Raw genomic sequence first — 57,671 nt, 5'->3', positions numbered from 1 at the left:
CCGCCGCGTACGGTGCCGACCCGCCGCCCTATCTCACCCGGGGCGAGCCTGCGGCCTGGACCGGCGACTACCCGGCGGGGTTCCGCGCGGCGCTGCCCGCGCGGGCCGGCTACGCCTGGTCCGAGGGCGACGCGGTGCGGGCCCGGGGCTGGTGGGCGCCGACGGAGCGGCACCGCTACGACTTCCACGACCCGGCCCGGGAGCCACGGGGCCTGCGCATCGCGACGCGGGCGGCGCTCGGGGCGGACGGCGAGGCTCCCGGCGACCGCGACACGACCGTCGAGCACGACGCCTTCGGGCTGTTCCCGGTGCGGGTGACCGACCCGGCCGGGCTGTTCACCACGGTCGAGATGGATTACCGGGCCGGGCAGCCGCGGACCAGTACCGACCCGAACGGCACGGTCATGCGGTTCGCCTTCACCCCGCTCGGCCGGCTGGCGGCGAGCTGGATCACGGGCGCCTCGGGCGACGGCGACCGGGTCGCGCCCGGCGTCGTCCTCACCTACGACCTGCGCGCGTTCGCGGACCGGGGCGAGCCGATCTTCGTGCACGTGGTGCGCCGGGTCCACGCCGACGGCGACCCGGACGTCCCGGCGGGCGAGCGGGACGAGACCGTCGAGAAGCGCGACTACTCCGACGGTTTCGGGCGGCTGCTGCAGGCGCGGACCCGCACCGGGGACCTCCGCTTCGGCGACGAGCACACCGGCGACGCCGTCGTCCCGGCCGGCCAGGACGGCGTGCCGGGCCCGATCGCCGGCCGGGCCCGTGCCGCCGGCGACCCGGTGAACGTGATCGTCGGCGGGTGGCAGACGTACGACGCCAAGGGGCGGCCCGTCGAGCGGTACGCGCCCTTCTACGACCGGGGCTGGGCGTACGCCGTGCCGGCGGCGGCGCAGCTGGGTGCCCGTGTACACCTGCACTACGACCCGCGCGGCAGCGTGACGCGGACCGTCCTGCCCGACGGCGCCGAGAAGCTCGTCGTGCCGGGCCTGCCCGCCGACCTCGCCGACCCGGGCGGCACCGAGCCGACGCCGTGGGTCGCCACCAGCTACGACGCCAACGACAACGCCGCGCGCAGCCACGGTCCGGGCGCGCCCGTGCCGGCCCATCACCTCGACACACCCGCGAGCGTGCGGTCCGACCCCGCCGGCCGGCCGGTCGAGACCACGACGCGCAACCGGGTCGCCGGCGGGCCGGTCGTGGAGCTGCGCACCCGTCAGGTGTACGACCGGCGCGGCAACCGGATCGCGCTGATCGACGCGCTGGGCCGGACCGCCCTGCGCTCGGTGCACGACCTGACCGGGCGGGCCCTGCGCACCGACAGCATCGACGCGGGCCTGCGGACGCTCGTGTTCGACGCGGCCGGCAACCCGGTCGAGGCGCGCGACGGCCGCGGCGCCCGCGTGCTGCGCGCCGGGGACCGGTGCGGGCGCCCGATGGCGGTGTGGGCCCGTGACGACGCTGCCGGGCCGGTGACCCTGCGGGAGCGGATGGCGTACGGTGACGGGGGCACGCCCCTGCAACCGGCGGCGGAACGGGCGGCGAACCGGGCGGCGTACCGGCTCGGCAAGCTCGTCACCCACCACGACGAGGCGGGCCGGCTGGACGTGGAGGCGTACGACCACCGGGGCAACCAGCGCGCCCGCGCCCGCCGGGTGGTCGGCGATGCGGCGCTGGCCGCCGGCTGGGTCGCCGCCTGGGACGCCCCGGACGCGGAGGCGGTCCTGGACCCGGCGGCGCTGCGGTGGGACCTGCGCCACGACGCCCTCGACCGGGTCGTCGTGGCCCGCTACCCCCTCGACGCCGACGGTGACCGCAAGGAGCTGAGGCCCGCGTACGAGGCCGGCGGCGGGCTGCGCCGGATCACCCTCGCCGGACAGGTCTACGTGGACCGCATCGCGCGCAACGCCGCCGGGCAGCGCACCCTCGTCGTCTACGGCAACGGCGTGATCGAGGCGAGCGCGCACGACCCGGCGACGTCGCGCCTGCGCCGGGTCTGGTGCGGGCGGGCGACGCCCGGGCCGCTCGGGTGGACGCCCACCGGGCCCGCCCTGCGCGACACCGCCTGGGAGCACGACCTGGCGGGGAACACCACCGCGATCCACGAGCGCTCGCCCGGTGCCGGAGTCGGCGTCACCCCCGGCGCGCTCGACCGGACCCTGGCCTACGACGCGTGCTACCGGCTCGTCGCCGCGGACGGGCGGGAGTGCGACCTCCCGCCGGACGGGCAGCCCTGGGGCACCGGGCCCGGGTGCGTCGATCCGACGTCCACCCGGCGGTACGCCGAGACGTACCGCTACGACGACGCCGGCAACCTGACCGTCGTCGCGCACGCCGCGGAGGGTGGCGCGTTCACCCGGACGTTCACCTGCGAGCCGGGCAGCAACCGGCTGGCGCGCGTGGACTCCGGGCCGTCCGGCTTCGACCACGAGTACGACGCGGCCGGGAACCTGATCGCCGAGACGACCTCCCGGCACTTCGAGTGGGACCACGCCGGGCGGCTGCGCGGCTTCCGGGTGCAGGCGGGCGCGGGGCCGGCGTCCGTACGCGTCACCTACCTCCACGACGCCGCCGGCAACCGGGTGAAGCGGTTCGTGCAGAAGCAGAACGGGCCCGCCGAGTCCGGCATCACCCTCGACGGCGCCTTCGAGCGGCACACGGTCGGCGCCGTGACGAGCAGCGTCCTGCACGTGCTGGACGACCGTTCCCGGATCGCCACCGTACGCGCCGGAGCCGCGCTGCCCGGCGACGGCGCGGCGGACAGCCCGGTCGTCTACCACCTCGCCGACGAACTGGGCTCCAGCACCGTGGTCGTCGGCGGCGCGGACGCCACGGACGCCCGCCTCGTCCGCCGCGAGGAGTACGGCCCCTGGGGCGGCACGACGTTCGGCGGCTACGCCCGCAAGCGCTACCGGTTCGCCGACAAGGAACGCGACGAGGCGTCCGGCCTGTACGCGTTCGGCGCCCGCCACTACGCGCCCTGGCTGGGCCGCTGGGTCAGCGCCGACCCGGCCGGTCCGGCCGACGGGCCCAACCTCTTCGCGTACGCCCGCAACAATCCGGTGAGCCGCGTCGACCCGGCCGGCACCGACAGCGAGCCGGCCGACGACGGCTACCGCGACGCCGGGGCGGGGCCCACCGACGTGTCCGGGACCGGGGCGCAGCAACCGAATCCGCCCACGTCGACGGAGTCCACGGCGGCCGGACCGGGGGCCGCGCCGGTGCCGACGTGGCCCAGCCCGTACAGCCTGCCGGACGCCAAGGGCGCCGGGGTGCTCGCCGCCGGCGGGGTGCTGATCCCGCGGGCGGTCCCGCCGGTCACCGCCCCGCCGATGATCAGCCCGGGCGCCGCCGACCTGGTGATCGAGGCGCCCGGGCTGAGCAACGGCGGGTGGGCGTACGCGCCCTCCGCCCCGGGCGGCGCCCCGGTGACCGCGCCCGGCGCCGCCGGTGCCGCGGAGGGAGCGATCGCACCCGGGGCGACCGGGGCGACGGAGACCGCCATCGCGCCCGGTGCCGCGTCGGGGCTGGGCGAGGGGCTGGCGGTGGCCGGCAAGGTCGCGGCCGGCGCCGCCGTCGTGCTGGTCGCCGGGCTCACCGTGCCCGGCCACCAGCCGCTGACGTACGCGCCCACCCCCACGTCGGCGGAGCTGGACCAGGCCTTCGTCCGGATCGCGCGGCAGCAGAACACCCGGCTCGAGAACGCCGTACGCAACTGGGACTTCAGCCTCATCGCCGCGTACCAGCCGGGCCGGATGCGGGCCATCCTCAAGTTCTCCCAGAGCGCGCCGTGGCTCGCGATGTCGCTGCTGCACATGGCGTACGGCAAGACCCTCGAGCTGATGATCGAGGACGCGCTGCGGGTCGACGACGTCGCCGGCGGCTACTTCACCCACCTCGGCGGCGCCCACCAGGCCGACTGGGAGAGCATCCACGGCGTCCTCTACGACGTCTGCACCACCGACACCGCAGCCGAGCACATCTGCCGCAGCTACGGCGAGCACATGCGCATCTTCGAACACCGGGGCCTGCCGGAGTTCCGCCCCTGAGCCTCGCGGAGGGAAGACCGCCATGCCCGAGCGACTGATCGTCCGTACCCGGGTCCGTTCGCTCGACGACGCGCCCGTACCCGACGCCGTCGTCGACGCCTACGACCGCGACCTGCGCAGTGAGCAGTGGCTGGGCCGGGCCGACACCGACGCCGAGGGCGCCTGCGAGATCGTGTACGGCCCCGAGCAGTTCCGCCGGGCCGAGAAGCGCCTCGCGGACCTCGTCCTGCGGGTCACCGTCGACGGCAACCGGATCCCCGTCGTGGCCGTCGAGCCGCGCGGGGCCCGGGACGCCGCCGACCCGTCGGCCCCGCTGTTCAACGCCCCGGCCGAGCTGGACCTGGTCCTGCGCATCGACGCCCGGGCCGTGGTCGGCGACACGGAGTACGAGCGGCTCCTGGCCGAGATCACCCCGTTGCTCGACGGCGTCGCCCCGGCCGGGCTGACCACCGAGGACGTCCGGTTCCTCGCCGGCGACCTGGCGGTGCCGCCCCGGCAGGGCCCGCTGATCGAGTGGCTGCGCTCGGCCCACGAGCTGTCCGCGCGGACCGGCGTGCCGCCCGAGGCGTTCTACGGCTGGGCGCGCGCCGGCCTGCCGGACGGGTGGGCGGAGCTGGCCCGGGTCGCCGCCGACGCCGAGCGGGACCCGCTGCTCGACCGCATCCTCGGCGAGCTGACCGGGACCGACCCCGGCAGGCTGGCCGACGCGCTGCGGGCCGCGGCGGACCGGCGCTTCGTTCCCGCCTGGGTGGCCGAGCGGGCCGCCGCGCCCGCCGCCGCGATCACCCGGCACCACCTGGCGGTCCGGCCGGTCACCGTCCTGTTCGCCGACCCGCTCGGCGCGCCCCTCGCCGGGGTGACGGTCACGGCGAGCGACGCCGGCGACGGCGACCGGGAGCTCGGCACCGCCGTCACCGACTCCGGCGGGCGCGTGACGATCGACCTGCGCCTGAGCGCCGACGCGCCCGCCGACGCCCGCCGCACCCTCGCGTTCACCGTCGGCGGCCAGGTCCGGGCCGAGGCCGCCGTCAGCCTCGCCGGCGACCCGGCCGTCGTCTCCGTCGCGCTGCCCGGACGGGAGCTGCGGACCGTCGAGGCGGTCACCGGCCTCCCGGACGGGCTGCTGCGCACGCTCGCGGGGGAGGGGATCGGCACCCTCGCCGACGTCCGCCGCCACGGCGGCATCGCGGGCCTGGCCGGGCCGGAGGACGTGCGGGCCGCCCGGACCCTGGAGGCGGTCGCCGACCTCGACCGGCTCGGTCTGGACCCGGCCGTCGCCGCCCGGCTGGACGCCCGGGGCCTGGGCAGCGTCCGGAGCCTCGCCGCCACGCCGCTCGGCACGCTGCTGACCGCCGGCGTCGAGGGACTCGGCGAGGAGGAACTCCGGGCCGTCCACGCCGAGGCGGTCGTCCAGTCCGCGTTCCTCGACCACGTGCTCGGCGGGTTCGCCGCCGACCAGGCCGCCGGGTTCACGCCCCTCGGCGCCGGCGGGATGCCGCCGGTCGGGCTCGGCGCCGACGCGCCCGCCGACGCCGTCGAGGCCGGGTTCGGGTCGTGCGGGTGCAGCGACTGCGAGTCCGCGCTCGGGCCGGCGGCCTATCTCACCCACCTGCTCGACTACACCCTCAAGCACGTACGCCAGGACGGCGCGGCGCTGTCCCTCGACGGCCTGGAGGCCCGCTTCCACCAGCCCTTCGCCGGCCTGCCCACCACGTGCGAGGCGATCGGGCGGCGGGTACGGGTGGCCCGCCTCGCCGCCGAGGTGCTCCGGGCCGAACTGGGCGGGCGCCCGCTGCCGGAGCCCGCCCGCGAGGCGGCGCTGGCGCGGGCGGAGGCGGCGTACCGGCTGGCTGCGTACCGGGCCGTGCTCGCCGGGCTCGGCACCGGCCACGCCGAGCTGCGCCGCGCCCGGTCCGGCTCCGACGCCGAGCGCGCCGCCCTCGCCGCCCGGCTCGGCATCGCGCTCACCACCCCGCGCTTCGGACCGGCCACGCCCGGCGGCGACGAGCTCGACCGGCTGCTGCTCGACCCCGGCCTGCCCGGCACCGACCCGCGCGCGCTGACCGAGGCCAACCTGGAACGGCTGACCGGCTTCGCCGACACCACCCGGGACCCGCTCAGCGAGGGCGCCAAGAGCGGCGACCCCGGCACGCAGCTCCCGCGGTGGAACCTGGACGGTGCGGTGTGGGGGCGGGGCACCGACGCCGACGGGCTGGTGCACGTACGCGTGATCAAGTTCGCACCCGGAGCCGTGGGCGTCCACGCGTTCGCCGACGCGGCGCACACCCGGCCCGTGGCCCTCGGCGAGAGCGGCGCCGACCGGGGGCGCGTACGCCTCGCCCCGGCCGGGGGCAGCGGCCTGTCCGGCACCGTCGAGCTGGACTACACCGCGGACACCGACCTCACCGTCAGTGCCGTGCCCGCCCTGGCCGCCTGGCGCCACCGCGGCCTGCGGGCCCTGTGGCTGGCGCAGGACCATCCGGCCGTCCCGCCGGCCGGCGCCCGGCCGATCGTCGACCCGTTCGTCATCGGCCCCGCCGACCTGCGCCGCGTGGTGGCCGGCGACCCCGCGTTCGACCTCTGGCAGGCGCGTCAGGCGTGGGCCGGCGCGCTGCTCACGGACCTGCGGGCGGCCCGCGCCGCCGCGCCGGACCCGGCCGCCGCGGTCGAGGCCGTCGTCGCCCTGGGACTCGGCCGTCCCGGCGCCCCGGTCACCGTCGCCGACCTCGAGGCGCTCACCGCGGAACGGGCCGACGGGCACGACGTCGCCGCCCGGCTCGACGCCGCGGGGCTGACCGGCGGCAGCCTCGCCCACCTCGTCGGCGCCCACGCCATCGCCGCGGCGGGGCAGGCCCTCTCCGACGACGAATGGGCCGTCATCGAGGCCACCCTCGTCCGTGCCCGCGCCGCCGGGGAAGCCGCCACGTGGCGGGACGAGGAACGGGCGGCGGGCCTCACCCTGTCGCCGGACTTCTTCACGCTCACCGACGCCGGGCCGCCCGCGGGCCCGATGCCGCTGTGGCTGGACACGGGGGCCGCCGCGCGCGACCGGCGCGACACGCTCGCCGCCCGGATCGAGGCCGAGCGGTCCGTCGCCGACGAGCTGCGCGCCGCCGTGGACTCGGCCGAGGAGGCGGCCCTCCCGGCGTTGCGCGACGCCCTCGCCGAGGCCGCCGGGGCGGACGGCGACACCCCGGACGCCCGGTCCGAGTGGCTGGGCCGGCGGCTGCTGGTCGACACGCGCACCTCCGGCTGCGCCACCACGACCCGGGTGGAGCAGGCGATCCAGACGCTGCAAGGGCTGCTGTTCGGCCTGCGTACCGGCCAGTTCCCGCAGGACGGGCCGAGCCCGGTGACGCCGATCGGCTCGGTGCGCGCGGTCGCCACCTCGCCGGACCGGGTCGAGCTGTTCGGCCGCGACCCGGAGCGGGAGCTGTGGCAGCGCACGGTCACCGGCGAACGCTGGGGCGGCTGGCGCCCGCGCGGCGCCCTGCCCGCGGCCGGCGGCCCGGTGGAACCGTCCGACCCGGCCGTGGCGGCCCGCGACGGCCGGCTCGACCTGGTCGTCCGGGGCGGCGACGACCGGCTCTGGCACCGCGTCCACGACGGCGCCTGGTCGCTCTGGCGCCGGGTCGACGACCAGCGGATCCAGGGCGACCCCGGCCTGGTCGCCGCCGGCGCCGGCCGGCTCGAGGCGTTCGCGCTCCGCGGCGGCGAGTCCACCCTGCTCCAGCGGCGCTTCGACGGGACCTGGTCGCCGTGGACGGCCGACGGCACCACCAGCGGCCGCTGGCCCGCCCCGGCGTCGTGGGGCCCGGACCGGCTCGACGTCGTGCTCAGCCGGCCGCCCGGCGAGGCGTTCGCGCCCGTGCACCACTGGTGGGACGGCGTCTGGCACGACGACGTGCTCGACGGGAACCTGGCGGGCCAGCCGGCCGCCGTGTCCTGGGGCACGGGCCGGGTCAACGTCGTCCAGAACCGCGGCGGGCACCTGTGGCACCGCGCCTTCACCGGCGCCTGGCAGCCCTGGGCCGACCTGGACGCCGGCCTCGACCCGCGCGACCCCGCGATCGACGGCACCCCGGCGATCGTGTCCCGCGCCGCCGGCAGCCTCGACGTGTACGCCCTCCGCGGCGGAAACCTGTGGCACCGCGCGTTCGAGACCGGCACCGGCTGGACCGCCTGGACGGAGGTCGCCGACCGGCGGCTCGACCTCGCCGCGCCGTCGTTCGACGAGGAGTGGCGCCTGATCGGCTCGTACGCCGCCTGGCGCTCGGCCACCTTCGTCTTCCTGCACCCGGAGAACCTGCTCGAGCCGTCCCTGCGGCCCCGGCAGACCCCCGTCTTCCGCGACGTCGTGCAGGCCACCGAGGGCGCCCGCGGCCTCAGCCTCCGCACCGCCTGCGAACTGCTGCGCCGCTACGAGGACCACCTCAAGGACGTCATCTCGCTCAAGGTGCAGGCGACCTGCCAGCCGTGGACCGAGGTGCCCGCCGGCGACCACTGCCATCCCCGGCCGCCGGTCAGGCGCCCGCTCACGTACGTCTTCGGGCTGTCCCGGGGCGGCAGGGTCTACTGGTCCACGATCGACGCCGACGAGCCGTCCGGGTACGCGCAGTCGTTCTGGGAGCGCGTACCGCTCGCCGCCGGGGAACCGCCGTTCACGGTCAACCGGATCGTCGGGGCGTTGCCGTGGCAGAGCGACGCGGCCGGCGCCCACCACATCCACCTGGTGCTCGACACCCAGGAGCCGGCGCCGGTGCCGGTGCAGGGCCGCAAGCTGCGGGTCACCCGTTTCGACCTCGACCGCTTCGGCGGCACGCAGGCCTGGTCCGGTACGACCGGCGAGCTCGCCGACCTGCCGCCGGGCCCGCTTGCCTCGCTCACCGTGCTGCCGGTGCAGAACGACAGCCCCGCCGAGCCGCCCCGGCTCGCGTTCCACGACTCCGCCGCCGGCCGGACCGTGTGGATCCGGCCGCTCACCGTCGCGGGCGACGCGTTCGAGGGCGCCCCCGGCGACTGGGCGCCGTGGAAGGTGCAGCCGCGGACGCGCAACGGCGACAACAGCATGGACGAGACGCCCGTCGAGGTGCAGGCGGCGCTGCGGGTCAACCGGAAGACGTGGCTGGTGTACCGCTCGTACCAGGGGCAGCGGGTCTGGATCGAGGGCCAGAACTCCGGCGACCTCGACGCCGGCGTGTCCACGGTCCGCGGCGCGCTCCCCGGCTTCCGGCAGGGCTCGTCCGGCTCCTCGATCTGGGTGTTCTACGCCGCCGACGGGGAGAACCGCTACCGGGAGTGCCGCACGGGCCCCGGCGGCGGTCCGGAGTCCGGCACCGTCCGGACCACCCTGGCCGGCCTGCGGTCGATCGCCCGGAACTCGGGGAACACCGGCCGGGGGCAACTGGTCTACACCGACACGACCGACCGGGTGTGGGTCTACCGGTACGCGACCGCCGGCGACCGGATCGACGCCTCGGCGAAGCGCCAGGTGGTACCGCGGATCACCCTGTGGACGCCGTTGCCGGTGGGACTCGACGGTCCCGGGCTGCAGTCGCACCGGGCCGCCGTGGCCAAGGCGTTCCAGGACAACGCGGGCGCGCCGCCGGCCGTCACGACGTACCTGGAGGAGGGTTATGCCTGGCTGCCGCTGCTCCTGGCCGGCAAGCTGCGCACCGGCGGCGACCTGGTCGCCGCCCTGGACCTCTACCGCACCGTCTACGACTACCAGGCCGCCGGCGACGAGCGGCTGATCTATCACGGTCTGGTCCAGGACGCCGCCCTGCCGGACGCGGCCACGCTCCAGCTCACCGCCGGGTGGCTGCTCGACCCGGTGAACCCGCACCGGATCGCGCTGACCCGCCGGTACGCCCTCACCCGCTACGTCGTCATGGCGGAGGTGGCGTGCCTGCTCGACCGGGCCGACGCCGACTTCACCGCCGAGGCGCTCGAACGGGCCCGGATGTCCTACGCGACCGCCCTGGACCTGCTCGGGCTGCCGTTCCTGGACCAGTCCACCGACCGGTGCGGCGAACTCCTGCACCGGCTGCGGATCGCGCCCGGCGAGGCCGCGCCGCCCGAGGTCGTGGCGGCGGTCGGCGAGATCCTCGACGAGCTGACCACCGGCGGCGCGTTCGGCGGCGCGGGCGGCCTGATCCTGCACGACAAGATCAGGGTGGTGCTGGCGAAGGCCGCCTCCGGCGCGGCCGGCTGGGACCTGACGCTGGACGCGCTGCGCACCATGGCCGGGGCGGCCGTGGCGGAGCTGCCCCCGCCGGCCACCGTCGGCGCGTCGATCGGCAACTCGGCGGCCCTGCTCGAACTCGGCCACCGCGCCGTGCTGGCCCAGCCGGGCATCGACACGGTGGTGCACGGCCTCAGCAAGACCCTCGGCGCGGGCGGGGCGGTGCCCGTGCCGGTTCCGGTGCCGCCGCTGAGCTTCTGCGTGCCGCCCAACCCGATGGTGCGGGCGCTGCGCCTGCGGGCCGAGCTGAACCTGCGCAAGATGCGGACCTGCCGCAACATCGCCGGGATCAAGCGGGAGCCGGCACCGTACGAGGGCGTCGCCGGCACCGCGGTCAGCGCGACCGGCGCCCTGCTCGGCACGTCCGGCGCGGGCGTGCGGCCGACCCTCTACCGCTACGTCACGCTCATCGAGCGGGCCCGGCAACTGGTGCAGGTGGCCGCGCAGATCGAGAGCGAACTGCTCGCCGCGCTGCTGCGCCGCGACGACGCCGGGTTCACGCTGTTGCAGGCCCGGCAGAGCCTGGGACTGGCCCAGGCCGGCGTGCAGCTCCAGACGCTGCGGCTGGCCCAGTCGGCGTCCGAGGTGCGGCTGGCGGAGTTGCAGGGCGAGCGCGCCGAGATCCAGTCGCGCACCTACACCGAGTGGACCGAGGCCGGCCTCACCGAGTCCGAGGACAAGATGATCGACGCGATCGTCGCGGCGTCGCAGGCCAAGCTGGACATCGCGCGGTTCGAGGCGGTCCAGTCCAGCTTCCTCGGCATGTTCACGATGGACTTCCTGTCGGCGGGGGCGCACATCCTCAACTCCGCGGCGCAGAACCCGCAGAACCTGATGGAGGCGCAGGGCGCGCTGGCCGGCGCGGAGGCCGACCTCCAGATCAACCAGCTGTACGCCGGCCTGGAGCGCCGCCGCCAGGAGTGGGCGCTCGCCAAGGCCCTCGCCGACCAGGACCGGGTGATCAGCGACCAGCAGATCCGGATCGTGCGCGACGGCGCCGCGGTGATCGGCCAGGAGCGGTCCATCGCCGAGCTCGAGGCCCGCAACGCGACCGACGTCATCGAGTTCCTCTCGGCCGGCCGCTTCGGCACCGTGCAGCAGCACGACCGGATGGCCACCGTGCTCGAGGGCGTGGCCCGGTTCTTCCTGCAACAGGCGACCGCGACGGCCAGGATGGCGGAGAACCAGCTCGCGTTCGAACGCCAGGAGCCGGGAACGGGCATCGTCCGCGAGGACTACTGGGCGTCCGGGCCGGCCACCACGGGCGATCCCGGCGGCGGCGCGGACCTGACCGGCTCGGCGCGGCTGCTGCGCGACCTCGTGCAGCTCGACCAGCACGCCTTCGACACCCGCAAGCGGCGGCTGCCGATCGTCAAGAGCCTGTCCCTGGCCCGGCTGGTCCCCGTCGACTTCCAGCGGTTCCGGGAGACCGGCGTGCTGGTCTTCGGCACCCCGATGGAGCTGTTCGACCGCGACTTCCCCGGCCACTACCTGCGCCTGATCCGACGGGTACGCACCACCGTCGTGGCCCTGGTGCCGCCCGTCGACGGCATCCGGGCGACGCTGTCCAGCACCGGCATCTCCCGGGTGGTGATCGGGCCGGACGTGTTCGGCACCGTACCGGTCCGGCGGGACCCGGAGACGATCGCGCTCAGCGCGCCGGTGGACAGCGGCGGCGTCCTGGAACTCGTGGACGACGGCTCCGCGGAGATGTACCTGCCGTTCGAGGGCACCGGCGTCGACGCCACCTGGGAGCTGCGCCTGCCGCGCGCGGCGAACACCCTCGACTTCGCGTCCATCGCCGACGTGGTCGTCACCATCGAGTACACCGCGTTGCACAGCGAGGAATACCGCGATCAGGTGCAACGCAGGCTCGGCACGACCGTACGCGGGGAGCGCGCGTACAGCTTCCGGACGCATTTCCCCGACGCCTGGTACGACCTGCACAATCCCGGACTCCTCGAGCCCGCGCAGCGCATGCGGGTCACGGTGCGGACGGCGCCGGGGGACTTCCCGCGCAACGTGGAGCGTCCCCGCATCGAGCAGGTGGTGCTGGCGTTCGCCCGCGCCGACGGCGTCACCGAGGAGATCGGGCCGGTCGGGCTCGTGCTCACCCCGGACGGCGGCGCGCCGGCGGGCGGCACCGCGGCCACGGTCAACGGGATCGTCTCCACCCGCCGCGGCAACGGCGCCGCCTGGCTCGGCATGGCCGGCGCCGTCCCGGCCGGGGAGTGGCGGCTCGACCTGGCCGCCGGCGACGCCGCGGCGAACGAGCGCATCGCCGCCCTGTTCGCCGACGATGCGGTCACCGACGTCATCCTCCAGGTCGGCTACCGCGGCGTCACGCCGCCCTGGCCCGCGTGAGACCCCGGCGCTCAGGCCAGCTCGACCGGCAGGGCCGTCAGCCGGTGGCCGACCGGCAGGGAGGGCTGCCAGACCGGCCCGCCCTCGCCGGGCCGCAGCCCGGGGAAGCGTTCCAGCAGGATGCGCAGGCACTCGTCGGTCTCCATCCGGGCCAGCGCCGCGCCCAGGCAGTAGAACGTCCCGAGCCCGAAGGCGGTGTGCCGGTTGGGCGTACGGGTGATGTCGAAGCGGTCCGGGTCGGCGAACACCTCGGGGTCCCGGTTGCCGGCCACCATGGCCAGGTAGAACTGGGTGCCGGCGGGATACTCGCGGCCCCCGACCGTCACCGGCTCGGCGGCCACGCGCACGAGCACACCGGCCGGGCCGTCGTAGCGCAGCATCTCCTCGACCGCCGTACGCATGAGCTCCGGCTTCGCCTTCAGCAGCTCCAGCTGGCCGGGGTTCTCGAAGAGCAGCGCCAGCCCGTTGCCGATCAGCCCGGCGGTGGTCTCGTGCCCGGCGAACAGCAGCAGGACCCCGTTGGCGAGGATCTCCTCCTCGGTGACCAGGCCCTCCCGCTCGGCCTCGGCGAAGACGCTCAGCACGTCCTCGCGGGGCGCGCGCCGCCGCTCGTCGAGCAGCGGGCGCAGGTGGTCCTGCATGGCGAGGACGCTGGCCTGGGCGCGCCGGAACTGCGTCACGTCGGCGATGCCGAACACCGCGAGGATGTCCCGCGACCATTGCTGGAGCTTGTCGCGGTCGGTCGCCGGCAGGCCGAGGATCTCGGCGATCACGCTGGCGGGCAGCGGGTAGGCCAGGTCGCGCACGGCCTCCATCCGGCCGCCGGGCGCCACCGCGTCGAGGAGGTCGTGGGTGATCTGCCGGACCCGGGGGCGCAGGGCCTCCACCGTGGCGGGCGTGAAGTAGCGCTTCAGGAGTTTCTGGAACCGTACGTGATCGGTGGGGTCGGTGTGCCCCATCCACAGCTGCAGCGACCGGAACAGCGGCTGGAGCTCGGCCCGTTCCCGCGGGGTCAGCCGGTCCATGCCCCGGGCCATGTTCGCCACGTCCAGCCGGCGGTCCTTGAGGACGGCGACGACGTCGGCGTGCCGGGTCAGCAGGTAGGCACCGAGCTGGGGGAGCCAGGCGACCGGCTCCTGCGCCCGGATCCGGTGCAGCAGCGGCATCGGTTCGGCCATCGCCGCGGGGGAGAAGAGATCGAATTCCGTACGGGAGTCCGTCATGGACCGATTCTCCGGGTGCGGTGCGTGAACGTCCAGCCACTTGACGTGTCGCCATCAGGACTGAGCGCTGGACCGGGCCCGGTGGCGGGTTCACCGTGACGAGGGAAGGCGACCTGCGCCTCGGAGGTGAAGCCATGACCGTCCATCGACGTCTGACCTGCATAACCCCGCCCTACATCCTGCAGAACCTGCTCGGCAGCGACGACGCGCAGATCCGCCGCGCCGCCCTCGCCACCCTCGTCTCCACCGCGCAGCTGCGGGGCCAGCGTGAGCTCCGGGCCGCGCTGTCCGGCATGGCCGCGGCCCCGGTCGACGGCCGCCGTACGGTCTTCGACTGCCGCAGCGGCATCGTCCTGCGGCTCGCCGTCATCGCCCGGTCGGAGGGCCACCCGGCGGTCGCCGACGACTCGGTCAACCGCGCGTACGACGGTTTCGGGGTGACCCGCGACTTCCTCCGGGAGGTGTTCGAGCGCGACTCGATCGACGGCCGCGGGATGCGCCTGCACGGGTACGTCCACCGCGGCGTGCGCTACAACAACGCCTTCTGGGACGGCAGCGAGATGGTCTTCGGCGACGGTGACGGACTGATCTTCAGCGACTTCACCGGCTCGCTGGACGTCATCGCGCACGAGCTCGCCCACGGCGTCACCGAGTTCACCGCCGGCTGGGAGTACCACGGCCAGTCCGGCGCGCTCAACGAGTCCATGTCCGACGTCTTCGGCGCGATGGTGAAGCAGTGGGCGCTCAAGCAGAGCGCGGCCGACGCGGACTGGCTGATCGGCGCGGACGTGTTCACCCCGGGCGTCGACGCCGACGCGCTGCGCTCGCTGAAGGCGCCCGGCACGGCGTTCGACAACGAACTGTTCGGCAAGGATCCGCAGCCCGCCCACATGGACGACTACGTGCGCTCGCCGGACACCGAGGAGGGCGACTTCGGCGGGGTGCACGTCAACTCGGGCATCCCGAACAAGGCCTTCCACCTGCTCGCGACGGCCCTCGGCGGCAACTCGTGGGAGGCGCCGGGCCGCATCTGGTACGAGTCGCTGAAGGCCTCCACCCCGCTCGCCCAGTTCACCGACTTCGCCACCACCACCCACCGGGTGGCCGGCGACCTGTTCGGCGCCGGGGGAGCGGAGCAGCAGGCCGTGGCCGAGGCGTGGGGCTCGGTCGGCGTGCCGGTCGCCACCGCCGCGCCCGAGGCGCCCGGCGCCCCCGAGGCGACGATCGCGGCGCTGTCGCAGCAGGTCGAGGCCCTCAACGCCCAGGTGCGGGCGCTCGCCACCGACATCCAGGCCCTGTCCGGACGACCCTGAGCGCGGGACGGGCGCGGCCATGAGGGTGTCCCTGACCGAACACGGCGGCCTGGCGGCGGCCGTCCACCGCGCCGCGCCGGCCCGGGTGGCCGACGCCGGCGCGCTGCCGCCCGCACAGGCGCGTGAGCTGGCCCGGCTGGTGCGGGCCGCCCTCGACGCCCCGGCCGGTGCCGCCGCCGGGCCCGGCCGGGCGCGGGACGCGATGAGCTACACCGTCACGGTCGAGCAGGACACCGGGACGAGCGTGCTCACCGGCTCGGACACCGCCGCCTCCGCCGAGTTCGCCGAACTGGTGCAGTGGCTGCGGCAGCACACCTGAGCCCACGGCCCCGCCGCGCTACCGGCGGTTCGCCAGCAGTGCCGCCTGGACCCGGTCGGTGACGCCGAGCTTGGCGATGAGCAGCGCGACCAGGTTGCGGGCGGTCTTCTCGCTGACCGACAGCTCCGCGGCTATCTCCTGGTTGCGCTTGCCCGCGCCGATCAGCGCCAGCAGCCGCTCCTCCCGAGGGGTGAGGTCGCCTGCCGGGCCGGCCGGCCGCGGGGCGGGGCCGCCGGCCGGGGACGCCTCGGCGGCGACTCCCGGGCCGATGACCCGGGCACCGGCCCGCACGGCCGCGAGGCAGGCGAGCACGGCGTCCGGCTCGGTGTCCTTCAGCAGATAGCCCCGGGCGCCGTCCGCGAGCGCGGCGTGGACCAGCTCGGCGTGGTTGCTCATCGTGGCCACGACGAGGGCGCAGCGCGGCACGGCGGCGTGCAGCTGCCGGATCAGCTCGGTGCCCTCGGCGTCCGGCAGGCCCAGATCGACGATCGCCAGCGCCGGGGCCTCCAGGGTGGCCAGCCGGCGGGCGTCCGCGGCGGTGCCGGCCGGCACGACCCGGGTGACCCAGGGCTGGGTGCCGAGCAGCCCGGCGAAGCCCTGGCGGACCACCGGATGGTCGTCGACGACCAGGACCACGCCGCCCCCACCAGGCGAAATACTCACAGTCCGGAACTCTACCGTTGCCTTGCGCCCGGCCGGCGGCTCGGCGAGCGTCAAGCAGGTGCAGAACACCGAGATCGCCGCCAGCGCCCGGCTCGTGCTCGTCGACGACGGCGGGCCGGAGGACCAGCAGTGGATGGACCAGTTCATCGCGTCCGCCCTGTCCGGCGAGGGGGACTGGCCCCACGCCCACCCGGGCATCCCGCGCACCGTCGTGAGCCTCGACCAGGTGTGGCGGGCCATCGCCGCCAACATCCGCGCCGACGGCGAGCCCTGGTCCGTGCGAGAGCTCGGATATCCGCCGCTGCCCGGCACCGTGCCCGCGTCGATCGCCGCGCCCCCGCCGCCGGACCACCCGAACAAGGGGTCGACCAGCCACAATCTGCTGCACAGCATCCTCGGGGACTTCCACTGAGCCTCGCCACGCGACCCGTGCCGGTCCTGGGCTTCGCCGTACGGGTACGGCTGGCGTGGGGCCTGGCCGGCGTCGCGCTCGCCCTGGTGGCGGGCACCGCCCTGGCCGCCCTCGCCGGCACCCGCGACGGCCTCGCGGTCGAGGGGCGCGACTGGCTGCTCGCCGTCGTCTGCGCGCCGCTCGGCGCGCGCGTCGCCACCCACGCCGCCCGCAACGCCTGCGGGTGGCTGGTGCTGGCGGTGGGCGTGCTCGGCGCGGCGACCGTGGCCACCTCCGCCGCCGGCGGGCCCGCCGCCGGCTGGCTGCGCGAATGGCTGTGGTGGCCCGGGTACGGCCTGCTGGTCCTGGTCGTCCTGCTCTTCCCCGACGGCCGGCCCGCCGGTCGCACCGGGCGCGTGGCGGTCGCCGCGACCACGGTCGCCACCGCGGCGGGCACGGTCGCCCTGGCCGCGCTGGCACTCCGCGCACCCCGCGACTATCTCGCCGCCGGTGCGCCCGTCCGTCCCTCGTGGGACACCACCACCATTCTCGTCTCGATGGGCGTCGTGCTCGTCGCGGCGGTGTTCGCCGTCGTGTCGCTCGGGTGGCGTGCCGTGCGGTCCCGGCCGGCCCGCCGCGGCGTGCTGGTGGCCGGCGCCGCCAACGCCGCCCTGCTGCTCACGGCGTTCGTCCTCGACACCGTCGAGGGCGTGCCGCTGGTGTGGCTCGGCGGCGCCCTGGCGATCCCGCTGGCCACCGCGATCGGCGTGGTCCGCTACGGGCTCTACGACATCGACCTGCTCGTGCACCGGGCCCTGGTGTCCGGGCTGTCCACCCTCACCCTGATCATCACGTACGCCGCCACGGTCGCCCTCGTCGCCGGCCACGTACCGGCCGGGGTCGGACCGATCGCCGCCGCCGTCACGGTCGTGGCGCTGCTGCCGTTGCGGCAGGGCATCGACAACGCGCTGCGCCGGCTGCTGTACGGCCTCGGCGCCGACCCGTACGCGCTCACCACCCTGCTCGGCACCCGCGTCGGCCACGCCCGTACGCCCGAGGAAGTGCTCGCGGCGGCCGCGGGCGTCATCGGCGCCGGCCTGAAGTCGCCGTACGTCGCGGTGCACTCCGGCGACCGCGAGCCGGCCGAGGCCGTGCACGGCCGGCCCCGCGACTGGCCGGTGACGTCCCTGCCGCTGATCCACCAGGGCCGTCCGGTGGGCCGCCTGATCGTCCAGCAACGTGCCCCCGACGAGCCGTGGTCCCGGCGCGAACGGGCCCTGATGCGGCACCTCGTCGCCCAGCTGGCGCCCGCCGCGGCCTCCGTCAACCTGACCCGCGACCTCCAGGCCGCCCGGGAACGGCTGGTCCGCGCCCGCGAGGAGGAGCTGCGCCGGTTGCAGCGCGACCTGCACGACGGCGTCGGGCCGCTGCTGTCCGGCACCCGCATGCTGGCCCGGGCCGCGCGGGGCGGCGACACCGCGGACCTGCTGACCCGCATCGAGGGCAACCTGGCCGACGCGGCGGGCGAGGTACGCCGCATCGTCGACGGCCTGCGCCCGCCGGCCCTGGACCACGGGCTGGCACCCGCGCTGACCCACGCCGTCGACCGGCACCGGGCGAGCGGCCTCGACGCCCGGCTGACCGTCGAGGGCGAACTCACCGAACTGCCCGCCGCGGTGGAGGTGGCGGTGTACCGCGTCGTCGACGAGGCACTGACCAATGTGGTCAAACACGCCGGCGCGGGTACGGCCCACGTACGCGTCCGCCGCTCCGGCGACGACCTGTGCCTGAGCGTGAGCGACGACGGCACCGGCGGGGTCCGGGAACGCCCCGACGGGGTCGGGGTGGCGTCGATGCGCCAGCGGTGCGAGGAGCTCGGCGGGAGCTTCACGGTCACCGCGCTCTCGCCGGGCACCCGGCTGTCCGCCACGATCCCGCTGTCCTGACCGCCGCCTTTCCGGCCCCTGCCGCTGCCCGTCCTTCCGGCTGCTGCCGGTCCTTCGGGCTGCTGCCGGTCCTTCGGGCCCTGCCGTCCTTCGGGCCCTGCTGTCCTTTCGGCCGCTGTCGCCGTCCGTTCGCTGCTGTCCTTTCGGGCGCTGTCGTTCTCCGGCCGCCGCTGTCTCGCGGGCCGGGACGTTGTCCCGGACGGGCCGGGTCGTCGTCCCTGTCCGCCCGATCGTCCGCGGGGCAGGGTGAGGGTGACGCGTCCGGCTCGGCGGAGGGAACAGGCGTGCCACTGCGGGAATCGGGGAATCGGCTCGTGGACCGGGAACCCCACCGGGACCTGGTGCTGGCCGCCGTGGCCGCCGGCCGGGGCGTCGCGGTGCTCGGCGCCGCCGGCACCGGCCGGACCGCGTTCGCCCGGGCCGTCGCGGAGACGCTGCCCGCCGCCCGGTACGCGACCACCTGGCTCACCGCGCTCCCCGTCCCGCTGATCGCCCACCTGCGGGAACGGGCGCGGGGACGGGTGCCGGTGCTGGTGGTGGACGACGCGCACGAACTCGGCGACCGGGACGCCGTGAACCTGCTCGCGCTGCTCCCCGCCGTACGCCTGATCATCACCGCCCGGCCCGGCCACCTACGGTCCGCGGCGCTGCGCACCCTGATCAAGGACCACCTGCGGGTCTGCGTCCTGGAACCGTTCGATGCCGCCGCCACCGGGCGGGCCCTGGCCGCGATGCTCGGCGGCGAGGCCGCCGGACCGGCCGTGGACCTGCTGCACCGCTGGACGGACGGCAACCCGCGCCTGCTGGCCGCCCTGGTCGCCCACGGCCACCTGCGCCAGCGCGCCGGCCTGTGGTGGCACGACCCGCACGGTACGCCGCCGTGCCTGCCGGAGCTGTTCGCGGAGGAGGCGGCCGGCATCACACCCGCCGACCGGGACGTGATCGCGGCGCTGTCGCTCGGCACCCCGCTGCGACTCGCCGACGCCGAGATGCTCGCGCCCGGATCCGCCGAACGCCTGGAGGAACACGGCGTGGTACGACCGGTGACGACCGCCTGCCGCACCGTGCTGCACTGGACGAACCCGCTGCTCGGAGCCGCCCTGACCGCCGGCGTCCCGGCCACCCGGCGGCAACGGGTCGCGGCCCTGCTCCTCACCACCCACGCGGCGGACGCGATGACGTTCACGGAACGCGGGCGCCACCCGGCGGACGCGATGACGTTCACGGACCGGGGGCGCCACCCGGTGGACGCGATGACGTTCACGGATCGGGGGCGCCACGCGGTGGACGCGATGACGTTCACGGATCGGGGGCGCCACCCGGCGGACGCGGGAGCCGACCTCGAGCCGGTGGTCCGCGCCCGATGGCATCTCGCGGCCCCCGAGACCGCGAGGCCCGGGGACCTGCTGCGGCTGGCGGCGCGCGTCCGGGAAGCGGACCCCCGGACCGCGGCCCTGCTGGCCGGCCAGGTCACCGACCTCACGGGTACGCCCACCGCCCGCCTCACGTACGCCGCAGCCCTCACCCACCTGGGCGATTACTCGACGGCCCGGTCGGTGCTGAGGGAGTGCGACGCCGGAACCCCCGGGGAAAGGGTGGAGAGGGCGCTGGTGCGGTCCCGGCTGCGCTGCTGGGCCGACCGGGACCCGGCGGGAGCGCGGCTGGAGGTGGCCAGCATCGGCACTGCCGAGGTTGTCGCGTGGGACAGCCTGCTGCTTCTGCTCGCGGGAGAACCGCGCCGTGCCTGGCACCGCGCCGACGCGCTGCTGGAGACGACGACGCCGGAGCCGGCGTTCGCGGCGGGGGTCCGGGCGGTGCGCGCGGCGGCCGGGGCGCTGATGGGCCGGCCGCCGGCCGATCTTCCGCCTCCGGCCGCAGACGCGACGGCTTCCGCGGTCGTGGCCTGGGCCGCGTTATGGGACGGCTCGATGCCCGCGGGTGCGGCCGTCGCCTGGACCGGTCCGACTGCTCCTCCGGCGGCTCCTTCGGCGACTGGCCAGGCAGTCGGCCCGACGGTCGGCCCGCCGGCGGATCTGGCGGCTGGCCCGGCGGCGGATCTGGCGGCTGGTTCGGTGGCTGGCCCGGCGAGTGTGGACGGTTATGCCCGGTGGCTGCGGGGTGACATCGCGGGCGCCGTGCGGCGGTGGCGGGAGGCGGTCGGCGACCCGGGACCGCAGCCGCTGCGAACGGAGGCCGCGGCGTGGCTGGCGACATGCCTTGCCGAGCAGGGCGACCCCGACGAGGCCGCCCGCATCCTCGCCGAGCATGCGGCAGGCGGACTCAACGTCGTGCCCGGAGCCGTCGCGGCCGCCCGGGCGACGATCGCCGCCGCCCGCGGCGACCTGCTCACCGCCGGAACCCAGATCGACACGGCGATCCGCACGGCCCACGACGCGGGTGCGGCCCTGCCCGAACTCGACCACCTGATCCGCGCGGCCCGGTGGCGCGGCGACGTGACAGGCTCCGTCGCGGACAGGATTCGCGTGCTGCTGCCGGTGGTCGCGGCGGCGCGGCTCGGCCTGCTCGGTGCGGCCACCCTTGCGCTGACCCGCTCGGACGGCGACGAACTGCTCGCGTACGCGCAGCGCCTCGCGGACGCCGGTCTGCCCGCGCAGGCGTGCCGGTTCGCCGAGTCGGCCGCCCCGCTGCTGAGCGCCACCCGCCGTGACGAGGCCCGCGTCCTGCTCGATCGGCTCCGGGGTCGCCCCGGCCCGGCCGGGCGCGAGGTGCTGACCGTCCGCGAGGCGGAGGTCGCCGGGCTGGCCGCCACCGGCCTGTCCGACCGCGAGATCTCCGACCGGCTCACCGTGTCGGTACGCACCGTCGAGAGCCACCTGTCACGCGTGTACCGCAAGCTGGGCGTCACCTCCCGGCGGGCCCTGCGCCCGGCCCCCTCACCCATAGAGGTCTGAACCCGACGCGGCGGCCGACTGCTCCCCGCGACTGCTCCCCGCGACTGCTCCCCGCTCCCCGCGGCCGGCTGCTCCCCGCGGCCCGCCACTCCCGGTGGCGCGCTGCCTCCGGCGGTCCGCCATCGCCGGCCGTACCCCGAGGTCCGTCACGACCAGGCCCCGTTCGCAGCCGCGATGCTGCGGGTGCCGGCCTCGGCCGTGATCAGCGCGGCCGCGTCCACCGGCCCCGGCAGCGACGGCGCCTGTACGCTGCGACGCTGCCAGTTCTCGTACACGGTCGCCTCGATCGGGTCGATGACCCGGTGCCCGTCCTCGCGCAGCGTCCGCACGTGCCGCCGCGTCGACGGCCGCTCCCACATCGCCCGGTTCATCGACGGGAAGAACAGGACCGGCCCGGTCGCCGCGAGCAGCACGGTCTGCGCGGGCGACCCGGCCAGCCCCAGCGCGGCGGCGGCCATCGTGTGCGCACTCGCCGGCAGCACCACCAGCAGACGCGACCGCCGGGCGAACTCGGTGGGCACAAGCTCGGCGTCGGCGGACCCGTACACCTCGTCGGCGAACCACCCCAACGTCCGAGGCTGCACGAACTGCTCCGCGCTGTACGTCAGCAACAAGCGCACAGGCTGCCGCGTCGTGGCGCGCAACTGCATCGCATACGAGGGCAACAGCACCGCGGCACTGGCCCCGCACACGATGACCGAGATCGCGTCGTCGAGCATCGCACCTACCTCCCGAACGGCCCGCCCGAACAACCCCGACGCTACGAGAACCACGCCCCGTTGCCATCCGTGCCACCTACGCAACCCGCACCCCGGAGTACGCAACGCCGCCGGCGCCCCCGCCTCCGTACACGAGGAACCCGCCCACCGAAGCCGGCCGCTCCGACGTCGGCATTCCGCCGCGGTCGTCCGCTAGAGCAGAGGTTGCGCGAGGACCGAAACCTGCCGACCCGACATGAGCGCCGAGACCTCCGGCATGGATTGCCAGTCCTCCCACTGGGCGGCGAAGGACGCGGCACCGCCCGCACTTTGCAGAACGGCCTCCTCGCCGTTGAACAGCAGCACGCTGTCGGCTCCGGTCCGGTCGACGAGCGCCAGGACGGCACCGACCATCAGGGCGGTGTTGTGCTCTTCCAGGTCGGGCCGGACGGAGGAGAACCGGAACCGCACCGTCACGCGGTGCTCGAACCCGAACAGCGTGGGCGCCGTCGCCTCCTCACCCGGGTCCACCCGCCACGCGAAGGCGCTCAGCCCTTCCCGCACGACGGTGCCGTCGGACGTGGCCGCACCGGCGAGGGACGCGGCCACCAGGGACCTCAGCCGGTCCGTAGTAAGGTCCGCCGCGCTGTAGTACGTGTACTCGGTGGCCATGGTTTCCTCACGACTCGCTCGGGTAGAACGGCACGACCCTGCCATCCTTGACGACCAGGATCTCCTTCAGCCCGGTGACCGGCTTGCGTTCCAGTACACCGCGGATCTCCTCCGCCGACCGCGGACAGTCGTCGAGATTCAGCACGATCCGCTCCGTCTGTCCTTCCTTCACCTTGCCGCTCATCTGGTCGCGGATATTGTCGAGGTTGGTACTGCTCGGCGCGTAGCAGTCGAAATACTCCCCCTCGATCCTGTAGTCGGGGTTCTTGCCGTTCACGTTCGTGGGCGGGTTCTGCTCGACGTCGTACCCGTGCCGCGAAAGCGCGTCCGCCGACTCGTTCTCCCGGCGCAGCGGCCGATCCTTCTTCTTCGCCGGATGCGCTTCGGTGCGTTCGCCGCGGGGCTTCCGGCTCGGGTCCGGTGTGCCGGACGGGCTGGTGCGCCCGGACCCGTGGCCACCGCGCAGGCGGCCGAGAAGCTTCTTGACGGCTTCGAGGGCCCTGCTCATTCCGGCGGTGAGGCCACGCAGTTGCTCCAGGCTTTTGATCAGGCCCTTGAGCCATCGGGCGATCCTGGCGCCCCAGGACGCGCACAGCGTACTGACCTGCTCCACGACCAGGGGAGTGGCCACCCCGAGGGAGAACACCTCCTCGGCGGCGTACGTGATCAACCGGGAGACGAGGACCGCGATCGCGTCGCGGACCATCGTCCGTACGCCGGCGATGAGCTGGCCGGCGCCCTCCGTGATGGCCGCCATGGTGCCGGCGGCTCCGGACAGCGCCAGCACGGCGTCCCTCTGCTGGCTCGTCCAGGACCGGTAGGACTCGGCCGCCCTGCCCGTCCATTCGCTGGTGTCCCAACGGACTGCCCGGTCGAGGTCGGCGGCCCGGTCCTGGAGCGCGGAAGCCACGTTGCGCCAGGTCTGGGCATGCGCGGCGATCTGGCCGGGGTCTCCCGCAAGCCAGTCCAGGGCCTCCGACAGGGGCTTGACGTGTTCGATGATCCAGGCGACGCCGTACTGGAGCAGGGACCCGATCGGATCCGAGACCAGTGCCAGCGCGTCCAGCCCCGCCGAGACGGCACCGATCGAGGCGTCGATCCAGCTCCCGTTCCGGACGCCGGCCATCACGGCTTCGATGTCCTCGGCGATCCACACCCCGGCCCAGGGATCGACGGGCGCTCCCGCAGCCGCCGCCACCAGCGGATCGGGCGCTGTCACGGGCGTATCACCGCGTGCCGTGCAACCGGTCGGCCGCGCCCCGGTCGGTCTCGTCGTAATCAGCGGCAACGGCTCGCAGGGCGTCCGCTGTGTCGTGCGCGGAGGCGGCGGCTGTCGCCATCCCGTCGACCATCGCCTGCTGGAGGCTGTTGAGCAGGGCCGGCACGATCTGGCACAGCTGGCCGTACGCGCCGGCGCCGGTGCGAACCGTCTCGCCGGCCTGCGCCGCCGTCGTGAGACCGTCGCCGATCCGATCCACCTCGCCCGCGTGCGCCCGCAGCGCCGCCGAGTCGACCTGGAACTCCTTCCCCGGGCTGGTCATCATTGTCCGCCCGAGGGATCGGCCGGCTGCTGGTCATCGACCGGACCCAGGCGATTCCGCACCGACTGCATCAGCGCCCGGCCGGTCTCGGTATCCACACCGACCGTCGCGGCGGTCGCTTCGTCGAACTGCCGCACCAGGTCCGCCTTCGCGAGCCGGAGGGTCGCCAGAATCTCGCGTGCCGTGGTAGCCGCAGGCTGGTGCCGGATGCCTTCCGCCAGCCGTAGGTCTTCGATCTGCCCTTCGCGACCCACGGTGACCTCGACCAGGCGATCCCTGCTGCGGGCGGTGGCGGAAAGCCCTTCGGTACGCCGGGCCAACGCCTGAGCTTGCTCCGCCCGGCGCCGGATCGCCTCCTCCCAGCGGTCGATCCGGCCGAGCGCATCCGCCGGTTCATCATCGAACATCCGCGGTCCCCGCTTCCCGGTGCGGCCGTTCCATCCAACGAACTGTATCGATCCCCTGCCAGGTTTTGAGCCTGGCCGGTCACCCGGACCAAGGGCGATCTCTCCGGTCCGGTGCGCATGTCTCCGTGCACCGGACCGGAGGCCGGGCGGCTCTGGGGAGGGTTACACGAGGCGGCGGATTTCGCCGTAGGTGCGGTAGAAGCCGCCGCGGGCTGCTTCGCGGACGCCGGTTACCACGTAGCGGGTTCCTCGTTCGCGGATGCCCTTGGGGAATTGGACCTGCCAGTCCGAGTGGTAGCCGGAGGAGACGACGCGGATGCGGAGGCGGCCGCTTTCCTCGACGCATTCGACGACTACGCCGCCGGAGACGTCGTGGACGATGTCGACTGTGGTGGAGGGGGCGAGGGCGGACATGCGCGGGGGTGCCTTGACGTCGACGACCTGGGGGACCGTGCCGCCCATCGCGGAGCGGATCGCCGCCTCGCTGGCGTCGATGCAGGCCAGGGAGCCGTCCGTGGTGACGATGTAGAGGCGTTCGTCGCGGTACTGCATCGAGTATGCCGAGCCGCAGCCGGTGCCAAGTTTCCACAGGCGGGTGCCGTCGGTGTCGAAGCAGTAGATGGACGACGCGCTGTCGCCGGCGAACACGTACCGGCCGTCCTCGGCGGTGGCGCACGAGTAGACCGGCGCGTCGCAGCGGTACGTCTGCCGGTGGGAGCCGTCCTTGCCCAGCTCGACGACCTGGCGGGTGGCGGTGCCGGCGTAGAGGGTGTCGCGCTCCTGCCAGCCGAACAGCACGGCCCCGGTGCGCGTGTGCCACCGCTCCTGGCCGGTGCGCCAGTCGTAGCTGGTCACGCCGCCCGAGTGGCCGTGGTGCACGGCGTCGGCGTCGCAGCGGACCATCCACGCGGAGCTGCCGCGTCCGGGCCGCTGCCACAGGAACTCGTCCTCGTGGTCGATCGCCGAGATGCCGCCGCGGGCGTCCGAGACGCCGAGCACGCCGTCGTGGATGTCCAGCCAGTAGATGTCGATCTCGGGGGCGATCCGGTAGGCGAGCCGCGGCACCTTGCCGGACAGGTCGTACACGTTGCCGTCGTCGCAGCCGGCGTAGATCCACCCGTCGTCGGCGACGATGCACTTCACCCCGTCGGGCAGCCGGAACTGCTGCACCACCTGGGCGTCGTGGCTGAGGGTGGTGATCAGCCCGCTCTCGTTGCCGACCATGCACACGTCACCGTCGACGAAGATGCCGAACGCCGGGCTGTGCGACGCGTAGCGCCACAGCACCGGGGCGAGGGTGGCCGTCGAGCGGGTGCTGACGATCTGCCGCCGCGAGACCGAGCGTTTCGGCCGGCCGCCGGGCACGGCCGGGGCGTACCCCTTGCGGACCTTCTCGCCGATCTTCTTGGACGCCTCGGCCCGCGCCTTGTCGGAGGTGGTGAACGACGCCTGCTTCACCTGACCGCGATCGCCGATGCGCCCGTAGCGGATCGTCAGGTCCGTGCCGTCGACGGTCACCTCGTAGAACTTGTGGGCGCTCCCGCTGTCTTCGGACAGTTCGAGGTACGTCGTGTCGGCCGGCATCGGGGCCACCTTTCGGCATCGGGAACGAGGACACGCTCGGTGCGCGTCGATGCCAGGAACCTATCGGTGGGGTACGACATTTTCGGGGGTCGCCTGTGGACGGTCCGCGACCAGGGCCCGCACCGCACGGGCACTCTCCACGGACAGGGACCGCGCGGCGACGCCGGCCGCCCGACCGAGATCGAGGGCCCGCACGGCCTGCTTGACCGCCGGCACGGCGGGAGGGGCCACGCTGAGCTCCCGCACCCCCAGCCCGGCCAGCACCGGCACCGCCGCCTCGTCCGCGGCGAGTTCCCCGCACACCGAGACGGTCACCCGCTCGCCCGCACCCCGGCAGATCGCGTCGATCAGCCGCAGCACCCCGGGATCCAGCCCGTCCGCCAGCGAGGCGACGGCGGCGTTGCCCCGCTCGGCGGCCAGCGCGTACTGGGTCAGGTCGTTGGTGCCGACGCTGAAGAAGTCCACGTACGGCGCGAGCACGGCGGCCTTCAGCGCGGCGGCGGGCACCTCCATCATGATCCCGGCCTCGAGCCCGGGCGGCGCACCGGCACCGCCCCGCCGGACCGCGTCGTCGAGCATCCGCCGCGCCGCCACCACCTCGTCCACGGTGCTGATCATGGGAAACATGACACTGACGGGCACGTCCCGCGCCACCCGCACGATCGCGAGAAGCTGGTCGGCGAACAGCCGCGGATGGGCGAGGGAGTGGCGGATCCCGCGTACCCCCAGAAAGGGGTTGGTCTCGGGCTCCGCACGCGCGTACGGCAGGGGTTTGTCGCCACCGACGTCGAGCGTCCGGATCGTGAGCCGGCGTCCGCCGAGCGCCCCGGCAAGCTCGCGGTAGACGGCCTCCTGCTCGTCCACCCCGGGCGCCGAGGCCCGGCCGAGGAACAGGAACTCCGTCCGGATGAGCCCGGCCAGGTCGGCACCGCCCGCAGCCGCGGCCCGCGCGTCCTCGACGGAGCCCACGTTCGCCCCCACGGCCAGCGTCACGCCGTCCCTGGTCACCGCGGCCTCCGTCGCGCGAGCCCGGGCCCGCGCCCGGCCGGACGCCTGCTCGGCGGCCCGCGCCCGCAGCCCGTCCAGCACCGGCCCGGACGGATCCACGACAACCTCGCCACTGGCACCGTCCAACGCGACGGGAGTACCGTCGGCGACGTCGAGCAGCGCGGGCTCGACCCCGACCACGGCCGGAATGCCGCGGGTGCGCGCCAGAATCGCCGCGTGAGAAGTGGGACTCCCGCCCGCGAGCAGAATTCCCCCGACCCGCCCGAGGTCGAGCCCGGCCACGTCCGCCGGCGCGAGATCGCCCGCCACGATCACCCCGGCATCGTCCAGCGTCGCGGCAGGGGAACCGAGCATCGCCCGCAGCACCTGGGCGCTCACCGCACGCACGTCGGCGGCCCGGGCCCTCAGGTACGGGTCGGGCAGCGCGTCGAACGCCCCGGCGACCCGCGCGGCAGCCGCCGCCCACGCCTGCGGCGCCGCCGAACCGCCGTCGAGCTCCGACCGCACGTCGGCCAGCAACTCCTCATCGTCGAGCAACGCCAGATGAGCATCGAAGACCTCCCCGCCCACACCCGCCCGGAGCCGCCGCAACTCACCCCGGACCGCCTCCAGCGCCCCGCCGACCCGCAACCCCTCCGGCCCGGCCCCCCGCGACGCCACGTCGGGCAACTCGGGCGGGCCCCCGTCCACCCGCCGCGCCGGCCCGATCCCCACCCCCGGAGAAGCAGGAAAACCCCACAGAACCCTTTCCGGTACGGCCCCAGAACACCCCGCCCCCACGACCGGGTCCGAGGCGCCCCCACCACCCCCGCCCACACCCCCCAACGGCTCGCGACCCGCACCCGCAACCTCCGCCGGTCCGCCCTCGCCGGCCGGAACAGTCGCGGACGCGCCGCCGCCATCCTCAGCCACCGCCGACCCGTCAACATCTGCCGTAGTCCTCCCGGGTCCGCCGTCGCCGTGCGGTTTCGTGGTGGGTTCGCCGTTGGCGGTCGGAGTCGTCGTGGCTTCCTCGCCGCCACCCGAAGCCTTCGCCGGTTCGCCCGTGCCGGCCGGGATTGTCGCGGGTGGGTCGTCGCTGGCTGGAGTTGCCGGTTGCCCGTCGCCGGTCGCTGGATCCGGGAGCGGCGGCGGGCCGGTGGGTGGAGGCGTCGCGGCGCCGGGCTCGTCGAAGTTGCGGGCGGCCAGGCCGGCGATGGCGTCCACCGCCACGGCCGCCTCCCGCCCCGAGGCGCGCACCTCGACCCGATGGCCCCGGAGCACGCCGAGGGTGGCGACCCGGGACAGGCTTCCCGCCGGCACCCACTGCGAGCCGGTGGTGGCGTTGCGCACCTCCACGGTCGCGTCGAAGCCGCGGGCTGTCGTGACCAGCCGGGCGGCCGGCCGCGCGTGCAAGCCGTGCCGGTTGCCCACGGTGATCGCGACCGCAGCCTCCCCGGCCCGCAAGCCCCCCGCACCCGCCCCGACAGCAGCCGAACCCGCCGCCGGCCTGGCCGGGGGAGATGCCAACCCGGGTGCCGCGTCGGCTGGGCGAGATAGCAGCGCGGGTGCGGCGTCGGCTTGCGGGGACAGCGGCCCGGTTGCCCCGCCGGCTTGCGGGGACAGCAGCGCGGGTGCCCCCTCGGCTGAGGGAGATGGCGGCGCGGGTGCGGCGTGGGCTTGCGGGGACAGCGGCGCGGGTGCGGCGTCGGCTGGGGGAGATGGCGGCGCGGATGCCGCGTCGGCTTGGGGGGATGGCAGCAGGGGTGTCGGTCCGGCCGGGTGAGGTGGCGGGTCGGGTGCGGGGCCGGCTTCACGGGACGGCGGCGCGGAGTCGGTGGGGGAGCGCGGCCCGGGTGTTGCGGCGGACTGAGGGGATGCGGGGGGCGAGGGGTCCGGCGGGGCGGGAGGTGCGGGGTGTGGTGGGGCGGGGTGGGAGGGTGTGGGGGCGAGGTGGGACTGTTTGGCGGACAGGGCGGCGGTTGCTTCGGCGGCTACCTCGTGGCGGGTTGCTCCGCCGGCGGCGGTCACCGTGGCGGCGAGGAGGCCTTCGATCAGGGGGGCCGGGGTCAGCAGGACGCGTTCGCGCTGGTCGTCCGGGAGGAAGTCGAGGGCGAGCTCCGCGGAGAGCACGGCGCTGCCCAGGTCCATGAGGACCACGACGCCGTCGCCGTGGTCGGCGGTCGTGACGGCTTCGGAGATGGCGATCGCGTCCGTGCCGAACGTCGTCTCGTCGAGGCCCGCGGCCACCTCGAGCGGCACCCGGCCGTCCGGGACCATCTCCGCGGCCAGGGCCACCGCGGCCTCGGCCAGGGCGCGGCTGTGGCTGACCACCACCAGGCCGACCATGCCGTCAGGCCGCGCCGGTCAGGGCCGTCGCGGCGGCCGTGAGCAGCAGGGTCGCCGACGTGGCGCCGGGGTCCTGGTGGCCTGCGCTGCGTTCGCCCAGGTAGCTGGCCCGTCCCTTGCGGGCGGTCAGCGGGATGGTGGCGTCCCGGCCCTCCTCGGCCGCCCGCACCGTCGCCTTGAGCGCCTCGGGCAGCGGCCGGCCGGCGGCCGCGGCGGCGTCGAGCGCGTCGGCCGCCGGGGTGAGCGCGTCGACCATCGTCTTGTCCCCGACGGCGGCCTTGCCCCGGGCGAGGATGCCGTCCAGCCCGGCCCGCAGCACCCGGGCCAGGTCGTCCACGCCCAGCGACGTCGCCTCCCCGGCCGCCGCGGCCATCCGCAGGAAGGCCGTGCCGTACAGCGGTCCGCTGGCGCCGCCGACCTTGCTCACCAGGGTCATGCCGGTGCGCTTGAACAGCTCGGCGGGGGTGGCCGGCGGCGCCTCCTCGTACGCCGCGAGCACGGCCGTCATGCCGCGGTCCATGTTGGCGCCGTGGTCGGCGTCGCCGATCGCCGCGTCGAGGTCGGTCAGCAGCTGCTTGTCGGCCGCGATGAGCCGGGCGAATTCCCGCAGCCAGGCCGTGAGCGCCGCGGTGTCCACACTGTCGGTCATCGGCGCTCAGACCCCCCACCGCAGCGCGGGGGTGCGCACCGGGGCGTCCCACAGCCGCAGGAGATCGTCGTCGGCCTTCAGCAGGGTGACCGAGCAGCCCGCCATGTCGAGGCTGGTGATGTAGGGGCCGACCAGGGACCGCGCGATCGGGATCCCCGCCTTGCCGAGGATGGCCGCGACCTCGTGGTAGACCACGTACAGCTCGAGGAGCGGGGTGGCGCCCATGCCGTTGACGAAGGCGATGACGCCGGAGTCGCCGGTGAAGTCGAGGTCGGCGAGGATCGGGCCGACGAGCATCTCGGCGATCTCGGCGGCCGGGGCGGTGGGCACCCGGCGGCGGCCCGGCTCGCCGTGGATGCCGATGCCGACCTCCATCTGGCCGTCGGGCAGGTCGAAGGTGGGCTTGCCGGCGGCCGGCACCGTGCAGGAGGTGAGGGCGACGCCCATGCTGCGGCCGTTCGCGTTGACCTTGCGGGCCACGGCGGCGACCTCGTCGAGCGGCCGGCCCTGGTCGGCGGCGGCACCGGCGATCTTCTCCAGCAGCACGGTGACCCCGACGCCGCGGCGCCCGGCCGTGTAGAGGCTGTCCTGCACCGCCACGTCGTCGTCGGTCACCACGGCGGTGACGGCGACCCCGGTCTCCGCCTCGGCGATCTCGGCCGCCATCTCGAAGTTCATCACGTCGCCGGTGTAGTTCTTGACGATGTGCAGGACGCCGGCGCCGCCGTCGACCGCCTTGGTCGCCGCCACGATCTGGTCGGGAACCGGGGACGTGAAGATCTCGCCCGCGCACGCGGCGTCGAGCATGCCGGGACCGACGAAGCCGGCGTGCAACGGCTCGTGCCCCGAGCCGCCGCCGGAGATCAGCCCGACCTTGCCGCGGACCGGCGCGTCGCCGCGGTAGACGATGTGCTGCTCGTGATCGACACGCAGCTCGGGATGGGCGGCGGCGACGCCGCGGAGCGCGTCGGAGACGACGTTGGCCGGATCGTTGATGAGCTTGTTCATCGATGGCTCCTCACCGGGAAGGCTGGCGGGGCGAACCGCTCCCCACAAGCTACGCCGATCCGCGACGGTCGTGGCCGGGCCTGTGGACAGCCCGGGACCGCCACCCTTTCGGTGGGTTGCGCGGCGGCACCGTGCCGCCCGCGCCGGGGAAATGCCGGAAAGGGCATAGAAAGGGGGACGGAAATTGCGATGAACCGGCACTTGCGCCGAGAGGAACGAATGAATATCGATCAAGTCATGAAGGCGTCGGCCGCCGCGGGGGCGTGCGTGCTGATGATTCTCACGGCCGCGTCGGCACAGGCCGCGGGCCGGCAACCGTCGCCGGACGTACGCACCATCACGACCCAGCTGGACGGCCCGTACGGCCTCGATGTCCAGTCGTCGCGGCGGGCGCTGGTGACGGAGGCGGATTCGGGGAAGGTGACCGCCGTCGACCTGCGTACGGGAGCGAAGCGGACCCTTCTGTCGGGATTGCCGCGACCGTCCGGGGTGGCCTCGCACGACGGGAAGATCTTCGTGCTGCTCGGCGGCGGCAGCGAGCAGGGTGCGCCCCCGCCCTCCGCCTATCCGCCGGCGTCGCTGCTGGTGGCCCGGGCGGACGGGAAGGGCGTGCGGGTCCTGGCCGACCTGCTGGCCTACGAGCTGAAGTACAACCCGGACCGGCAGAAGCAGTTCAACGACGCGCACGAGGCGTACGACGCGTTGTCGAATCCGTTCGCCGTCGCGTACACGAAATGGGGTCTGCTGGTCGCCGACGGGGGCGCCAACGACGTGTTGCGGGTGAATCCGCGCACCGGCCGGGTGTCGACGTTCTTCGTCCCGCCGAACCCGCGCACCCCCGAATGCCTGAAACCCCAGGCACAGGCGAATCCGGGTACGGTCGGCTGCGATTCGGTGCCCACGGGCGTCGTCGCGTACGGAAAGCACGTCTATGTCTCGACTCTCGGCGCGGAGCAGCCGGGCGCGGCCGCGATCTGGAAGCTGGACGGCCGCACCGGCAGGGTGTTGCGGGTGTGGCGCGGCTTCACGTCGCTGACCGGGATCGCCGTGGCGCCGGGCGGCACGCTCTACGCCTCCGAGGTCCTGCACGGAGCGCCGGCCGAGCAGCCGCCGCCCGGCTTCGACCCGTCCACCGTGGGCAGGCTCACCCGGATCCAGTCGGGCCGGGTCACCCACGCGCGGGTCACGATGCCGACCGGGGTGGAGTTCTCCGGCGGGCGGCTGTACGCGACCTCGTGGAGCATCGCGTCGTTCTTCGGCGGTCAGCACGCCGGGAAGCTGGTGCAGGTGAAGCCCGGCGCCTTCCACTGAGATGAGCCACCCCGGGGCGGCTCACGCCCCGGGGTGCCTCTCAGGAGAGGCTGGGCGCCGCGTGCCTGGTGCCGCGGCGCAGCAGGCGGCCGGCGAGCGGCACGGCGCCCAGGCAGGTGGCGCCGACGGCGGTGAGGACGACGCCGGTGCCGCCCGAGTCGTCGGCGCCCGCGGTCAGCGCGCCCACCGCGGCGAAGGCGGCCACCCACATGGTGGTGCCGAGCGCCGACCAGCCCACGAACCGGCCGAACGGCATCCGCGCGGTGCCGGCGACGATCGGGACGACGGCGTGGATGACCGCCAGGAAGCGGACCGCGACCAGCGCCGCCGCCCCGCGGTCCCGCAGGTACGCCTCGGCGCGGTCCCAGCGCTCCACGCCGATCCGCCGGCCCAGCCGGGTGTCGCGGAGGCGGGCGCCGAGGACGCGGCCCACGGCGTACCCGGCGATCTGGCCGGCCATGGCGCCCGCCGTGCCGGCGACGACGGCCAGGGCGAACCCGGCCGGGCCGTGCGGCAGCGAGCCGGCCAGCATGACCACGGACTCGCCGGGCACGAGCAGCCCGAGCAGGAACGTCGTCTCGACCGCGCTGGACAGCGCGGTGAACAGCAGCACCGCCCACTCGTCGAGAGTGGCGAGCCAGTCGACGAAAGCGGACGCGGCGCTCATCAGGTCGGCGATCACATACCCCAGCCTCGTCACCCGGAGGCGCCGGCACCATCGGGTCATACCCCGAGCCGACCCTGAGACGGCCCCCCTAGAAGAAGTCTCCGGACACGGTCAGCTTCCGGCCGGTGGCGGTGGTGGCGACCGCCCGGTAGGAGTCGTCGCCGGCGTCGCGGGCGCCGCCGGTGTACCGGTACTTGGCGGCGAAGACGTGGGTGCCCTTCGGCAGGGTCTCGCCCGCGGCGAGGGTGAAGCGGTAGGTGAGCGCCGCCGGCTCGTGCAGGATCTGGCTGTCGATCCGCGGGCCGGTGACGTCGTGGACCGCCCCCTGGTCGGTGAGGCCGGGGGTCAGCTGCACGCGTACGGTGATCTCCAGGTCGGTGACCGGCTCGGTGAGCTTGACGGTGATCTCGCTGCGGGCGGCGTCGTTCCCGTCCGGGACGACCGAGCCGTCGCACCGCAGCCCGCCGGTCGCCGTCGTCTGCGCGCCGGTCGGCGCCGGCGGGACGGACGGTCGCGCCGGCTCGGTCGTGGGCCGGTCGGTCGTGGGCCGGGTGGTGGCGGGGGTCGTCTCCTCCGGCGTGACCGGCGCCGGCGGTGCCGCAGCGGTGCGGGACGCCGCGGCGACCGGGGGAGCGACGGGCGCGCGATCCGGGCCGTTGTCCCCGGCGAGGGCCCAGCGGGTCACGCCCCCGGCGCCGAGCACGGCGGCGACGGCCAGCGCCGCCCCGGCGATCCGGAAGCGGGGACCCTGGGCGCGGCGGTGCTGGGCCGCGCCACCCGCGGCACGCTGCCGCGCTATCCGGTTGAGCATCGCCGTACGGTCCGGCCGATGCTCCGCCGCGGCCCGGCTCAGCACGCCGCGCAGGTCGTCGTCGTTCATCGCGCCGCCTCCCAGCCGTCGATGTGGGTCGCCCCGTGGGGCCCGCCGAGCAACTCGGCCAGCTGCCGGGCGCCCCGCGACGTCTGGCTCTTCACCGCGCCGACCGAGATTCCCAGCGCCTGCGCCACCTCGCGCTCCGACAGGTCGAACGCGTAGCGCAGCACCACGCACGCCCGCCGCCGGTGCGGCAGCTGCCGCAACGCGCTGCGCACGTCGAGCACCGCGGGCAGGTCCGGGTCGCCGCCCTCCCGGGTGCCGCTGAGCAGGCGCAGCCCGAGGAGGCCGTGCCGGTCACGGACCCGGCCCCGGATCCACTTCCGGGTCAGGTTCGCCACGATGCCCCGAGCGTACGCAGCCGGATCGTCGGCCGCCTGCACCCGGGTCCAGTGCCGCCACACCTCCACGAGCGCGTCGGCGGCCAGGTCGTCGGCGACGGACGCCTCGCCGGTCAGCAGGTACGCCAGCCGGGCCAGCTCGGCGTGATGCTTCTCGAAGAAGGCACGGAACGCGGCCTCCTGATCCGGCATCCCGCCTCCCTCACCCTCGCTCCACCTGCGCCGACCGGCCGCGATGACGCTAGAGGCGCTCGCGTGACCGGGCAACCCGGGCCGCCCGGCCCGGCGCCCGCCGCGCCGCCCCCGAACCGCCTCTGAGCAGCGCTTTTATCGTCCCCATACGTCATGGTCGGCAGACTCGGCCGGGTTGTCGTCGCGGTCGGGAGGGACGTTCGGTGGGATATCAGCTGGACCTGGCGCTCGGTCGGCCCGGGGCCGTGGCGTTGCTGGTGTGCTGTGCCCTGGCGGCCGGCGTGCTGTTTTGGCCGCTGTCGCGGTTGCTGGGGTGGCGGCCGGGGTGGAGCCTGCCGGCGCTGCTGTCGCTGGCGCCGATCCTGGTCTTCACCGTGCCGGTGGAGGCGCCCGGGTGGCAGGACGGTGCCGTGCACCGGATGGCGGACTACGTCCGGTCGTTCCTGCACGAGTCGACGTTCCGGGCCGCTCTGGACGCCCCGGCCGCGCACGACGAGCGGGTGGCGAACCTGCTCCTGTTCGTTCCGCTGGGTGTCCTCGGGGCGCTCGCCACCCGCCGCGCGGTGTGGACCGCCGTCGGCGGGGGTGTGCTGTCCTTCGGGATCGAGGGGTGGCAGGCGGTCAGCGGGGTGCGGGTCGCCTCCGCCGCGGACTGGCTCTACAACAGCGGTGGCGCGCTGGCCGGCGCCGGGATCGGGCTGGTGGTGCTGCTCGGGGAGCGGCTGGTACGGGCGGCCACCCGGGTGGCGGAGCCGCCGCCACCGCCGCACCGGGCGCGGCCCGCACGGCACGCCGACCCGTCCGGGTGGCCCGGGACGTCGATGGATACGACGCTCGAGCTGACGGGTGTTCCCGCGCGGGTCACACGACACTCCGCGTAACCGGCCGTTCACCTGGTGGGCACGGCCGGGGGAGGAGCCGGAAAGGGCCCCGCGGCGATCCGGAGCGCCGACCCCGCCTCGGCCGTTCATCCATCGCCTCCGGATCGTTCTCCACCGGCCAGGGGGCCGTCGCCGTCGCCCCGGCGGTGGGCGACTCTGCGCAGGTCACGCGGCTAGCGTCGGGCAGCCCACGAAAGGGGTGCCTTATGTCTGCCCCGTTTTTCCCCGTTACGGCCGGCGCTGCCGGCCGCTTCCATACCGTCCGCCCGTTACGGCGCCGCCTCGCGCTGCTCGCCGTACCGATGATGCTGGCCGCCGCCGTCGCGTCGGCCTCCCCGGCCTCGGCCGCGACGCCCGGGGGTGATCCGCGGGTCCCGGCGACGGCCGGCCGCACCACCGCCGAACTGACCACCGGATGGCGGTTCACGAAGGGTGACCCGGCCGGCGCACGGCTCCCGGACTTCGACGACAGCTCGTGGTCCGCGGTCGCTCTCCCGCACACCTGGAACGACATCGACGGCCACGACGGCGTCTCCGGCTACTACCGCGGCGCCGGCTGGTACCGGCGGCTCGTCACCGCGCCCGCCACCGGCGTCGGCCACCTCGAGTTCGACGGCGCCAACGCCGTGGCCGACGTGTACGTCGACGGCCGGCCGGTGGCCTCCCACAAGGGTGGCTACAGCCGGTTCCGGGCCCCGCTGACCGGCGTACGGCCCGGCGCCACGGCGGTCGTCGCCGTGCGGGTCGACAACGCGCCCGATCCCGCGGTGGCGCCGCTGAGCGACGACTGGGTCCAGTACGGCGGCCTCTACCGCGGCGTACGCCTGGTCCGCACCGGCGACGTCCACGTGGACCTCCTGCACGACGGCGCCCCCGGCGTGTACGCGCGGACGGCGCTGCGCGACGGCGCCGCCGACGTCTCCGTGGAGACCCGGGTCGCCAACGACACCGGGGCGGCCCGGAGCGTGGAGGTGGTCGTGAGCGTCACCGACGCCCGGGGCCGTCCCGCCGCGCCGGTCGCCGCGAGCCGGATCCGGCTGGCCGCCGGGGCGGTGAACAGCGTGACGCGCACGGTGCGGATCGCCCGGCCGCATCTGTGGCAGGGCCGGATCGACCCGTACCTGTACCGGATCCGGGTCGACGTCGTGCGTCCCGGCGCGGCCCGCAGCTCCGACACGGTGGTGCAACCGCTCGGCATCCGTACGGTCGCGGTCGACTCCACGAGCGGCTTCCTGCTCAACGGGAGCCCGTACCGGCTGTACGGGGTGAACATGCACCAGGGGCGGGAGCCGGAGGGCTTCGCGGTGAGCCGCGCCCAGATGGCCCGGGACCTGGACGTCGTCCGCGAGATCGGCGCCACCAGCGTGCGCCTGGTCCACTACCAGCACGACGCGTACGTCTACGACCGGGCCGACGCCGACGGCCTGCTGCTCTGGACCGAGATTCCGTTCATGCACAAGTCCTCGGACGATCCCGCGTTCATCGCCGGCGTGCGGCAGCAACTGCGCGAGCTGGTCCTGCAGAACTTCAACCACCCGTCGGTGGCGTTCTGGAGCATCGGCAACGAGGTGACGTTCAAGGAGGGCCCGGACCCCAACCACGTGCTGATCGAGCTGAGCGCGCTGCTGCGGGCCCTGGATCCGAGCCGGGTCGACGCGTACGCGACGTGCTGCGTGGCCGACGACGACCCGTCCGTCGGGTACACCACCGCCACCGGCTACCACCGCTACGAGGGCTGGTACTTCGGCACCTCCGACCTGTTCGGGCTCTGGGCCGACGCCAACCACGCGGCCCAGCCGGACAAGCCGTTCGCCGTCACCGAGTACGGCGCCGGCGGCAGTCCCGCCCTGCACGCGCAGGATCCGCCGCCGTCGGAGTCGCCGTACCTCGACCCGCCGTACGAGGAGTTGCAGACCCGCTTCCACGACTCGCACTGGCGGCAGATCGCGCAGCGGCCGTACCTGTTCGCCAGCTGGGCCTTCGTGCTCTTCGACTTCGCGTCGGACGGGCGGGACGAGGGCGGCGTGCAGGGGCTCAACAACAAGGGACTGATCACCGACGACCGTACGGTCCGCAAGGACGCCTTCTTCTACTACAAGGCGAACTGGAACCCGGACCCGATGCTGTATCTGACCGAGCGGCGTTTCACCGTACGGCCGAGAACGGTCGCGGACGTGACGGCGTTCGGCAACAGCGGCCCGGTGACGCTGTACGTCAACGGGGTCTCCGCCGGCACCCGGAGCCCGGACGCCTACCACGTGGTGACGTGGCCGGGCGTGCGGCTCGCCCCGGGAGACAACGTGGTGACCGCGGTGTCGTCGGCGGGCGGCAGGCGGCTCACCGACACCGTGCACTGGAGCGTCGATCCGCAATAGACCGTACCGAAAATGGTTCGCCGTCGTGTTCTCCGGACACGGCGGCGAACCATTGTGGGGCGACCCTCAGAAAGGTGGGCGGGGGTCTCCTCCGGGCGGGGGAGCGGGGGTCCCCTACGGCGGTGGGAAGACCGTCCGGAAACGCGTCCGTAGCGTTCGGGTCGTGCCGGACGCCGGGCCCGGAAAGGGCCCCGGGGCGTCAGCAGATCGAGACGATGGAGGCGCACGATGCCGCGTTACGCCGTAACGTTCCGGGTCCGTCCGGGGACCGAGGAAGCAGTGGAGAAACTGCTGTCGAGTTATGACCCGCCGCAGCCGCAGATCGACGAGAACACCCGTCTGGTGAGCACCTCGGTGTTCATGCGGGGCGGCACCGTCGTGCGGATGATCGAGTTCGAGGGCGCGTTCCCGAAGATCATGGCGCACCTGTCCCAGGACCCCAGCATCCAGTACGTGGAGCGGGAGCTCGACAAGTACCTCGTCGAGGAGGACAAGCGCGACATGAGCACCCCCGAGGGTGCCCGCGCCTTCTTCGCCAAGGCGATGATGAAGACCGTCACCAGCCGGATCCCGGAGGGCTACGTCCCCACCGCTGCCTCGGCCGGCAAGCATGAGTGACGCGCGGGTCATCCTCGTCGCCGGCGCCACCGGCGCGCTCGGCCCGGACGTCGTGGCCCGCCTGGTCGCCGCCGGTCACCGGGTGGTCATCACCGGCCGTAACGAGGAGAAGCTGGCGAAGCTGGCCGCCGAGTACGGCGAGGAGGCCGTCTTCCCGGTGGTCACCGACATGGCGGACCCGCTGCTGGCGGGCCGCGCGGTCGGCGACGTGGTCGAGCGCTTCGGCCACGTCGACGGCCTGGTCAACCTCATCGGCGACTTCGCGGTCGGGCCGGTCATGCTGACCGACCTGGCGGCGTACCGGCGGCTGTTCGAGACCAACGTCCTCGCCGCCATCACCGCGACCAAGGCGGTGCTGCCGCAGCTGGGCGAGAAGAGCCACCTCGTCTACATCAGCTCGGTGCTGGCCAGCGAGCCGTTCCCCGGCTTCGCGGGCTACGCCGCCAGCAAGGCGGCGCTCCAGGCCTGGGTGCGCGGACTGTCGCACGAGGTCAAGCACCGTGGCGTGCACGCCAACATCGTGGTGATGACCATGGCGGACACGCCCGAGGCGCGCCGGCAGCGGCCGCACGCCGACTTCGAGCAGGCGACGAAGCCGGACTCGGTGGCGAAGGTCGTCGACTTCCTGCTGAGCCCGGCCGCGGACGGCCTCTACGGCGCCACGATCCCGGTGCTCGGCAAGTTCGAGTTCTCCACCGCCCTGGCCGCGCCGCCGCCGGGTGCGCCACCCATCGGCCGGCTGTAGCCCGGCGCCCGGCACCCGGCGGAACGGAGAACGTGATGGACACGATGACTTTCATCGACGTACACGGGCATCTCAGCCCGCCGGGTGAACGGGGCGGCGGACCGCCCGCCCTGCGCGATCCGGCGGCGGCCATCGAGCGCAAGCGGGCGCTCGGCATCCGGTACACCGTCATCGGCAGTCCGGTGGGGGCGGGCAGCATGCTCCCCACCGGCGCCGCGGACAACTACCGGCAGAGCGCGGACCAGGTCAAGGCGCACAACGAGCTGATGGCCCGGCTGGTCGACAGCTATCCGGAGGCGCTGCGCACGTACGCGTACGTGGATCCCTTCGGCGGCGACGCCATGCTGGCGCAGGCCCGCGACCTGGTGGCGGACTGGCGTTTCGCCGGCCTCGTCGTCAACACCAGCATCGACGGCGAATACCTCGGCTCGCCCCGCGCGGCGGACTTCTTCGCCCTCGCCGACGAGCTGCGGGTGCCCGTGCTGCTGCACCCGCCGGCCGCGCCGGTCGGCTCGGGCAGCTTCACCGACCTCGCGATGGTCGAGCACCTGGCCCGGTTCAACGACGTGACGGCGGGCGTGGCGTCGATCGTCTGCGCCGGCTGGCTGGAGCGCTACCCGGACCTGGTCCTGGTGGCCGCGGCCGGCGGCGGCGGGCTGGCCCTGCTCGGCGAGAAGCTCGACGTGATGGCGGCGAGCCCCCGGCCGCCGCACGCGGAGATCAAGCGGCCGGCGCTGCGCCGGCCGCCGAGCGAGTCGCTCGCCCGGATCTACGTCGACACCTCCAACCCCACCCCGGCCGCGTTGGCCGCGAACGTCACGGCCTTCGGCGCCGGCCACGTGCTCTTCGGTACGGACGCCCCGCCGCTGATGGACGTCCTCGACCGCACCGTGCGCATGGTCGCCGGCGCCGGCCTGCCCCCGGCCGACCGCGAACTCATCGCCGAGGGCAACGCCGCCGCGCTGTACGGCCTGCCGGTCGCGCCCGCGCACCAGTTGACGAGCTGAAGGAGCAAACCGTGAACGTGGACGTAACAGGCGCGAGGGTCGTGGTGACCGGGGGCACCCGGGGCATCGGCCGCGCCATCGCCGTGGCGTTCGCCGCGCAGGGTGCGACGGTGCACACCTGTGGCCGTACCGAGAGCCCCGCCGCCGCGTCGCTGCGGCAGGAGCTGAAGGAACACGGCGACGGCAACGTGGTCGACGTGGCCGACATCGGCTCGCGGGCGGACGCCGCGGCGTTCGTGGCCCGGGCCGGCGAGGCGCTCGGCGGCATCGACGTGCTGGTGAACAACGCCGGCGTGGTCAGCCACCGGACCCTCGACGACATGCCCGACGAGGAGTGGGACCGGGTGCTCGCCACGAACCTCGGCGGGACCATGGCGGTGACCAGGGCGGCGCTGCCGCTGCTCGCCGACGGCGCGTCGATCGTGCACATCGCCTCGGCGGTGGCCGCGGTGGGCATGGTGGCCCGCACCCACTACACGGCGTCGAAGGCGGGCGTCGTCGGCTTCAACCGGTCGCTGTGCAAGGAGGTCGGGCCGCGCGGGATCCGGTCCAACGTGGTGGCGCCCGGCATCATCGAGACGGACCAGGCCGCGGGCATGACGCCCGAGATCCGCGCCCGGTACGAGAAGCTGGCCGCCCTGCAGCGGCTGGGCACCGCCGCCGACGTCGCCGACGTGGTGCTCTTCCTGGGCAGCGACCTCAGCCGCTTCGTCTCCGGGCAGACGATCGTGGTCGACGGGGGCATCTGATGACGACCCCCACCGGCGCCGTCCGTGCCGTGCTGACCATGACCGTCCCGCGGGCGGCCGCCGCCGACTTCGAACGCGAGTGGCGCCGGGTGTCCGAGTGGGTCCGCAAGCAGCCCGGGTGCCTGCGCCAGACGCTGAGCCGCTCCGGCGAGAGCGAACTGCGCTACGTGATCACCTCGGACTGGACCGACGCGCTGTCGTACAGCCGCTTCGAGCACAGCCGGCGCCAGGACGAGCAGACCGCGGCGCTGCGGGACCTGCGTACCAGCGTCGGCATGGACGTGCTGACCATCATCGACCACAAGGAGTTCTCATGACCGTCTTCGTCACCGTCGCCGCGAAGGTCAAGCCGGGCAGCGGCCCGGGCTTCGAGGAGGCGTTCGCGAAGGTCAGCGCGACCGTCAAGGGCACGCCGGGGCACGTGTCGGACCGGCTGCTGCGCGACGGCTCGGACGCCGACCGTTTCGTCCTGCTCGGCACCTGGGAGAGCGAGGAGAAGTTCCGGGCCTGGGAGGACGCGCCCGTGCACCGGGAGATGACCGTGCCGTTCCGCGAGTTCTGGGCCGGGCCGGTGGAGCGCACCATCTACCACCTCGCCGTCGACGGGGCCGACGCCCCGGGCGCGGGCCGATGAGCGACGACCTGGCCGGTGCGCCGGTGACCGTGCCCGGGCGCACCGTGGTCACCGGCGCCGCCGGCTTCATCGGCTCGCACGTCGCGGAGGCGCTGCTCGGCTACGGCTCCCAGGTGCTGGGCATCGACAGCTGCCTGCGGGACCCGGACGGCGTCGGCCGCAACCTCGCCCCCCTGGAACGCCACGACGGCTTCCGGCTCCTGCGCGCCGACCTGCTTGACGTCACGGCCGAGGAGTTCGAGGGCGTCGACACCGTGTTCCACCTGGCCGCGCAGCCGGGCGTACGGACGTCCTGGGGCAGCCGGTTCGGCCAGTACTGCGACAGCAACATCCTCGCCACCCACCGGGTCATGGAGGCGGCGGCAGCCGCGGGCGTACGCCGGGTCGTCGTTTCCTCGTCGTCCAGCGTGTACGGCCGCACCGACGTGGCCGCGTTCGACGAGTCGCTGGCGCCCAGCCCGATGTCGCCGTACGGGGTCACCAAGCTCGCCGGGGAGCAGCTCGCCCTGGTCCACGCGATGCGCCCGGACGCGACGGTCAGCGTGATCGCCCTGCGCTACTTCACCGTGTACGGGCCCCGCCAGCGCGACGACATGGCCATCGGCCGGATGATCCGCGCCGCGCTGACCGGCGAGCCCATGACCGTCTTCGGCGACGGCCGCCAGCAGCGGGACTTCACCTTCGTCGGCGACGTCGTGCGGGCGAACCTGCTGGCGATGGGCGCGGACGCGCGGACGGCCGTGGTGAACGTCGGCACCGGCGAGATCGTCACGGTCCTCGACCTGCTGGACCTGGTCGGCGAGGTGACCGGCCGGCCGGTGCCGGTGACCTTCGCGCCGGCGGAGGCGGGCGACGTCCCGTTCACCCGGGCGGACGTCAAGGAGGCCGAGCGGGTGATCGGCTACCGATCGGCGGTCAGCCTGCGGGAGGGCCTGCAACGCCAGCTCGAGTGGATGTCGGCGACCGGCGGCGTGCCGGGTGCCGCGCAGGTGCGGCCGTCCCGCTGACCGGGGCCCGGATGGGGAGCGTTCGTGTCCGTACTCCAGAACCGTAACTACCGGATGTGGCTGATCGGCCTGTCGGGTGCCAACGTCGGCACCTGGATGCAGCGGATCGCGCAGGACTGGCTGGTCCTCGAGCTGACCGATCGCTCCGGCACCGCCCTCGGCCTGGTGACCGCCCTGCAGTTCCTGCCGATCCTGCTGGTCGGCACGACCGGCGGCGGCGTCATCGCCGACCGCTACGACCGGCGCCACACCCTGCTGTGGACGCAGGTCGTGGTCGGCCTCTGCGCCGCCGCCCTGGCCGTCCTCGTGCTGACCCACACCATCGCGCTCTGGCACGTCATGGTCGTCGCGGTGGTGCTGGGCCTGGCCAGCGCGGTGTTCCAGCCGACCGTCCAGGCCTTCGTCCTCGAGTTGGTCGAGCGGGACCAGCTCACCACGGTGGTCGGGATCAGCGGCGGGTCGTTCCACGTGGCGCGGCTCGTCGGACCGGCCGTCGCCGGCGCCCTGATCGCCGCGTCGGGCACCGGCCCGGTGTTCGTCATCGCGGCGGTCACCGTGGCCGGGCCCATCGTGGCCCTGCTGCGGATGGACGTGAACCGGCTGCACCTCACCCCGCGTACGGGCGGCGGCCGGGGCATGTTCCGCGAGGGCCTGCGATACGTGCGCGGCGACCGGGACATCCTGCTGCTGCTCGCCGTCACCGGGTTCGTCGGCACGTTCGCGGCCAACTCGGCGGTGACCAACGCGCTGATGGCGACCACCGTCTTCGACCGGGGCGCCCGCGAGTTCGGCCTGCTCGGCTCCGTGCTGGCGATCGGCTCGCTGGGCGGCGCCGCGCTCGCCGCCCGCCGCAAGCGGGTCAGCACCCGCTTCGTGGTCTGGGTGGCGATCGGCTTCTGCGTCTGCAACATGCTGTCCGGGCTGATGCCCACGTACGCGGGCTTCGCGGTCAGCCTGGTCGCGGTCGGGCTGTCCCAGCTGACGTTCATCACCGCGGCGAACTCGGCGCTCCAGCTGCGGGCCGACGACCGGCTGCGCGGCCGGGTGATGGCCCTGTTCACGGTGCTGATGACCGGCACCACGCCGATCGGCGCGCCCCTGCTGGGCTGGCTCGCCGAGCGGGCCGACGCGCGGGTGGCCCTGGAGCTCATGAGCGCCGCCGGCCTCGTGGGCGTCCTGGTCAGCGTCGCGATCCACTACCGGCGCAGCCCCGCGGCGGTGCCGGCCGAGACGGAGAGAGACCTGGTGGGCGAACGATGAGCGACGTCACGCGGACCACGTGCGTCATCGCGGGCGGGGGCCCGGCCGGCGCGATGCTGGGCTGGCTGCTGGCCCGCGCGGGCATCCCGGTGCTGGTGCTGGAGAAGCACCCCGACTTCCTCCGGGACTTCCGGGGCGACACGATCCACTCGTCGACCATCCAGATCATGGACGACCTCGGCGTGGTGGACGACTTCCTCGCGCGCCCGCACCAGCGCCAGACCGGGAACCGGGCGATCACCGACGACGGTGAGATGCTGCTCGCCGACTACGGCGTACTGAAGATCAAGTATCCGTTCATCGCCTACATGCCGCAGTGGGACTTCCTCGACTACGTGGTGGGCCAGGCGTCGCGCTACGACACCTTCACCATCCGGATGAACGCCACGGTGACCGGGCTGATCGAGGAGGACGGCCGGGTCGCCGGGCTGCGCTACCGGCACGAGGGTGCCGAGCACGAGGTGCGTGCGCTGCTCACGGTCGCCGCGGACGGACGGCATTCCCGGGTACGCGAGGCAGCGGGGCTCTCCGTACGCACCCTCGGGGCACCGATGGACCTGCTGTGGTTCCGGATCTCGCGGGAGGCGGACGACCCGGCGTACTCGTTCGCCCGGCTCACCCGGGGCCAGATGCTCGCGATGATCGCCCGCGACACCTACTGGCAGGCCGCGTACGTGGTGCCGAAGGACGCGAACGGCCGGCCGGAGTCGGACATCGGACAGCTCCGCGACCGGCTCGAGGACCTGCTGCCGTGGCTGCACGGGCGCACCGCCGAGCTGCGCGGCCCGGAGGACGTGCACCGGCTCGACGTCCAGCTCAATCGCGCGGTGCGCTGGCACCGGCCCGGCCTGCTCGCGATCGGCGACGCCGCCCACGCCATGTCGGTGGTCGGCGGGGTGGGCATCAACCTGGCCGTGCAGGACGCGGTGGCGACCGCGAACCTGCTCGCCGCCAAGCTCGCCCGGGGCCGGCTGCGGGACCGCGATCTCGCCGCTGTGCAGCGCCGACGCATGCCGGCCACGGTCCTGACCCAGCGGTTGCAGGCCACGATCCAGAACCGGTTCCTGGTGCCGCTGCTGGCCGGCCGCACCGGGGGACAGCCGCCGAGGATCCTGCGCAAGCTGTTCAAGCTCGGCCCGTTCGAGCGGGCGAAGGCGCGCCTCATCGCGGTCGGCTTCCGCCCCGAACGGGCGGACCGGCTGCCCGTGGGCGCCGCCCCGGCCGCCGATCCGGGGCGCGCGATCCGCGGCTGATCGCCGCCGCCGGCCGGCCCCGCCGCCGTCGTGCCGCCGTCGACATCGGGCGTACGGATGCGTTAGGTTCGTCCCACCACACGTATTCGTGCGGCGAGAGGTGCATGGGGATGAAGGCCTCCGGTCGACCTGCCGAGGAGTTCCTGGCGGAATTCTCGGCACACCTTGACGGCCGCGGGGCCTGGCGGCGCCGGGTCGAGGCCGAGATGCGGGACGGGCTGTCCTGCGCCATCTCCGACGTCCAGACGGAAGACCTCGACGCCGACGAGGCGGAGCGGCGCGTGCTGCGCGACTGGGGTTCGCCGCGGGAGCTGGCCGAGCAGTTCAACGGCATCGGCTCGGTGGCGAACGCGGGCCGCCTCGCCGGACGCATCCTGATCGCCACGCCCGTCCTGGCGGTCGCCTGGGCCCTGGTCGTCCTGCTCAGCCGGGATCCGTGGCCGACCGAGCCGACCTTCATCTTCATCGCCACCCGGCTGCTCGGCGCCTCGGTGACCATCGCCGTGGTGTGCTCGGCCGCCATCCTGATCGACCGCCGGCGTGCCGTCCTGCGGGGTCGCGCGCCGTCGTGGGCAGCGGTCTGGGCCTGCGCCGGCACGGCCGCCGCCAACCTGGTGCTGATCGCGATGCTGATCTACCGCGCCGGCTCGGGGCCGTCCGCGATCTCCTGGGCCCTGGCGGCGCTGCCGGGCCTGCTCACGCCGACGTTGCTGGGCCTGACGTTGCGTGACGTGCGCCGCATCCGCGCGGCCCGTGTTCCCCGTCAGTAGGGGGAGCGCTGAGCCGCGCGACCGGCGTTCTCCGTCAGTAGCGGCGGCGCCGCATCCGCGCGGCCCGCGTTCGCCGTTCGGTGAGGGTGTGCAGAGCCGCGCGGTCCCCGTGGGCCGCGCGGCGTCCAGGTGCCGGCAGGAAGGTCAGACCGTGCGGCTGCGGGTCGCGGCCGGGCCGACGTTCATCACCGTGCTGACCGCCTTGGCCATCGTCTGCCAGGACCGCCGGTGCTCCTCCAGCGTGCGCACGCCGTCGTCGGTGAGCTGGTAGACCCGGCGGCGCCGGCCGCCGACCTGGGACCAGCCGCTGGCGACCAGGCCCATCGCCTCCAGCCGGTGCAGGGCGGGGTAGACCGTTCCCGATGGCAGATCGATCTGGCCGCCGCTGCGCTCGCGCAGCACCTCGAGCACCGCGTAACCGTGCAACGGCTCCTCGCGCAGCACGGCGAGCAGCAGTCCTTCCAGGTGACCCTTCAATGCCTCTGCCCGCATGACCTGCATGTTATGTGACCCGCATATGTAGTGTCGACAGGCATCGCGGAACGGTCACACATTTCCTTGCAGGCGCCGGTAGGAGCCGCCGAAGAAGACCAGCGGGTCCGCCTCGGTGACCGGATGCACCTCGACGACCCGGCCCAGCACGATGTCGTGGTCGCCGGCCGCGATGACCTGCTCGGTGATGCATTCGAGCGCGGCGAGCGCGTCGATGAGGACCGGGGAGCCGGTGGTGCCGGGGCGCCACCGCACCGCGCCGAAGCGGTCGAGGCCCGGGCGGGCGAACTGGCCCGAGAGCCGTTCCTGGCCGGCCGCGAGCAGGTTCACGGCGTACGCGGTGGAGGCGGACAGCACTCTGCGTAGTTGCGAACGGTGACCGACACAGAACAGTACGAGCGGTGGATCGAGCGAGACGGAACAGAACGAGTTCACCGTCATGCCCACGGCGTGCCGGGCGTCGCGGGTGGTCACCACGGCCACCCCGGTGGCGAAGCGGCCCAGCGCGGAACGCAGGTCACGGGTGTCGAGGCCGGAGGGCAGCAGGTGGGTGTCGGTCATGGCGGTCACCTTTCCGAGGTGGCGACGGTCCGGGCCGGGACCGGCTCCGGTACGGCGGGTACGGGCCCGGCGGCGCCGCCGGAGCGGCCGGGCCGGGAGCCGAAGGGGCCGGCGAGGGCGAGCAGCGGCACGGTCACGGCGGTGGTGACCAGGGCGGTCAGGACGAGCACGGTGAACATCCGCTCGTCGATGACGCCGCGTTGCAGGCCCACGTCGGCGATCACGATGCCGGTCAGGCCCCGGCAGTTCATCAGCACGCCGACCCGGTAGGCGTCCCGCCGCCCGAGGCCGGTGGCGCGGGCGGCGATCCCGGCGCCCAGCAGCTTCGTCAGCATCGCCGTGACGACGAGGGCCAGCGGCGCCACCCAGGCGGCCGCGGTGCTGCCCACGCCGCCGATCGACACGTGCATGCCGGCCGCCGCGAAGAACAGCGGCAGCAGGGCGGCCATCGTGAAGGAGCGGATCCGGGTGGCCAGCGTCTCGGACGTCCGGGTGTGCCGCGGCATGATGACGCCGAACAGGAACGCGCCGAGGATGGCGTGGATGCCGATGGCCTGGGTGGCGGTCGCCGCCGCCAGCGCGCCGACCAGCACCAGCGGCAGCAGGGCGAACTCGGCGTTCTCCCGCCGTTCGAGGGTGTGCACCAGGCGGTGCAGGCCGGGGCGGGCGGCGCCGAGCATCAGCACCACGAAGGCGGCGGTCAGGGCCAGGACGACCCCGCCGGGCAGGGCGGTCGTCAGGCCGGCGAGGGCGAGCGTGACCGCGAGCATGGCCCAGGCGGCGACGTCCTCCACGGCGGCGCTGGCGACGATGAGCGCGCCGATCGGGGTGCGCAGCCGGCCCCGTTCCTCCAGGATGCGGGCCAGGACGGGCAGGGCGGTGACCGCGAGCGCCAGCCCGACGAACGGGCCGAACGCCCGGAAGCTGACGCCGGTGCCGGCGAAGCCGGGGAAGAACCACAGGGCGAGCGCCAGGCCGGCGACGAAGGGTGCGGCCAGGCTGGCGAAACTCACGGCGGTGATCGTGTGGCCGCGGGGCCGCAGGGTGCTCAGGTCCAGTTCCCAGCCGACCAGGAACATGAACACGACGAGGCCGAGCTGCGCGGCGAGGTCGATGCCGCCGAGCACCGCCGCGGGAAACAGCCCGTGCCAGACGCCGGGCAGGAGCGCGCCGAAGATCGTCGGGCCGAGGGCGATCCCGGCCGCCATCTCGCCGACGACCGCGGGCTGGCCCAGGCGCCGCAGCAGGGCGCCGAGCCCGTGCGACAGCGCCAGCACCAGGACGAGGGCCAGCAGGAAGCGGGCGGTGGTGTCGAGAACGGCGGGCGACGGCGCGGCCCCGACGGCGGGGGCCGGATCGTCCGTGCCCAGGGTCAGCAACGCCGCCACGCCGAGGGCGAGCGCCATCGCGGCCGACGCGATGACCAGATAGGACAGGCCGGTCCGGCGCGTCCTCGGTCTCGGGGCTGGTTCGTCCACCGGTCGCCTCCGTCGTGGGTGTACGGTCGCGGCGGATGCCGCACCGTGCCGAAGGTACGGCCGCAACCTCGAACCGTCCTCCACCGTGATGGGGACAGCCACCCGCCGCCCGCGCGTACCGGTGGGTCCGCCCGCGGTGGGATCCGCGCCGCGCCGCCCGCAGGTCAGCCGCCTCGCCGGGACGGAGGTACTCCTACAGGCGGGGGAGACTTCTCCTCCTACCGACGGTTGTCAGCACCGGCGTCGCTTCCTACGGTCACTAGCGTCATCGATCGATCACGGAAGGCCACCATGCGGATCCTCTTCACCTGCATCCCGGGCCGCGCCCACGTCAACGCCATGCGGCCGCTGGTCGTGGCCGCCCGTCAGGCCGGGCACCAGGTCCACGTCGTCACCGCGGCCTCGTCCGCGGACCTCTTCGCCGGCCTCGACGTGCCGGTGCTGGCCGGCGGCTTCGACTGGTCGCAGTCCGACCCCGCCTCGCTGCCCGAGTTCCACGAGGCGCAGGGGCCGCCGATCAAGGCGTTCACCGTGGTCGCTGGCCGCGGCATGGTCGACGACCTGCTCCGGCACGCCGAGACGGTCAAGCCCGACCTGATCGTCTGGGACGCCATGGAGTTCGGCGGCTGGATCGCCGCGGAGGTGCTCGGCATCCCGTCCGCCAGCGTCGCGTCGGCCATGGGCACGCCCCGGCCGATCATCGCCGCGCTCACCGGCCCGGAGCTCAGCGACCTCGCCGTCCGGTACGGCCTCGCCCCGGACCCCGAGCTCAGGCGCATGTTCGGCCACCTCTACGTGCACCGCAAGCCGCGGATCCTCGACCTGCCGTACGGCGAGCGCCTGACCGAGGAGTTCCGCTACCGCCCGGCGATGTTCGACCGGCCGCCGGTGCCGGCGCCGGACTGGCTCGCCGGCCTCGGGGACCGTCCGGTCGTACATCTGTCACTGGGCACCACCTTCTCCGACTCGGCGCCGGCCCGGCAGGTCCAGCGCACGGTCATGGAGGCGCTCGCGGGCGAACCGGTCAGCGTGGTGATCTCGACGGGCGGGGCGGATCCGGCGTCCTACCGCGACGTCCCGGACAATGTCCATCTTGTGCCCTATGTGGACCACGAGGCGCTGCTGCCGCACTGTGCCGCGTTCCTGTGTCACGGATCGTTCAGCTCCGTGCTGGTGGCGATCGCGCACGGCGTACCGATGGTCTACCTGCCTCTTTCCGCCGATCAGCCGGTCGTGAGCATGCACCTGGCCAACCTCGGCCTCGGGGTGAACCTGGCGAATGCGCGGCAGGGTCCGGTACCCACCCTGGATCCGGCGGCCCTGACCGCGGAGAGTGTGCGCGCGGCGGTGCGCACCGTTTCGGGCGACTCCATCTATTTGGACAGGCTTGACTTGATCCGTGGTGACTTCCGCCGTCTACCGCCGGTGGCGGCGGTCGTGAACCGTTTCGAAAACTGTCGGTAATCAAATAGGTCACTCTGCGTCGGACCGGTCTTGCCATGTGTAGCCACGCCGAGTAACCTTTCCGCGTGGTAGTTCTGATATGTATTCGCGTTCTTGGATGAAAAAGTGCGGAGTACGTAGTGACTCTCGGGGGACCGCTTTCTTTCCAGTACGTTATGGAGCTCTATTCGCTCGAGGTGCCCGCCCCGGACCGGGAGGCGCTGGTGAGCGTCCTTCTCTGGTTCGTGGTGCTGGCCGGCATGGTGCTGCTCTTCCGCAGCGGGCGCCGGCCCGGGCACTTCCTGTTGCAGGTCTGCGCGTTGCTGACCCAGCACGCGGCGATGCTCGCCCTGCTCTGGAGCGTGCATTCCTTTCGCGTCATGGCGATCACCCAGACCGTCGTCCTGCTCTGTGACGCGCTCGCGATCCTGTGCGCGCGGCACGGACGGCACGAGGAACGGCCGCCGCGCCGCCCCTCGGGCGACGCCGACGACGGCCTCACCGAGCAGCGGCACCAGCTGGCCCGCGATCTGCACGACACCATCGGCAACAACCTGACGATCATCTCCCTGTACGCCCGGATGGGCCGCCGGATGCCCGCCGAGCACCAGCTCGCCCGGATCGACGAGACGGCCCAGCAGACCATGGACCACGTCGGGCGGATCCTGCACGACCTGCGCAACGGCAAGCGCGCCGAGGGCCGCGGCCCGACCGACGTGGGCGAGGCCGTCCGCCGGGTGGTGGCGGAGGTCCGCGACGTCGTCCCGGGCGTGCGGATCTGCCTGACCGGCGACGTGCGGCCGGTCGAGGCCCGGACGATGACGGTCGCCTGCCGGGTGATCCGGGAGGCGCTGGTCAACGCCGCCAAGCACGGCGTGCTGCACGACGCGGTCGTCCACATCGCGGTGGACGATCAGCTGACGGTGCAGGTGATCACCCGGGCCCGCCGCGGCCTGCGGCGCCCGGTGGCGGCCGGGATGAGCCTCGGCTTCGGCCTGCGGGGCCTGGCCGAGGAGGTGGAATCGGTCGAGGGCGAGTTCCGCAGCGGCCCGGGCGACAACGGCCGGTACGAGGTGGCCGTCCGCATACCGCTGCGGACCTACCCGGCGCCCACCACCCTCTCCGAGCGACGGGACGGTCTTCAGCCATGCGACGTATCACGGTAGCCCTGGTCGACGACCAGCCGATCGTCCGCAGCGGGCTGCGGGTCACCCTCGCCCAGGATCCCCAGATCGAGATCGTCGGGGAGGCGCAGCACGGCGTCGAGGGCGTGCAGATGGCCCGGCTGCTGCGTCCCGACGTGGTGCTGATGGACATCGACATGCCGCGGATGGGCGGCGTCGAGGCGACCCGGCAGATCTGCAACGAGCTGCAGAACCCGCGGCCCCGGGTGCTCATCCTGACGGTCTACCAGCAGGACGAGTACCTCTTCGAGGCGCTGCGGGCCGGTGCCAGCGGCTTCCTGCTCAAGACGGCGCCCACCGAGAAGGTGGTCGAGGCGATCCGGGCGGTGGCCGAGGGGTCCGCCATGCTCGCGCCCGAGGCCACCGCGAAGCTCATCACCGAATTCGCCAGCCGGCCCGCCGCCTCCGGGATCAACGCGCCGGAGCTCGTCACGTTCACGGACCGTGAGCTCGACGTCTTCAAGCTGCTGGTGTGCGGCTACCGCAACGACGAGATCGCCCGCCGGCTCGTGGTGGGCGACAGCACGGTGAAGTCGCACATCCAGCACATCTATCTCAAGCTCGGCGTGCGCGACCGGGTGCAGGTGGTCATCTACGCGTACGAGCACGGTCTGATCCAGGCGGGGGTGGGGCTCGTCTCCGCCGACAGGTGGAAGCGCTAGACCCGCGAACGAGAATGCGGCTCCCCATCCGGGTGGGTGTGACGCCGATGCGGCATTCGTAATCTGAATCGGTTCCCGTCGTCGTTGGACGACTGTCGGATACCGTGGAGGAAAGCGAATGAGTGATCGGTCTCTCATCGTCGCCCGATTGAATCCGGGTGGTTCTCCGGAAATAGCGAAATTGTTCGCGGAATCTGATTCCGGAGAACTGCCGAATCTGCTCGGCGTGCGGCGGCGGCATCTTTTCGCCTACCGGGATCTCTATTTCCACTACGTCGAGTTCGAGGGCGAGCGGCACGAGGCCCTGCGGGCCGCCGCGGGACGGCAGGACTTCCGGGAGCTGAGCGTCGCCCTGGACGACCACGTCACCCCGTACGACCCGGCCACCTGGCGCAGCCCGGCGGACGCCATGGCGACGGAGTTCTACCGGTGGACGCCGGCGACCGGGCCGGAGGTCGTCCAGTGAGCATCTCGCCGCCGGCGGCCGCTCCGGTCCGCCTCGCCGCACCCCCGGCCCCCGCGCCCGCCCCGGCCGCGCCCGCCCCGGCCCCCCTCGCCGCCGAGGAGCGCGGCTGGCGTCACTGCGCGGGCTGCGGCGCCACCGTCTACCGGCCCCGGCTGGCCCGCAAGCTCGGGGTTTGCCCCGAATGCGGCCACCACCACCGGCTGCGCCCCGCCGAGCGGATCGCCCAGCTGATCGACGAGGGCACGTACGAGCCGGCGCCGCCGGTAACCGTCGAGCGCGACGTCCTCGGGTTCGTCGACCGCCGCCCGTACACCGAGCGGCTCGACGCCGCGGCCGTGCTCGGCTCCGAGGCCGCGGTGCACGGCACCGGCCGGATCCTCGGCCACGAGGTCGTCGTCGTGGTGATGGACTTCGCGTTCCTCGGCGGCAGCATGGGCGCCGCCGTCGGCGAGGTCGTCACCACGGCCGCCGAGCAGGCGCTGAGCACCGGTCGCCCGCTGGTGGTCCTCACCGCCTCCGGCGGGGCGCGGATGCAGGAGGGCACCATCTCGCTGATGCAGATGGCCAAGACCGGCCACGCGTTCGCCCGGCTGCGGGAGGCGGGCGTGCTCAGCATCTGCGTGCTGACCGACCCGACCTTCGGCGGCGTCACCGCGTCGTTCGCCACGCTGGCGGACATCCTCGTCGCCGAGCCCGGCGCGCTCATCGGCTTCGCCGGTCCCCGGGTGGTCGAGCAGACGACCGGATCCCGGCTGCCCGACGGGTTCCAGCGCGCGGAGTACCTGCTCGAGCACGGCCTGCTCGACCGGGTGGAGCCCCGCGACCGGCTCCGGCCCCAGCTCGCCCGGCTCATCGCCCTGGCGCGGCCCGGCACCGCACCCGCGGGCGCGGCCGAGGTGCAGCTCCGCGACCCGCGGCGGTTGCCCGTGCGCCCGGCCTGGCAGACCCTCAAGCTCGCCCGCGACCAGCAGCGCCCGACCACCCTGGACTACGTGCTGCGGGTCTGCGACGAATTCGTGGAGCTGCACGGCGACCGCCTCCTCGCCGACGACCACGCCGTCGTGGGCGGGCTCGCCTCGATCGCGGGCATCCCGGTGATGCTCGTCGGGCACCAGAAGGGCCACGACACCCGCGAGATGGTGCACCGCAACTTCGGCATGCCGCACCCGGAGGGCTACCGCAAGGCGCTGCGCCTGATGCGCATGGCGGACCGGGCCGGACTGCCCATCGTCACGCTCGTCGACACCCAGGGCGCGTTCCCCGGGCAGGCCGCCGAGGAGCGCGGGCAGGCCTGGGCGATCTCGGAGTCGATCAGCACCATGTCGGAGCTGCGCTCGCCGGTCGTCGCCGTGATCACCGGCGAGGGCGGCAGCGGGGGAGCGCTGGCGCTCGCCGTGGCCAACCACGTGCTGGTCATGGAGAACGCGTGCTACTCGGTGATCAGTCCGGAGAGCTGCTCGACCATCCTCTTCGGCGACCGCGGCCGGGCCGACGAGGTGGCCGAGTCGCTGCGGATCACCGCGCCCGAGCTGCTGCGCCTCGGCGTCGTCGACGGCGTGGTCGCCGAGCCGGCCGGCGGCAGCCAGGCCGACTGGGACGCCGCCGCGGCCGAACTCCGCGGCTGCCTGCTGCAGAGCCTGTCCGAACTCGCCGGGATCGGCCCGGACGAGCTGCGGGCGCAGCGGCACGGACGGTTCCGCCGGATCGGCTCGGTGGCCGCGGCGACGACGGGGAGCGGCGATGAGTGACACCGGCCGGGCGGCGCTCGACGCCGCCACCACCGAGGAGCACCGCATCGCGCTGATCCGCAGGGAGGCGCTGGCCCTGATCTCGGCAGCCCCGGCGCGCTGCACCCGGGTGCGGCTGGAGGTCGGCGACTGCGTCGTGGAGATGAGCTGGGAGCAGCCGGCGGTCGCGCCCGCGGCGCCGGTGGCCCCGGCCGCGGCGGTGACCGTCACGGCGACGCCGGCGGCACCCGTCACCGTGGTCGCCGAGGCGGCCCCGGCCGACGACAGCCACAGCGTCACGTCGCCGATGGTGGGCACCTTCTACCGCGCCCCCGAGCCCGGCGCCCACCCGTTCGTCGAGGTCGGCGACCGGGTGGAGGTCGGTGACCCGGTGGGCATCGTCGAGGCGATGAAGCTGATGAACCAGATCGTCAGCGACGTCGCCGGGGTGGTCGTGGCCGTGGACGTCGCCGACGCCGACGGCGTCGAGTTCGGGCAGACCCTCGTCCGCGTCAAAGCCGACGGGAGCTGAGGCCGCCGTGTTCGACAAGGTGCTCATCGCCAACCGCGGCGAGATCGCGTTGCGGGTCGTGCGCGCCTGCCGGGAGCTCGGCATCCGCTCGGTGGTCGTCTACTCGACCGCGGACGCCGCGTCGGCGGCCGTCCGCGCCGCCGACGAGGCGGTCCACATCGGACCGCCGCCGGCGAAGGCCAGCTATCTGCACGTGCCGAACGTCATCGAGGCCGCGCTCAAGCACGGCGTCGACGCCATCCATCCCGGTTACGGCTTCCTCTCCGAGGACGTCGACTTCGCCGAGGTCTGCTCCGACAACGACCTCGTCTTCATCGGCCCCGACCCGGAGGTGATGCGGCTCGCGGGCGACAAGGTCGAGATGCGGGCCCGGATGATCACCGCGGGGCTGCCGGTGCTGCCGGGCTCGGTGGGCGCGGTGGCCACCGTCGGCGAGGCCGAGGAGATCGCCGCGGACATCGGCTACCCGGTGGTGGTCAAGGCCTCCGCCGGGGGCGGCGGCCGCGGCATCACCCGGGCCCGGGACCGGGCCGAGCTGCAACGGGCGTTCACCGAGAGCACCACGATCGCCCGCGCGCTGTTCGGCGCCGCCGAGGTGTACGTGGAGAGCTTCGTGGACCGCGCCCGGCACATCGAGGTGCAGATCATGGCCGACCGGCACGAGGTGGTGCACGTCGCGGAGCGGGACTGCTCGCTGCAGCGGCGCCGGCAGAAGCTGGTGGAGGAGACCCCGTCGGCCCTGCTGACCCCGGCCCAGCGCGAACAGGTCACCGAGTACGCCGTCCGCGGCGCCCGGTCCATCGGCTACCTCGGCGCGGGCACCATGGAGTTCCTCGTCCGCCCGGACGGCCGCGCGACGTTCATGGAGCTCAACGGCCGCATCCAGGTCGAGCACCCGGTGACCGAGATGGCCACCGGCATCGACCTGGTCCGCGAGCAGTTGCGCATCGCGTCCGGCGAGCGGCTCTCCTTCCGCCAGGACCAGGTCGTGCCCCGCGGCGCCGCGATCGAGTGCCGGATCAACGCCGAGGACCCGGCCGCCTGCTTCCGGCCCACGCCCGGCCTGATCACCTCGCTGCGCCCGGCCGGCGGTCCGTTCGTCCGGGTCGACAGCGGCGTCGAGCAGGGCGACACGATCGCGCCGTACTACGACTCGCTGCTGGCCAAGCTGATCGTCTGGGCGCCCGACCGCGACGCCGCCATCTCCCGGATGACCCGGGCCCTGGACGAGTTCGAGGTCGAGGGGCCGGGCGTACGGACGACGATCCCGCTGGCCCGGCGGCTCATCAACACCCCGGAGTTCCGGGCGGGCGAGCACACGACCGACTTCGTCGACGCTTTCCTCGCCCGCGCGGCGGAGGGCGGCACGCCATGACGGATCTGCTCAGCCCGCAGGTCACCGACGATCCCGCGCGGCTCGCCCGGATGATGGGGCCACGGCGGCGGCCGGTCGTGGCGGTGGTGTCCTTCACCGACGCCGACCTCTGCGCCGCGCGGCAGGCCGCCTGCCTCGCCCGTCAGCTCGACGTGCGGCTCACCGTCGCCGTGCTGCGGCCGACGACGGTGTGGCTCGGTGCCGCCGGCCCGCTGACGCTGCCGACCTTCGCCGACGACTACGACCTGCAGCTGACCACGGCCCTGGTACGCGCCCTGGACCCGATCGGCATCCCGTGGCGGCTCGTCGTCCTCGACAGCTTCGTCCACAGCACCCGGCTGATCCGGGAACTGGACGCCGGGATGGTCATCGTCGGCGCGCCGTACGGCTGGGGCAACCCGGTGGGCCGGATCCGGCAGCTGTGGCGTGCCAACCGGCTGTCGCGGCGCTCGAGCATCCCGGTCGGCGTGTGGTCCGCCCGCAGGGGGCTGTCCTCCCGGGGTTGAGGAGACCCCTCCGCTGCGCAGTGGACGACGCCGTCCCGCGCCCGTTCATAGCCTGACCCCACTCGCGATACCCGTCCATGGGAGGCAAGAGAATGGTTTCACCACAGGGATCTGCGACGGATCCGTACGACGTCGTCATCCTCGGCAGTGGCATCGCGGGGTCGACGCTGGGCGCGATCCTGGCCCGAAACGGCGCCTCGGTGCTGCTGATCGACGCGGCGACGCACCCGCGGTTCGTGGTCGGCGAGTCCACCACCCCGCACACCCTCGTGCTGTTCAAGCTGCTGGCCCGCCGGTACGGCGTACCCGAGCTGGAGTACCTCACCTCCTACGACTCGTGCCTGTCGGAGATCGGGCGCTCGTTCGGCATCAAGAAGCACTTCGGCTTCATGCTCCACCGCGAGGGCGAGGAACCGGACCCGCGGGAGGTGAACCAGTTCAACGCGCCGGCCAAGCTCAACCAGTCGAGCCACCTGTTCCGGCAGGACAGCGACGCGTACCTGTTCCACGCCGCGATCCGCTACGGGTGCGTGGCCAGGCAGCAGTACCGCGTCACCGACGTCGAGCTGGGCGAGGACCTGGTCTGCGTCGTCGGCCCGGACGGCGGCCGGCACCACGGCCGCTACCTGGTCGACGCCAGCGGCTTCCGGTCCGTGCTCGCCACCAAGCTGGGCCTGCGCGAGGAGCCGTCGCGGCTCAAGCACCACTCCCGGTCGCTGTTCACCCACATGGTGAACGTGAAGACGACCGACGAGGTGCTGGCGATGCCGTCGTCGGAGCTGCCGCCCGTGCCGTGGTTCCAGGGCACCATGCACCACATGTTCCCGCGGGGCTGGTTCTGGTCCATCCCGTTCAACAACGAGGCCCAGTCGCGCAACCCCCTGGTGAGCGTCGGGCTCACCCTCGACGAGCGGCTCTACCCCGTACGCGAGGACCTGACGCCCGCCGAGGAGTTCGAGTTCTACGCGGCCAAGTACCCGGTCGTGCAGCGCGTCTTCGCCGACGCCCGGCCGGTGCGCGAGTGGGTCCGCACCGGCCGCTTGCAGTACTCGTCCCGGCAGACCGTCGGCCACCGCTGGTGCCTGATGTCGCACGCCGCGGGCTTCATCGACCCGCTGTTCTCGCGCGGCATCTCCAACACCGCCGAGGTCGTCAACGCGCTCGCGTCGCGGCTGCTCGGCGCCCTGGCCGACGGGGACTTCTCGGACGAGCGGTTCCGCTTCGTCGAGCGGCTCGAGCAGG

46 protein-coding genes (2 of these 46 only partly in view) are annotated in these 57,671 nt (G+C 74.2%); 29 read left to right on the top strand and 17 right to left on the bottom strand.

Annotated features, from left to right (window positions below; all coding sequences use genetic code 11):
- Both CLV70_RS24935 and CLV70_RS24930 read left to right on the top strand, forming a co-directional pair.
- On the top strand, positions 1–4,049 hold the 3' portion of the coding sequence (locus tag CLV70_RS24935; RefSeq protein WP_106129008.1) for a SpvB/TcaC N-terminal domain-containing protein. The gene continues 3,073 nt to the left of window position 1, outside the view; only the last 4,049 of its 7,122 coding nucleotides appear in the window; the start codon falls outside the window, past its left edge; its stop codon occupies positions 4,047–4,049.
- Positions 4,050–4,071: 22 nt separating this feature from the next.
- Positions 4,072–12,657, top strand: coding sequence for a Tc toxin subunit A-related protein (locus CLV70_RS24930; protein ID WP_106129007.1), 8,586 nt, complete (start codon positions 4,072–4,074; stop codon positions 12,655–12,657).
- A gap of 11 nt (positions 12,658–12,668) precedes the next feature.
- On the opposite strand, the gene CLV70_RS24925 is transcribed toward CLV70_RS24930, so the two are convergent.
- Entirely contained in the window at positions 12,669–13,880 is a 1,212-nt protein-coding gene (locus CLV70_RS24925; protein WP_106129006.1) for a cytochrome P450, read from the bottom strand.
- Positions 13,881–14,014: 134 nt separating this feature from the next.
- On the opposite strand from CLV70_RS24925, the gene CLV70_RS24920 reads away from it, so the two are divergent.
- Complete coding sequence (locus CLV70_RS24920) at positions 14,015–15,193, top strand: M4 family metallopeptidase (protein WP_106129005.1); 1,179 nt, start codon at positions 14,015–14,017, stop codon at positions 15,191–15,193.
- A gap of 19 nt (positions 15,194–15,212) precedes the next feature.
- On the top strand, positions 15,213–15,512 hold the full coding sequence (locus tag CLV70_RS24915) for a protealysin inhibitor emfourin (protein ID WP_170148657.1): 300 nt from the start codon (positions 15,213–15,215) through the stop codon (positions 15,510–15,512).
- Between the two features lie 18 nt (positions 15,513–15,530).
- Here CLV70_RS24915 and CLV70_RS39830 read toward each other — a convergent pair whose 3' ends face one another.
- Positions 15,531–16,175 carry a response regulator gene (locus CLV70_RS39830; RefSeq protein ID WP_158277822.1) on the bottom strand — a complete coding sequence of 215 codons (645 nt, stop codon included), beginning with the start codon at positions 16,173–16,175 and terminating at the stop codon, positions 15,531–15,533.
- 58 nt (positions 16,176–16,233) lie between these two features.
- Here CLV70_RS39830 and CLV70_RS39825 point away from each other — a divergent pair, with 58 nt between their 5' ends.
- From CLV70_RS39825 to CLV70_RS24900, 3 genes are all read left to right on the top strand, one after another.
- Positions 16,234–16,587 carry a hypothetical protein gene (locus CLV70_RS39825; protein WP_158277821.1) on the top strand — a complete coding sequence of 118 codons (354 nt, stop codon included), beginning with the start codon at positions 16,234–16,236 and terminating at the stop codon, positions 16,585–16,587.
- Positions 16,588–16,604: 17 nt separating this feature from the next.
- On the top strand, positions 16,605–18,512 hold the full coding sequence (locus CLV70_RS24905; RefSeq protein ID WP_146164147.1) for a sensor histidine kinase: 1,908 nt from the start codon (positions 16,605–16,607) through the stop codon (positions 18,510–18,512).
- 314 nt (positions 18,513–18,826) lie between these two features.
- A complete protein-coding gene (locus tag CLV70_RS24900) occupies positions 18,827–21,424 on the top strand; it encodes a LuxR family transcriptional regulator (RefSeq protein ID WP_106129002.1) in 2,598 nt (865 codons plus the stop codon).
- A gap of 146 nt (positions 21,425–21,570) precedes the next feature.
- On the opposite strand, the gene CLV70_RS24895 is transcribed toward CLV70_RS24900, so the two are convergent.
- The 9 genes from CLV70_RS24895 to dhaK all read right to left on the bottom strand — a co-directional run bounded on the left by CLV70_RS24895 (position 21,571) and on the right by dhaK (position 31,319).
- Positions 21,571–22,143: a flavoprotein gene (locus CLV70_RS24895; RefSeq protein ID WP_106129001.1), complete on the bottom strand. Its 573-nt coding sequence runs from the start codon at positions 22,141–22,143 to the stop codon at positions 21,571–21,573.
- Positions 22,144–22,335: 192 nt separating this feature from the next.
- On the bottom strand, positions 22,336–22,794 hold the full coding sequence (locus CLV70_RS24890) for a SitI3 family protein (protein ID WP_106129000.1): 459 nt from the start codon (positions 22,792–22,794) through the stop codon (positions 22,336–22,338).
- Between the two features lie 7 nt (positions 22,795–22,801).
- Entirely contained in the window at positions 22,802–24,013 is a 1,212-nt protein-coding gene (locus CLV70_RS24885; protein ID WP_245908436.1) for a CdiA C-terminal domain-containing protein, read from the bottom strand.
- 7 nt (positions 24,014–24,020) lie between these two features.
- Entirely contained in the window at positions 24,021–24,335 is a 315-nt protein-coding gene (locus tag CLV70_RS24880; protein WP_106128999.1) for a type VII secretion target, read from the bottom strand.
- On the bottom strand, positions 24,335–24,742 hold the full coding sequence (locus CLV70_RS24875) for a YbaB/EbfC family nucleoid-associated protein (protein WP_106128998.1): 408 nt from the start codon (positions 24,740–24,742) through the stop codon (positions 24,335–24,337). The genes CLV70_RS24880 and CLV70_RS24875 overlap by 1 nt, the downstream gene beginning before the upstream one ends.
- Before the next feature lie 162 nt (positions 24,743–24,904).
- A complete protein-coding gene (locus CLV70_RS24870; protein WP_106128997.1) occupies positions 24,905–26,326 on the bottom strand; it encodes a WGR domain-containing protein in 1,422 nt (473 codons plus the stop codon).
- A gap of 60 nt (positions 26,327–26,386) precedes the next feature.
- A complete protein-coding gene (ptsP, locus tag CLV70_RS39820) occupies positions 26,387–29,662 on the bottom strand; it encodes a phosphoenolpyruvate--protein phosphotransferase (RefSeq protein ID WP_158277820.1) in 3,276 nt (1,091 codons plus the stop codon).
- A 4-nt stretch (positions 29,663–29,666) separates the two neighbouring features.
- On the bottom strand, positions 29,667–30,311 hold the full coding sequence (gene dhaL, locus CLV70_RS24855) for a dihydroxyacetone kinase subunit DhaL (protein ID WP_106128996.1): 645 nt from the start codon (positions 30,309–30,311) through the stop codon (positions 29,667–29,669).
- 6 nt (positions 30,312–30,317) lie between these two features.
- Positions 30,318–31,319, bottom strand: coding sequence for a dihydroxyacetone kinase subunit DhaK (gene dhaK, locus CLV70_RS24850; RefSeq protein WP_106128995.1), 1,002 nt, complete (start codon positions 31,317–31,319; stop codon positions 30,318–30,320).
- A gap of 219 nt (positions 31,320–31,538) precedes the next feature.
- On the opposite strand from dhaK, the gene CLV70_RS24840 reads away from it, so the two are divergent.
- Positions 31,539–32,630, top strand: coding sequence for a ScyD/ScyE family protein (locus CLV70_RS24840; RefSeq protein WP_158277819.1), 1,092 nt, complete (start codon positions 31,539–31,541; stop codon positions 32,628–32,630).
- A gap of 40 nt (positions 32,631–32,670) precedes the next feature.
- Here the strand turns inward: CLV70_RS24840 and CLV70_RS24835 are convergent, their stop codons facing one another.
- The 3 genes from CLV70_RS24835 to CLV70_RS24825 all read right to left on the bottom strand — a co-directional run bounded on the left by CLV70_RS24835 (position 32,671) and on the right by CLV70_RS24825 (position 34,704).
- The gene (locus CLV70_RS24835) at positions 32,671–33,312 is read right to left on the bottom strand and encodes a DedA family protein (RefSeq protein ID WP_158277818.1); all 642 of its coding nucleotides are present in this window, start codon (positions 33,310–33,312) and stop codon (positions 32,671–32,673) included.
- A gap of 73 nt (positions 33,313–33,385) precedes the next feature.
- A complete protein-coding gene (locus CLV70_RS24830) occupies positions 33,386–34,177 on the bottom strand; it encodes a hypothetical protein (protein ID WP_106128991.1) in 792 nt (263 codons plus the stop codon).
- Positions 34,174–34,704, bottom strand: coding sequence for a SigE family RNA polymerase sigma factor (locus CLV70_RS24825; RefSeq protein ID WP_106128990.1), 531 nt, complete (start codon positions 34,702–34,704; stop codon positions 34,174–34,176). The genes CLV70_RS24830 and CLV70_RS24825 overlap by 4 nt, the downstream gene beginning before the upstream one ends.
- 203 nt (positions 34,705–34,907) lie before the next feature.
- On the opposite strand from CLV70_RS24825, the gene CLV70_RS24820 reads away from it, so the two are divergent.
- The 12 genes from CLV70_RS24820 (at position 34,908) to CLV70_RS24765 (ending at position 46,003) form a co-directional block, all read left to right on the top strand.
- Positions 34,908–35,585: a VanZ family protein gene (locus CLV70_RS24820; RefSeq protein WP_106128989.1), complete on the top strand. Its 678-nt coding sequence runs from the start codon at positions 34,908–34,910 to the stop codon at positions 35,583–35,585.
- 206 nt (positions 35,586–35,791) lie between these two features.
- Entirely contained in the window at positions 35,792–37,960 is a 2,169-nt protein-coding gene (locus CLV70_RS24815; RefSeq protein ID WP_106128988.1) for a glycoside hydrolase family 2 protein, read from the top strand.
- A gap of 228 nt (positions 37,961–38,188) precedes the next feature.
- Positions 38,189–38,578, top strand: a complete 390-nt coding sequence (locus CLV70_RS24810) for a SchA/CurD-like domain-containing protein (protein ID WP_106128987.1) — start codon at positions 38,189–38,191, stop codon at positions 38,576–38,578.
- Positions 38,571–39,323: an SDR family NAD(P)-dependent oxidoreductase gene (locus CLV70_RS24805; protein ID WP_106128986.1), complete on the top strand. Its 753-nt coding sequence runs from the start codon at positions 38,571–38,573 to the stop codon at positions 39,321–39,323. Before CLV70_RS24810 ends, CLV70_RS24805 begins: the two co-directional genes overlap by 8 nt.
- A 35-nt stretch (positions 39,324–39,358) precedes the next feature.
- Positions 39,359–40,330, top strand: coding sequence for an amidohydrolase family protein (locus CLV70_RS24800; RefSeq protein ID WP_106128985.1), 972 nt, complete (start codon positions 39,359–39,361; stop codon positions 40,328–40,330).
- An 11-nt stretch (positions 40,331–40,341) separates the two neighbouring features.
- Positions 40,342–41,079, top strand: coding sequence for an SDR family oxidoreductase (locus tag CLV70_RS24795; protein ID WP_106128984.1), 738 nt, complete (start codon positions 40,342–40,344; stop codon positions 41,077–41,079).
- Positions 41,079–41,396, top strand: coding sequence for an antibiotic biosynthesis monooxygenase family protein (locus CLV70_RS24790; RefSeq protein ID WP_106128983.1), 318 nt, complete (start codon positions 41,079–41,081; stop codon positions 41,394–41,396). The genes CLV70_RS24795 and CLV70_RS24790 overlap by 1 nt, the downstream gene beginning before the upstream one ends.
- A complete protein-coding gene (locus CLV70_RS24785; RefSeq protein ID WP_106128982.1) occupies positions 41,393–41,713 on the top strand; it encodes an antibiotic biosynthesis monooxygenase family protein in 321 nt (106 codons plus the stop codon). The genes CLV70_RS24790 and CLV70_RS24785 overlap by 4 nt, the downstream gene beginning before the upstream one ends.
- Complete coding sequence (locus CLV70_RS24780) at positions 41,710–42,720, top strand: NAD-dependent epimerase/dehydratase family protein (RefSeq protein ID WP_106128981.1); 1,011 nt, start codon at positions 41,710–41,712, stop codon at positions 42,718–42,720. Before CLV70_RS24785 ends, CLV70_RS24780 begins: the two co-directional genes overlap by 4 nt.
- 24 nt (positions 42,721–42,744) lie before the next feature.
- Positions 42,745–43,980, top strand: a complete 1,236-nt coding sequence (locus CLV70_RS24775) for an MFS transporter (protein WP_106128980.1) — start codon at positions 42,745–42,747, stop codon at positions 43,978–43,980.
- Positions 43,977–45,233 carry an FAD-dependent oxidoreductase gene (locus CLV70_RS24770; protein WP_106128979.1) on the top strand — a complete coding sequence of 419 codons (1,257 nt, stop codon included), beginning with the start codon at positions 43,977–43,979 and terminating at the stop codon, positions 45,231–45,233. Before CLV70_RS24775 ends, CLV70_RS24770 begins: the two co-directional genes overlap by 4 nt.
- A gap of 110 nt (positions 45,234–45,343) precedes the next feature.
- Entirely contained in the window at positions 45,344–46,003 is a 660-nt protein-coding gene (locus CLV70_RS24765; RefSeq protein WP_146164146.1) for a permease prefix domain 1-containing protein, read from the top strand.
- Between the two features lie 144 nt (positions 46,004–46,147).
- On the opposite strand, the gene CLV70_RS24760 is transcribed toward CLV70_RS24765, so the two are convergent.
- Genes CLV70_RS24760 through CLV70_RS24750 form a run of 3 tightly spaced genes read right to left on the bottom strand, consistent with a single transcriptional unit; the run spans position 46,148 to position 48,534 of the window.
- The gene (locus CLV70_RS24760; RefSeq protein WP_106129061.1) at positions 46,148–46,495 is read right to left on the bottom strand and encodes a PadR family transcriptional regulator; all 348 of its coding nucleotides are present in this window, start codon (positions 46,493–46,495) and stop codon (positions 46,148–46,150) included.
- 54 nt (positions 46,496–46,549) lie between these two features.
- Positions 46,550–47,056, bottom strand: a complete 507-nt coding sequence (locus CLV70_RS24755) for a flavin reductase family protein (RefSeq protein ID WP_146164145.1) — start codon at positions 47,054–47,056, stop codon at positions 46,550–46,552.
- 5 nt (positions 47,057–47,061) lie between these two features.
- Positions 47,062–48,534: a cation:proton antiporter gene (locus CLV70_RS24750; protein ID WP_106128976.1), complete on the bottom strand. Its 1,473-nt coding sequence runs from the start codon at positions 48,532–48,534 to the stop codon at positions 47,062–47,064.
- 291 nt (positions 48,535–48,825) lie between these two features.
- On the opposite strand from CLV70_RS24750, the gene CLV70_RS24745 reads away from it, so the two are divergent.
- The 9 genes from CLV70_RS24745 to CLV70_RS24705 form a co-directional block, all read left to right on the top strand.
- Positions 48,826–49,998 (top strand): glycosyltransferase, encoded by a 1,173-nt coding sequence (locus CLV70_RS24745; protein WP_106128975.1) that lies wholly within the window; start codon positions 48,826–48,828, stop codon positions 49,996–49,998.
- Between the two features lie 155 nt (positions 49,999–50,153).
- Positions 50,154–51,143 (top strand): sensor histidine kinase, encoded by a 990-nt coding sequence (locus tag CLV70_RS24740; protein ID WP_106128974.1) that lies wholly within the window; start codon positions 50,154–50,156, stop codon positions 51,141–51,143.
- Positions 51,125–51,823 (top strand): response regulator, encoded by a 699-nt coding sequence (locus CLV70_RS24735; protein WP_106128973.1) that lies wholly within the window; start codon positions 51,125–51,127, stop codon positions 51,821–51,823. Before CLV70_RS24740 ends, CLV70_RS24735 begins: the two co-directional genes overlap by 19 nt.
- 118 nt (positions 51,824–51,941) lie before the next feature.
- Positions 51,942–52,289 carry a TcmI family type II polyketide cyclase gene (locus CLV70_RS24730; RefSeq protein WP_106128972.1) on the top strand — a complete coding sequence of 116 codons (348 nt, stop codon included), beginning with the start codon at positions 51,942–51,944 and terminating at the stop codon, positions 52,287–52,289.
- Positions 52,286–54,037, top strand: coding sequence for an acetyl-CoA carboxylase carboxyltransferase subunit alpha (locus CLV70_RS24725; protein WP_245908435.1), 1,752 nt, complete (start codon positions 52,286–52,288; stop codon positions 54,035–54,037). The genes CLV70_RS24730 and CLV70_RS24725 overlap by 4 nt, the downstream gene beginning before the upstream one ends.
- A complete protein-coding gene (accB, locus tag CLV70_RS24720) occupies positions 54,030–54,548 on the top strand; it encodes an acetyl-CoA carboxylase biotin carboxyl carrier protein (protein ID WP_106128971.1) in 519 nt (172 codons plus the stop codon). The genes CLV70_RS24725 and accB overlap by 8 nt, the downstream gene beginning before the upstream one ends.
- 7 nt (positions 54,549–54,555) lie before the next feature.
- Complete coding sequence (locus tag CLV70_RS24715) at positions 54,556–55,923, top strand: acetyl-CoA carboxylase biotin carboxylase subunit (protein ID WP_106128970.1); 1,368 nt, start codon at positions 54,556–54,558, stop codon at positions 55,921–55,923.
- Complete coding sequence (locus CLV70_RS24710; RefSeq protein ID WP_106128969.1) at positions 55,920–56,429, top strand: universal stress protein; 510 nt, start codon at positions 55,920–55,922, stop codon at positions 56,427–56,429. Before CLV70_RS24715 ends, CLV70_RS24710 begins: the two co-directional genes overlap by 4 nt.
- Positions 56,430–56,521: 92 nt before the next feature.
- Positions 56,522–57,671: the 5' portion of an NAD(P)/FAD-dependent oxidoreductase gene (locus CLV70_RS24705; protein ID WP_211303867.1), read on the top strand. Its footprint extends 512 nt past the window's final position; 1,150 of the gene's 1,662 nt are visible here — the first part of the coding sequence; its start codon is at positions 56,522–56,524; its stop codon lies off the right edge, out of view.

Origin of the sequence: Pseudosporangium ferrugineum (genome assembly GCF_003002065.1) — a bacterium.
GTDB lineage: Bacteria > Actinomycetota > Actinomycetes > Mycobacteriales > Micromonosporaceae > Actinoplanes > Actinoplanes ferrugineus_A.
Note: the sequence above shows the minus strand (reverse complement) of the source record. Positions and strands in the feature narration are given on the sequence as shown.

Excerpts from the sequence above, each read along its gene's own strand:
- CLV70_RS24930 (WP_106129007.1), top strand. The coding sequence starts at position 4,072 with ATGCCCGAGCGACTGATCGTCCGTACCCGGGTCCGTTCGCTCGACGAC.
- CLV70_RS24925 (WP_106129006.1), bottom strand. The coding sequence starts at position 13,880 with ATGACGGACTCCCGTACGGAATTCGATCTCTTCTCCCCCGCGGCGATG.
- CLV70_RS24920 (WP_106129005.1), top strand. The coding sequence starts at position 14,015 with ATGACCGTCCATCGACGTCTGACCTGCATAACCCCGCCCTACATCCTG.
- CLV70_RS24915 (WP_170148657.1), top strand. The coding sequence starts at position 15,213 with ATGAGGGTGTCCCTGACCGAACACGGCGGCCTGGCGGCGGCCGTCCAC.
- CLV70_RS24895 (WP_106129001.1), bottom strand. The coding sequence starts at position 22,143 with ATGCTCGACGACGCGATCTCGGTCATCGTGTGCGGGGCCAGTGCCGCG.
- CLV70_RS24890 (WP_106129000.1), bottom strand. The coding sequence starts at position 22,794 with ATGGCCACCGAGTACACGTACTACAGCGCGGCGGACCTTACTACGGAC.
- CLV70_RS24880 (WP_106128999.1), bottom strand. The coding sequence starts at position 24,335 with ATGACCAGCCCGGGGAAGGAGTTCCAGGTCGACTCGGCGGCGCTGCGG.
- CLV70_RS24875 (WP_106128998.1), bottom strand. The coding sequence starts at position 24,742 with ATGTTCGATGATGAACCGGCGGATGCGCTCGGCCGGATCGACCGCTGG.
- CLV70_RS24870 (WP_106128997.1), bottom strand. The coding sequence starts at position 26,326 with ATGCCGGCCGACACGACGTACCTCGAACTGTCCGAAGACAGCGGGAGC.
- ptsP (WP_158277820.1), bottom strand. The coding sequence starts at position 29,662 with ATGGTCGGCCTGGTGGTGGTCAGCCACAGCCGCGCCCTGGCCGAGGCC.
- dhaL (WP_106128996.1), bottom strand. The coding sequence starts at position 30,311 with ATGACCGACAGTGTGGACACCGCGGCGCTCACGGCCTGGCTGCGGGAA.
- dhaK (WP_106128995.1), bottom strand. The coding sequence starts at position 31,319 with ATGAACAAGCTCATCAACGATCCGGCCAACGTCGTCTCCGACGCGCTC.
- CLV70_RS24840 (WP_158277819.1), top strand. The coding sequence starts at position 31,539 with ATGAATATCGATCAAGTCATGAAGGCGTCGGCCGCCGCGGGGGCGTGC.
- CLV70_RS24830 (WP_106128991.1), bottom strand. The coding sequence starts at position 34,177 with ATGAACGACGACGACCTGCGCGGCGTGCTGAGCCGGGCCGCGGCGGAG.
- CLV70_RS24825 (WP_106128990.1), bottom strand. The coding sequence starts at position 34,704 with ATGCCGGATCAGGAGGCCGCGTTCCGTGCCTTCTTCGAGAAGCATCAC.
- CLV70_RS24815 (WP_106128988.1), top strand. The coding sequence starts at position 35,792 with ATGTCTGCCCCGTTTTTCCCCGTTACGGCCGGCGCTGCCGGCCGCTTC.
- CLV70_RS24810 (WP_106128987.1), top strand. The coding sequence starts at position 38,189 with ATGCCGCGTTACGCCGTAACGTTCCGGGTCCGTCCGGGGACCGAGGAA.
- CLV70_RS24805 (WP_106128986.1), top strand. The coding sequence starts at position 38,571 with ATGAGTGACGCGCGGGTCATCCTCGTCGCCGGCGCCACCGGCGCGCTC.
- CLV70_RS24800 (WP_106128985.1), top strand. The coding sequence starts at position 39,359 with ATGGACACGATGACTTTCATCGACGTACACGGGCATCTCAGCCCGCCG.
- CLV70_RS24790 (WP_106128983.1), top strand. The coding sequence starts at position 41,079 with ATGACGACCCCCACCGGCGCCGTCCGTGCCGTGCTGACCATGACCGTC.
- CLV70_RS24785 (WP_106128982.1), top strand. The coding sequence starts at position 41,393 with ATGACCGTCTTCGTCACCGTCGCCGCGAAGGTCAAGCCGGGCAGCGGC.
- CLV70_RS24780 (WP_106128981.1), top strand. The coding sequence starts at position 41,710 with ATGAGCGACGACCTGGCCGGTGCGCCGGTGACCGTGCCCGGGCGCACC.
- CLV70_RS24770 (WP_106128979.1), top strand. The coding sequence starts at position 43,977 with ATGAGCGACGTCACGCGGACCACGTGCGTCATCGCGGGCGGGGGCCCG.
- CLV70_RS24765 (WP_146164146.1), top strand. The coding sequence starts at position 45,344 with ATGAAGGCCTCCGGTCGACCTGCCGAGGAGTTCCTGGCGGAATTCTCG.
- CLV70_RS24760 (WP_106129061.1), bottom strand. The coding sequence starts at position 46,495 with ATGCGGGCAGAGGCATTGAAGGGTCACCTGGAAGGACTGCTGCTCGCC.
- CLV70_RS24755 (WP_146164145.1), bottom strand. The coding sequence starts at position 47,056 with ATGACCGACACCCACCTGCTGCCCTCCGGCCTCGACACCCGTGACCTG.
- CLV70_RS24745 (WP_106128975.1), top strand. The coding sequence starts at position 48,826 with ATGCGGATCCTCTTCACCTGCATCCCGGGCCGCGCCCACGTCAACGCC.
- CLV70_RS24740 (WP_106128974.1), top strand. The coding sequence starts at position 50,154 with ATGGAGCTCTATTCGCTCGAGGTGCCCGCCCCGGACCGGGAGGCGCTG.
- CLV70_RS24735 (WP_106128973.1), top strand. The coding sequence starts at position 51,125 with ATGCGACGTATCACGGTAGCCCTGGTCGACGACCAGCCGATCGTCCGC.
- CLV70_RS24730 (WP_106128972.1), top strand. The coding sequence starts at position 51,942 with ATGAGTGATCGGTCTCTCATCGTCGCCCGATTGAATCCGGGTGGTTCT.
- accB (WP_106128971.1), top strand. The coding sequence starts at position 54,030 with ATGAGTGACACCGGCCGGGCGGCGCTCGACGCCGCCACCACCGAGGAG.
- CLV70_RS24710 (WP_106128969.1), top strand. The coding sequence starts at position 55,920 with ATGACGGATCTGCTCAGCCCGCAGGTCACCGACGATCCCGCGCGGCTC.